Genomic DNA, 55,836 nt, shown 5'->3' on the forward strand with positions numbered 1-55,836 from the left:
CACTTCGGCGGGATATCGACATAACCGTTCTGGCATAAAACTGCTTTTTTCAACTGCAGCCTGTCTTTGAAGGGCTCCAGATAAGGCTTAAGCACAAAATCCATTCTTTCCAGTGCGATAAAAGGATTGACTACCTTTTTACTCTTCTGTCCATCATCAGTACGCTTCCAAAAGTGTTTTGTGTCCTCCTGATAAATGGCATCTTTCCCCTCCAGCAGCACGATACACCAGATCGCCCCCGGCCCAGCCAGAATGACTTCCAATTCTACCGGTGCCGCTTTATGCAGGATAGCTGGTTTGTAAAATAAAAAATAGCTATCCGGAATTTTAGTAGTTAAAAATTGCAGCTGTTCGTCGTTCAAATAGCATGGGTCCAAATTTGAGAAATCTTTAACCGTCGAGCTTGCCCACTTAAGCTGGGAGGTAAAAATCTTTCTTGAAATGGAAGTCCTTTGATTCTTCCCTTCTTCAGCCCGCCTTTTTTTTAGCGCAACAAATCGGCTCTGGTAGTGATAAAGATTTAATTCATACCGAGACACATAGTCTTCAAGTTTTACGAGCTGAGCCAAATGCCATCTCCCTCTCCTTTTTATATTAAGGTGATTCTATAAAAACCATGCCGCAAAAAGCGGCACGAGAACGGAAGCAATAATGCAGCTCAATCCCATTGCCACTGAGCTATATGCCGCTGTTTCTTCACCGAACTCCATCGCTTTGGATGTGCCGATCGCATGGGATGACGTTCCAATTCCTAATCCCCTGGCCAGGGGAGTCTTCAGCCTCAGCCAGTTGAACCACCTTGGCGCAAAAACGGCACCGGAAATTCCGGCAATTATCACAAAAACAGAAGCAAGCGCAGGTGAGCCATGGGTTAATCGGGCAATTTCCATCGCGACTGGTGTGGTTACAGACTTCGGAAGCATGGAGAGGATCGTCTTTTTACTCGTTCCAATGGCGCTTGCAAAAAGAAAAACGGTCGTTACACCAACCAGCGTGCCTGTAAACACACCGACAATAATAGATACTTGGTGCCTTTTTAAGCTGTCTCTGTATAAATACAATGGATAAGCCAGAGCTACCACACCCGGACCGAGCAGTTCTTCAATCCATTTTCCGCCTTCCATGTATTTCTCGTATGGAATATGTGTGAGCAGGAGAATCATGATGATCACAAACGTTGTGGTCAGAACAGGAATCAGAAAAGGCGAGTTCCACCTTTCATAGACCTTTTTCATGGCGATAAAAAGGAACACCGTGATCAGGATAAAAATAAGACTAGTCCAGAACATTGACCGAAGCCTCCTTCTTCGACATGAGGCGTTCACTTGACCATCCTGTCGCGGCGACAACTAAAAACGTGGATACTGCTGTTGCGGCAATGAGCATCAGCCCTTTTAAAGAAAAAAGTGCAGGATATTTCATGATTCCTACGGTGACAGGAATAAAGAATAGCGGGAGATACGCTAACATAAACCGCGCTCCCGAACTTACCCATCTGCTTTTAAATTTCCCTGTACATAGGGCTATAAACAATAAAATCATTCCGACGACACTGCCCGGAATGAATAAGTGCAAGCTCTCTGAAATCCATACGCCCAGCATATGAAACAAATACAAAACACCAATCTGAAATACAATCACAAAGGCTTTCAATGTTCGTCCTCTCCTTTAAGATTAAACTCTTCGATGACATTATACTTAGGCACTTTATCCAGGTGAGTTTCGTAAAGCACAATGGAGCGAACTTCAAACGTCAGCCCGGCAACCGGATTGATCATGTTTTCATCAAAAACGCTATTAATGGAGGCTTCAGCGTCCCCCCACCTCTTAGCAATAGTAATATGGGGAGAATACGGCCTGGTTTCTACCGGAAAGCCCGCTTTCTGGCAAAGGCCGTGTACCGTTCTCTGCAAAGTAAAAAGGCCCGCCTCTTTTTCTACTCCGAGCCAGAATATACGGGGCTGGCCCAGCTTGCCGAAAAATCCTGCTCTTGATACCGTGAGAGAAAAAGATGGAAGATCATGAATATTCATATGAAACGATTCTTTTAGATTGATAAGCTGATTTTGACTGGTTTGTCCAAGAAAAGCCAGCGTCAGATGCAGATCCTCTTGATGAACCCATTGTTTAAAAGGAAGCTTTTCTTTGAGCACTTCGGATAATTCACCAATCGTGCGTTTTACATGAGAAGGAATTGGAACGGCAGCAAAAATATGTCTATTCATACATTCTTTCATCTCCATTAAAAAGGAATTATTCCTATCTTACCAAAAAGCATCACCGTACAACCATCCAAAAGCTTTCATGTTTTATTTTAAAAGTTGGATTTGTTATACTTTTTGTAATTAGTTAAAGACAGGGATGTGCAAATCATCATGAAAGTTGTTCAAAACATAGCCGAATTAATTGGAGATACTCCTCTTGTCCGATTGAATCATATACCTGACCCAGACGGGGCCTCCATCTACGTGAAACTCGAATATTATAATCCAAGCCGGAGCCTAAAGGACAGGGCTGCCTATAACATGGTCATTGAAGCGGAAAAATCAGGTCAATTAAAACCTGGGGATACGATTATTGAACCGACATCCGGAAACACGGGAATCGGTCTGGCGATGAACGCTGCAGCCCGAGGGTACAAGTCAGTGATCGTTATGCCAGATACAATGACGGCCGAGAGAATCAATCTTCTCAAAGCTTATGGTGCAGAAGTCGTGCTCACACCAGGAGACGAAAAGATGCCTGGGGCCATCAATAAGGCAAGAGAACTGCTGGCCGAAAACCCTGAAAACAGTTTTATGCCAATGCAGTTCGAAAACGCTGCGAATCCAGATGCCCACCGCACAACCACTGCCGTTGAAATCATTGAAGCGATGCAAGAGCTGAAAAAGCCGTTGAGCGCCTTCGTTGCTCCTGCCGGCACGGGAGGTACCATTACCGGGACTGGCGAAACACTAAAAGCGGCTTTCCCCGACATGACAGTGCATGTGGTAGAGCCGGCGGGTTCTCCTGTTTTATCAGGAGGCAAACCAGGCAAACATAAGCTGGTAGGAACCAGCCCTGGTTTTATACCGTCAATCTTAAATCAGAACGTCTATGACGAAATCATAAATGTAGAGGATGAACCGGCTTATACGACCGTCAGAAGACTCGCTGCAGAAGAAGGTATCCTCGTTGGCCCATCGTCCGGGGCAGCAGTCTATGGTGCCGTTCAAACCGCCAAAAAGCTTTCCAAGGATGACGTGGTTGTCTGTATCACCTGTGATTCTGGAGAGCGTTATCTATCCACTGATCTGTTCCAATTCGAATAAAAAGAAAAAAGACGGCTCAAGGTCCACATGTGGGATCATGAGCCGTCTTTTTATACACCAGAACTGAGTCCAAGCTTATCTTTGGACTGCAGCCGCATTAATATTCCAATCATAAAGAGGCCTGCAAAAGAAAGAATACCGAAGAAAAGATAGGTGTTAAAGATTGAATACTTATCAAAGATAATGCCTCCCAAAAACGTACAGAACCATGAACCGAGTCCATTACCTACGGCAGTATATAAGGAAACCGCTGTAGCCCGCACATCAGAGGGAGTATTCTCCCGGATGTATTCCATTGCCGCCGGAATAAACAAACCGACGGAAAAGCCCTGGACAACAGTCGTTAAGAGCACAACAGTGATTGACGGCTGAAAGAAATAAAAGGTCCATCTTAAACCAGAAACCGCTGCCGCAAACATCATGATTTGGATAACACCATACTTTCTCAGTGCGATGCCCGACAGTTTCATGAATGGCGCTTCACTGCCGGCCGCAAGCAGGAATGCGATACCTACTCCAGTCAGGGTTCCGCCAATTCCCTGGATATAAAAGCTGAAGTAAAAATTGTTCGCAAAGATAGGACCAAAAATAAGAAATGTGGTTATTAAAAACACCATATACTTCGGCATTCTAATCAACGCAGAAAGGCCGGAAAGCAAATCCACTTTCAGCAACTCACCTTCTCTCGGCATGCTTCTAATCAGCAGCAAACAAAGAAGCAAGCTTAGAGCGAACGAATAAAAGATGATGGAAATGCCCGACATCTCCGATAACTTTCCCATAATGAATACAGCTACTGCAAAACCAATCGCCCCAAACAGCCGGTAATTCCCGTACTCCTGGTTAGTCTGGTTTACGTAATTCAAAAGAATACTGTCTGATATCGGTACGATCGCACTTTGAAATAACGCCAGCAGGATCAGTATGATGAACAGCCAACCGTACGTGCCAATAAACAGCACGGCATAGCCGATTAATCCCGTAAGAAGAAGCGATACAGCGAGTACATGCTTCGGCTTTTTCGTATAATCTGTAATGATTCCCCACATCGGCTGCGCAAAAATCATCACTATAGGGCTCAATGACATTAACGTACCGATCTCAGTTCCCGAAAGCCCGGCCTCTTCCTTAAAGTAAACACCGAGCAAAGGAAACAAGCTGCCAAAGGCAAAGAAAGTAAATAAATAAAAACCTTTCAGGCTTAAAGAAGTTCTTTTCTGACTAACCACTTTTGTCCCTTCTCCCCAATCCCTTTTCTCTCAATCAAACGTATGGACACAGATTATCTGGCCAATTCATAAATAGCCTGTGCATAAATGGCTGCAGCACTGAATAAATCGTCCAGGAACATGTATTCATCTTTTTGGTGAGCAACATCTTCCCTCCCAGGAAATAATGCGCCAAACGCCACACCCGCTTCTAATGATCGTGCGTATGTCCCGCCTCCGATAGCGATAGGATTACCAGGCTGGCCCGTTTGTTCTTCATACACCTTTTTTAATGTCTGAACCAACTCATGATTTTCATCTACAAAATGAGGCTTCGTATGCTTTGTCACCTCTAGGGAAAAACCTTTTACATCCACCAGTTTTTGAAGTGTATTCAATACCGTTTCTCCTGAATGCTTGACAGGATACCTGATATTCAGACCGATGGTCCCTCCGGCTTCCCGGCTGTAATCAAACATCCCTGGATTTAACGTTAAAATTCCGCTAACATCATCCTCTGCCTTAATTCCAAGCTCTTCACCTGAAATGCTTCCAAGATGATCCTTAACAAAACCAATGTAGGCTTTTCCCTGTTCATCAAGATCTGCTCCAGATAAAAATGAAGCAAGCAAGACTCCCGCATTCACACCGAATTCAGGCGTACTTCCGTGCGCAGACTTCCCGATTAGAGTTAGAGTTAGGCCAACATCATTTTTGGAGGAGGAACCGGTTAAATTGCGGCTTTTTAAAAATTGTTGAAAGCTTTCTTCAAGCTCTTCACTTCCTGATATCACCGCTTCCGCCTGATCTGGCACCATATTGAGCCTGCGTCCAGAAGAAAAGGATTCAAGCACATTAGGATGCTGGCGATTATCGGCGGCAGCTCCCTGCTTTAAATCAATGTTAAGCATCCCTTTCTCGGCATGGATAATTGGAAAATCGGCATCCGGCGCAAACCCGGATGAAGGCATTTCTTCATGCTTAAAGTAATGATCCACACAGCGCCATAGGCTTTCCTCATCCGTTCCAAGAATCAGCCTGACTCGCTTGGATAAAGGCAGGCCAAGTTCCTTTATCATCTTCATCCCGTAAAAAGCAGCCATCGTTGGACCTTTATCATCAATGGCACCCCTGGCAAAGATCTTACCATCCTTAATCTCTCCTCCGAACGGATCCACCGTCCATCCATCACCGTCGGGAACAACATCAAGATGGCCGAGAATTCCTATTAATTCTTGTCCTTCTCCTATTTCAATATGTCCGGCAAAGCCGTCAACATTTTTAGTCTGCATACCCTGTGCATTGCCCAGTTCAAGCATGTAATCCAAGGCCATTTCAATCCCAGGCCCAAATGGAGCTTTATCAGTGGCTTTATCTTCATCCAGCACACTCCTGATCTGCAGCAGGCCTTGTGTATCCTTAAGCAGATTTTCCTTCCTTTTTTCGATTTCTTCTTTCCAATTTACATTTTTCATACTGCTCACCTTTCTCCATTCAATTCTTATGTATCATCTCATGTTTCAGTACTACTAGGTACTCGTTCAAACGAAAAACCACTCTTTATTTTAGCTTATATTACCAAAAAGGTAAAAAAACACAGAATAATGACGATATAAAGACTGCTCATTTGCTTTTTTTTCTGAAATAAAGTATAATATCGCGTAAATAGGAGGTGTGGTTGTTAAAACGTAAACGATGAATGCTTTGTTTTATTTATTAAACAAGCGGTCATTACATGCTGCGAAGCCGCCAATCACCTGAGAAATAGAGAGAGAAATCATGATATGAAATCATGGCCAAGCAGCGAAGAACCGGATTGTGGAGTCTTCGCTTTTTATTTTAATCTCATATTTAATGAAAATTTAAACATTTTATCATAATAAATTAATGATCTTTTACTATAATTTATTATGAACGACAATACTGTATAGGGAGTGGTTTTTTGAGTCCTTCAACTAACCGTATGTTGAACCGTGTAAAATCCATGTATCTTTTTATAAAAAGGAAAGGGACTGTTACAACACGAGAATTGGTTGAAGAATTTGGGACTACGCAGCGCACTATCCAGAGGGATCTAAATGTATTGGCTTATAACAACCTGGTCACCAGCCCGAGCAGAGGCTTGTGGCAAACAACTTCTAAAAAAGTAAAAGTATCTTAACTAGGAAGAGCAAAAAGCGCCCCGTTTAAGTCCTCGAGGGCGCTGCAGCTAGACATCACCTCTTGTGAAGTGCTTTTCTAATGAGATAACCCCCATCCACATGGAAAGGGGGTTTTTGCTTGCTTTTTTTTAAAAAAGCGGCTTAATGTCATCCTTATCATTCACCAAGTGGTCTTTGAGCTCCGGCTCAACGACCCACTTCTCTTCCACCCAGTTTGGTTCGCCTGCGATCGGCATGTATTTGTTGCCTTCACCTAAAAGTTTTGACCAAAACCCCTCAGCGATCTCAATGGCAACTGCTTTTTTTGAAATGGTATCCAGGATGACATCTTTAATCTTGCCGATTTTTTCTCCGTCAATGGTTTCAACCGTCCACCCATCAAATATGGAGGAGGCCATGCACTCTTCAGGCTCTTCGATTTGACGTTCGTTACCTTGGTAGACAATGTCGTCATCAAGTGAAATGATATCGTGCCATGGAATATAATACGTTTCTTTATAATAAGACCTTGCAGCGACCGGATAGCCTGTACCGCTCAGCGGCGTGCTTTGTGAACCGATGCCGCTCGTTGCTGCTTGCATGTTCAGCACATTTTTATCAATAGGATCAAAAGATTCTTCATTTCCGGGATCGGCAGGAACTGTTTCCTCAAACGACAGGTAACAGAGCGAAAAATCATATTTATTCAGAAGAATGCCATTTAAGTCAATGTTATCTTCCTTTGTTTCTGCGTGCTTTACTTTTTTTCCGAGTAAATCGTTAGCTTTTAATAGCATAAAACATTCCTCCTTTTTTTAGCTATTACCCGAAATTACCTTTTAAAAAACCTCTCTCTCCGATAAACGTTCCAGTTCTTCTGCTGTCAGTTCTCTGTATTCTCCGAGCTTCAGCTTCTCATCGAGCTTTAGTCCTCCCATTTGAATGCGCTTTAAATAGGTGACTTTTTTCCCGACCGCTTCAAACATTCTTTTCACCTGATGAAATTTCCCTTCTGTAATGATAAGCTCAATTTCTGACACCTCTCCTGAATGGAGAATGGAAAGAGCTCCAGGGTTGGTCTTGTATCCATCTTCAAGAGTAACTCCATCATTGAACGCATCCACATCTTCCTGTGTTACAACTCCTTCAATTTTCGCATAATAGGTTTTAGGTGCATGCTTTTTAGGGGATAAAAGCGAATGGGACAATTGTCCGTCATTCGTTAGTATGAGGAGACCTTCTGTATCTTTATCCAGGCGGCCGACAGGAAAAGGTGAAAGAATCTGATCCTGCTCTTCCAGAAGATCGATGACCGTCTCCTGTACATGATCCTCCGTTGCCGATATTACCCCAGGCGGTTTATTCATCATGAGGTAAATGGTATCTTTAAAGACCACTTCTTCTCCGTGTACAGTTACCTTCTGCATTTCAGGATTCACTTTTGTCTTGCTGTCTTTCACAGGTACTCCGTCCACGAAGACAGCACCTTTCTTCAGAAGCTGTTTCACTTCTTTTCTGGTTCCGAATCCCATATTGGCTAATAATTTATCAATTCGCATTTTTTTATTGACCTCATTTCTTTTTATAAGTATATTTTCCTATAAATTTACAAAATTTTGCTTTATAATTAGTAAACGCGGGTATTTTAGTACTATAGGAGGAGATTGTTAGATGAAACGGAAAATCGGCCTGCTGGCAACTGCCAGAAAGAAACTGAACCATCCCGCAGCAGCTATAGATTTATACATAAGTCCTTTGTTCTTAAAATCTGTTCATTTTGCAAAGCAGAATTATGACGCATTTTATTTTTACAGCGCAAAAGAAGGGTTTCTTACTCAGGATCAGTGGATCGAGCCCTATAATGTTTCGATTAAGAATTTTTCCCCCAAGGAAAAGCACGATTGGGCGAGGAAAGTCGTAAAAGAGCTGCTAAATCATGAAAAACCGGAAGAATGCACCGTTTATTTGCATGGAGGCTGGGTTTACAGAGAACATCTTCAGCCAGAGCTGGCTAAGGCCGGTTTCCAGTTTGAAGTGCCACTCGAAGGCTATAGTATCGGCAATCAGCTGAAATGGTACGATGAACAAAATGATTAATGCCAGAAAAGAAGGCCCATAAAGGACCTTCTTTTTACGTTGCTTTCTGTTTTTTTCTTTTCAGGAAACTGAACCGCTGTCCCAATACAATCTGTATCAAACCAGATTTGTAGGATAGGGCGAAATAAACGAGCCCTCCTAAGAGAATGCCAGCTGCCAGAACGGCAATGCCTCTGGTCTTCGTATAAACCCCATGAAATGAACTTTCAATCGGAGCTTTGATGACATAAACAGCGGCTGCCATAGCCAAACCGAAAGCAATGATCAGGATGGCGCGGCGGAATACCCACTTGAACGAGAATTCTCCATATTTCTTAATCACATACAGATTGATTAAAATGGAAACCGTGTACCCGATGTTGGTTGCAATTATTGAGCCGACGCCTTTCCATAAATAAATGAGAGGAATGTTTAGGGTCAGCTTAAACAAGATGCCGACTAAAAGACTGAACAGCGCGTATTTTTGCCGGTTTAAACCCTGCATGATCGCCGCGGTAACCGTAAACATCGCAAACCATATTCCCGATAGAGAATACCAGCGCAGAAGCTCGCCGCCCAGCTTGATGTCGTTGAGTGTAAAGAGGGTTCCATAGGCTGGATAAGCAAGGACCGATAAACCGACTGCTGCTGGCACTGTTAAAAACAAAGTGATCTGAAAAGATTGTGTGATCTGCTTGTTTAACGCGTCATAATCCCCTTCTGTATAAGACTTTGTGATGATGGGGATAAGGGTTAGAGCAAATGCCGTCGCAAGGGACACCGGAATCATAACAAGCTGATGTGATGTCTGTGTGACCATCGCAAATACATCTTCTGCCTTTGGCTGGCTGTAGCCCGTCCGCTGCAGTGTGTTAACAATCGTAAACTGATCAATAATTTTATAGAGCGGGATTGCAAGTCCAACGGCTACAAAAGGCACCGCATACGAAACAATCTCGCGATAGATTGCTGGCAGGGAAACCCCCGAATCCACAGTGGACTGTTCGTACATTTTTTTCAAATAAGGACGCCGTCTGTTCCAGTACCAAAGGAGAACAAGCAGTCCTCCCACTGCCCCTACCGTCGCTGCAAAAGTCGCAAGGCCTACCGCAGTGGTCAAGGTGCCGTTCAGCACATGGATGACAACGTAGCTCGCAATAAGAATAAATAATATTCGTATAACCTGTTCAACCACTTGGGAAACTGCTGTTGGACCCATGGATTGAAATCCTTGAAAGTAACCTCTGATCAGGCTCATGGAAGGAACAAAGATCAGAGCAGTACTTACCATCCGAATAACAAAGGTAATATCATCTACAGTATTTCCGTTTCCGCCATGTTTTCCAAGGATGTTTGACGATAACACGGGAGCGATGAAATAAAGCACAAGGAATGCGGCAAAGCCGGTCAACGTCATGATGAACAATCCAGATTTCAGCAGCTTCCGGCCTGTGGCGTAATCGCCGAGAGCGTTATATTTTGATACGAACTTTGAAACGGCCAGCGGTACGCCCATCGTTGCGATACTTAGAAGAATCGTGTAAGGATTATAAGCGTATCCGTATAGTGCAAGACCTTTTGTTCCAACAAGAGCATTAAACGGAACAATATAAATCAATCCGATAAATTTTGAAAAGAATGTTGCTGCAGTTAAAATTAACGTTCCTCGCAATAACCGAGACATGAATCCATCTCCTACTATTTAGTGCTGCAAATAAGCATACTTTAATTTAATCTTCTTGAACAACATTAGTATTGTAACATAAGCACTCTGCCGAGACAGAGTTTTTCATTTCACAAAATTTATGGTATCTTTTTGGTTGTAATAAAAGGAAGCAGGTGCATACATGAAATATGATGTAGTGGTTATTGGAGGAGGCCCTTCCGGTTTGATGGCCTCGGTCGCTGCAGCATCAAAGGGCAGCCGTGTGCTGCTCATTGATAAAGGAGACAAGCTTGGCAGAAAGCTTGCTATTTCAGGAGGAGGCCGGTGCAATGTAACGAATCGGCTCCCGATTGATGAAATTATTAAACATATCCCCGGCAATGGGCGTTTTTTATACAGTGCGTTTTCAATCTTTAACAATGAAGACATCATCTCTTTTTTTGAAGGGCTTGGTATCGCTCTGAAAGAAGAAGACAACGGGAGGATGTTCCCTGTCAGCAACAAGGCCGGCGATGTTGTGGCTGCCCTTTTAAAGAAAATTGAATCACTGAACGTAAAAATCTGGACAAACACCCCAGTAGAAACCGTCAATTACACAGACGATCATGTAAAAGAAGTTGTTCTAAAAAACGGTACCGTCATTCCTGCGAAAGCTGTCATTATTGCGGTCGGAGGAAAATCGGTCCCTCATACCGGGTCAACAGGAGACGGCTATGCCTGGGCAAAAAAAGCAGGGCACACCATTACAGAACTGTATCCTACAGAAGTTCCGATCACCTCTTCCGAACCTTTTGTTAAATCCAAAACACTGCAGGGTATTTCTCTCCGCCAGGCAGAGCTTTCCGTTTGGAATCCGAAGGGAAAGCTGATCAAATCTCATAGAGGGGACATGATCTTCACACATTTCGGAATATCCGGACCTGCTGCCCTGCGATCAAGCCAGTATGTTGTAAAAGCACTGAAGAAGTTTGAAACCAAATCGATAACGATGTCCATTGATTCTTTTCCGGATCAAAAAGAAGAAGAACTGTTTCAATCCGTAAATAACCTCTTAAAAGAAGATTCGAAAAAAGCGATAAAAAATGTTCTGAAAGGCTTTCTGCCAGAACGATATTTGCTGTTCTTATTGGAGAAAGCGAACATATCGCTTGATGTGACGAGTGAACACCTTAACAAACAAAGCCTGCGCCAGTTCGTCTCAATGCTTAAACGGTTTTCATTTGAAGTGAACGGCACACTTTCCATCGAGAAAGCGTTCGTAACAGGCGGCGGTGTTTCCATCAAGGAAATTGAACCAAAGAGCATGGCCTCAAAGAAGAAAGAAGGACTTTATTTCTGCGGAGAAGTTTTAGATCTGCATGGCTATACCGGCGGCTATAACATAACGGTTGCCTTCGTTACCGGACATTTGGCAGGTACCAATGCTGCAACACATTAAGAAAAGGAAACTCCTCAGCTCATGCCGAGGGAGTTCCCTTTTTTTATTCAATATAAATAACCATTATAGAGTAGGAGTATATGGTAGGTTCCTCTTCCTCCCTTAAACTGTCACTGATCGAAACCTGATACTTGATATCTTTGATGTTCGATTCATGGAGGTTCTCCAAAAAGCCGTTAACCGCTTCTTCCAGATCAGCTTCATGTTCTTCATCAAACAACTTTATTTTCAGCATACTCCAGCACCTCCTGGGTATGTTTTCCCTATCACTTAAGTCGAATCCTTTGTAAAAACTCCACTAGTTTTGAAGAGTGAACCCCGTTTTGTCGACAAGGAAAAATGAAATTTATCTTATTTTCACCTTGGTAATAAATGTTTCTGGAAGAATTCTTCGCATTCTGTCGGAGATAACGGCTCGCTGAAAAAATACCCTTGCCCGATCAAACAGCCTTGAGAAAGCAGAAATTCCACCTGCATCCGATCTTCTATACCTTCTGCGATCACATTAAACTGTAAGTTGATTCCCATATCAATAATCGTTTTGACAAGTGCTTGCCCCCGAAAGCTTTCGAGGCTATCATCCAAAAATGATTTATCGATTTTCAAAGTGTCGATCGGAAGCACCTTTAAGTAGCTTAATGAGGAATAACCGGTTCCAAAATCATCAATGGATATTTTTAAACCTAGATCTTTCAGTCTTTTGATATTAGGAATGGAAGAATCAAAGTCTTGCATCATCCCTTCTGTGATCTCCAGTTCAAGAAAAGAAGGGTCCATGTCAAAAGAAGCAAGAATCTTTTTTATCCTGTCAGGAAACCCCGGATCCTCCAGCTGTTTCACCGAAATATTCACAGCGATGCCCAGTTTTTCATGCCCTTCGTTCTGCCAAACTTTATTTTGCCGGCATGCTTCTTCTATCACCCAATCACCAATGGGAATGATCAGCCCTGTATCTTCAGCCACCGGGATAAAATCAGATGGCGGGATGTTGCCGAATTCCGGATGTTCCCAGCGGATTAACGCCTCTGTACCAATGATTCGCCCCGTCGGCAGGTAAATTAAGGGCTGGTAACAAAGGGTAAACTCTTGGCGATGAACGGCTTTGCGAAGGCCATTCTCCAGATGCATCTTCACCCTCATTGATTCGTTAAGAGCAGCATTGAAAAATTGATAATTATCCCTGCCTTTTTCTTTTGCATCGTACATGGCAGTGTCAGCATTTTTGATGAGTTCGTCCACATCAAGTCCATGTCCCGGGTAAAAGGAGATACCAAGGCTAAGCGTACTGAAAATCTCATGACCTCTGATCAGGATGGGCATTTTAAACTGATTCAAAATACGCAAAGAAAGCTGTTTCACTTCCGCTTCGTCCGTATTTTCAATCAATAGAATAAATTCATCTCCGCCTCGGCGAAACACGTGGTCCGTAGGGCGGACAAGATTTTTTAGCTGAAAGGAAACCTGCTGAAGCAATAAGTCACCAAAGCGGTGGCCGAGCGTATCATTTATTATTTTGAAACGGTCTAAATCAACAAACATCACAGCGATCCTGCTTTTGCTGATATCTGCTTCAAACATTTTCTGTTCCAGCACTTCCTGAAACCTGTGCCTGTTCGGCAATCCAGTCAAATCATCATGATAAGCCATGTGGTCAATCGTGCTCTCTGCCTGTTTTCGATTGGTGATATCATAAAGGATTGAACTGAAGTCAACCAGTTCACCAGATTCGTCAAGGATTGGAATCCCACGGTCCTGAATCCATCGTATTTCTCCGTTTGGCCGCGTAATACGGTACTCGCTGGTCACCGTTTCTCCGCGCGCTATCTTCTTCGCTCTCTTTTCAATGATTGGATAATCTTCGGGATGAATGACTTTCTTCCAAAGTTCAACATCTTGAATGAACGTATCCAAGCTGTATCCATAAAGTTTTTCAATTCCCGGGGTGATCATCAGTTTGTTTTGTTTAAGATTATGTGACCAGATGGCAACATCAATCGTATCAAAAATATCCTGAAGCCTTTCCCGGCTTTTTCTAAGCTCATCCATCGTGGACTTATGCTCTTCAATTTCTTTTTCAAGAAAAGCGCTGTTCTGCTTATGTTTTTTAGAAACCCGGAAATACATAAATATGAGAATAAGAGCAAACACTGCATCAAATAAAAAGTCAGCCAGATCGTTTTGCAAATAGCCAGTTTGTTTAATAAACATGCGGGCTGCGAATAGAAGTATGAAAAAATAGAGTAGGTTTTGTTTATGCATTCTATCCCCCAGAGTCGTTATATTCTTATATCGGTTCATTCGTTAAGTTTATTGAAGAAAAAATAGAGGTAATTTATGTAAAAAAAAAAAACGAAACCGCATGAAAAGAACCGGCTGCTCAATAGCAGCCGGTTCTTTTATGTCTTAACTATAGTTATTCTGAATCCTTGCCATAGGCCATCATGCCGCCGACCATGTTCTTCACTTTATAACCGTTTTCCTGTAAAAAGTGAGCTACATTCTCGCTTCTTTTTCCTGAGCGGCAGATGAGGATATGCTCCTCGTCTTTGTTGATCTCGTCTAAACGATTTGGAACTTCCATCATTTTGATGTGCTTCGCCTCGGCAATTTTTCCTTCAGCGACTTCTTCATCCTCACGAACATCGATGAGAGAAATTGTTTCACCCTTTTTTAGCTTGCTTTTCACTTCTTCGGGAGTGATCGTATTGATTTGATCTTCCATTCCATTCACCTCTGTCAATTGGCTACGATGTTTACGAGCTTGCCAGGAACCGCAATCACTTTACGGACCGTTTTGCCTTCGATGCTGCTTTGAACCGCATCGCTATCCATCGCTGCCTGCTCCATGTCTTCTCTCGTTATATCAGCCGGTACGCTAAGCTTAGCTTTTACTTTACCGTTGATCTGTACAACGATTTCCACTTCTTTTTCCACTAGTTTCGCTTCGTCCCACACCGGCCATGATTCGTATGCGATAGACCCGCTGTGCCCTAGTTTTTCCCATAACTCCTCAGCAATATGCGGAGCGATCGGGGAAAGCAGCTTCACAAACCCTTCAGCAGCATACTTTGGAAGAACGTTTTGCTTATTCGCTTCGTTAACGAATACCATCAATTGAGAGATTCCTGTGTTAAAGCGAAGCCCCTCAAAATCTTCGGTGATCTTTTTCACCGTTTGATGATATACACGTTCAAAGGAATCTGTACCATGCTGATCTTGAATGGACGTGTTAAGCTCTCCATTATCCGCAACAAGCAGACGCCATACACGGTCAAGGAATCTGCGGGATCCGTCCAAGCCGGTCGTACTCCATGCGATGGATGCATCTAGCGGTCCCATGAACATTTCATACATACGCAGAGTATCTGCTCCGTGGGAAGCTACGATTTCATCCGGGTTAACCACATTTCCTTTGGATTTACTCATTTTTTCATTGTTCTCACCAAGAATCATTCCCTGGTTGAACAACCGCTGAAACGGCTCTTTTGTGGAAACTACGCCTAGATCGTAAAGAACCTTATGCCAGAATCGCGCGTACAGCAAGTGAAGTACCGCATGCTCTGCACCGCCGATATAGATGTCCACCGGCAGCCAGTGCTTGATTTTCTCTGGATCTGCTAAAGCTTCACTGTTTTTAGGATCGATGTACCTTAGATAGTACCAGCAGCTTCCTGCCCATTGCGGCATGGTATTCGTTTCACGGCGTCCTTTCTTGCCGGTTTCCGGATCAACGACATTCACCCAGTCTTCTACGTTAGCTAAAGGAGATTCACCTGTGCCGGACGGCTTGATCTCTTTGACGATTGGCAAGCGTAGCGGAAGCTCTTCTTCTGGGACGTGTGTCATTGTTCCATCTTCCCAAAGGATGATTGGGATTGGTTCTCCCCAATAACGCTGGCGGGAGAACAGCCAGTCACGCAAACGGTACGTGATTTTCTTTTCACCCTTGTTATTCTCTACAAGCCAGCTGTTCATTTTCTCAATGGCTTCTTCTTTTTCAAGACCGTTCAAGAAATCTGAATTAACATGTTTGCCGTCGCCTGCGTAGGCAGCTGTCTGTACGTCTCCGCCTTCTACGACTTCGATAATCGGAAGGTCAAATTTCACAGCAAATTCATGGTCACGCTCATCATGCCCAGGAACGGCCATGATCGCACCTGTACCATAGGTTGCAAGTACATAATCAGCGATCCAGATTGGCACCTTCTTGCCGTTTACCGGATTAAAGGCATATGCGCCTGTGAACACACCGGTTTTTTCTTTGGCAAGCTCTGTACGCTCAAGATCAGATTTGGTTGCGACATCATTTTTATATTGTTCTACTGCTTCACTCTGCTCTTCTGTTGTAATCTCATTCACATAAGAGTGCTCAGGAGCAAGGACAAGGTATGTCGCCCCAAATAGCGTATCCGGACGAGTCGTAAACACCGTTACCTGTTTGTCATGTCCGTCAATTCCAAAATGAACTTCCGCACCTTCTGAACGGCCGATCCAGTTTCTTTGCATCTCTTTCAAGCTTTCAGGCCAATCAAGCTCTTCCAAATCTTCAAGCAAACGGTCCGCATAAGCCGTAATTTTCAGCATCCACTGTCTCATCGGCTTACGGACGACGGGATGGCCGCCCCGCTCGCTCTTGCCGTCGATGACTTCTTCATTGGCAAGTACTGTGCCAAGCGCCTCACACCAGTTAACAGGCACTTCATCAACATAGGCCAATCCTTTTTTATACAGCTGGATGAAAATCCACTGTGTCCATTTGTAGTATTCCGGATCAGTTGTGTTTACTTCACGGTCCCAGTCATATGAAAAGCCTAACTCTTTGATCTGGCGACGGAATGTATTGATGTTCTTTTCAGTAAACTCGGCAGGGTCATTACCGGTATCAAGTGCATATTGCTCAGCCGGAAGACCGAACGCATCCCATCCCATTGGGTGAAGCACGTTATAATCCTGCATGCGTTTCATTCGGGAGAGGATGTCCGTTGCTGTGTAACCTTCCGGATGTCCTACGTGAAGACCGGCTCCAGACGGGTAAGGAAACATATCCAGTGCATAAAATTTCTTCTTGGAGTATTCCTCTTCCGTTTTGAACGTTTTATTCTTTTCCCAGTACTGCTGCCATTTCGGCTCAATCTTTTTGTGATCGTAATGCATATTTTCTCTTCCTCCCTGTCACTCACATTCATCCTTTAGCAAAATAAAGGCAAAATAAAAAACCTTCCGCCCCTAAATCATTCAGGGACGAAAGGTTGTGTTTATGTCATCATAACCTGCCGCGGTACCACCCACATTAGCGCAAAAGAACACGCTCGCTCATTGGTCCCTTAACGCGGGTGTACGGCAAAAGCTAAAGCTTTCTTTTCACTTTTGCAACTACAAGGTGAGTTCAAAAAGGTTCAGGGTTGACTTGCACCGTCCGTCAACTCTCTAGATCCCTCTGCTTTTTTACTGATCCTTATCATCGTAATTTACCATATTTAACTTGTATTGTATGAATTCAAACGTAAAATGTCAAGTCTGTTTGCTACTCAGCTTAGCCCTTTTTTCCTAGTTATATACCAGATTCAAAGAATGGCCGGATCAAGCTGTCCACCAAGTTCGCCACATAAGGAACGATCGTATTAAAAATCGGATAGATGGTATATCTGTCCAGCGGCGTAATGATGAGGATCAAAAAAATGATCACACCAATATGTTCATATTGAATCATCTTGGCCCTGATTCGGTTAGGTGCCAAATCTTCCAGTACACGGTAGCCATCCAAAGGCGGGATCGGCAATAAATTAAACACAAACAGCAGAACATTCAAATAAACGAGCATATTGATCATCTTGTCGATAAAGTCGACTCCCTTTTCCGGCACACTGTCCACTACACCGGTTGAAAAGAGGGCATAAAAGATGATAACTCCTATTATTGCAATTAAAATATTGCTCAGAGGTCCGGCGATCGATACGAGAATGCTATATAAATGAGGACGTTTAAAATTCCTGCGGTCCACAGGCACTGGCCGGGCCCAGCCGAAACCGGCGATCAATAAAAGGATCGTACCGATCGGATCAAGGTGGGCAACAGGTGAGAGCGTCAAGCGCCCCTGGTCTTTAGCCGTAGAATCACCGCACAGATACGCTGCATAAGCATGAGCAAATTCATGAACCGTAAACGCAATAACCAATGAAATAATGACAAAAGGCATCTCTTGTAAGTTAAAAGCCAAGAAATTTTCCATTCAGCTCTCCTATCTAACCTGTCTTTTTCTGTGAAAGACCTCCAACAGCAATCTTCCGGTCATAGATTTGAGTAAGCACAATACTGATCATAAACAAAACAAAAATCACCCCGAAAACAGTCTTCATTCCCCAAACATCAGCAAGAATGCCGCCAAAAGACGGGCCGATCATCCGCCCCGCCGTCGCCGTACTGTTGACGATTCCTTGATAAAAACCTACCCTTCCTGCCGGAGCCAGATCATTGGCGATGGACGGCACACCCGGCCAGACGAACATTTCACCTATCGTCAAAATAACCATGGCTCCCATAAAACCTGAGAATGCTTCGGCACGGCTGACCGTTACAAATGAAACGATAAAAATAAGATAGCCTACGAGAATTTGAGTTTTCGTTGAAGTAATCCAGTGTTTTAATATGTAGGCCAGCACGGGCTGCAGCAATACGATCAATGCTCCGTTGACCGTCCAAAGCAAGCTGTACAGCTTCAGGCTGATACCTGCTTCCTGCGTGAAAACGGCGATGGTCGATTGCCATTGCACATAGCTGATCCAGGCCAGCAAGTAACCGCCGCACAAAATCAGGAGCCCGGTAAAGATGGTTTTGTTCTTAATCTTAGAATCCTGCGTTAAAATCGTTTCTGGTGAAATTTCGGAAGCTTTATTGCTGATTCCTTTATACCCAAACAGAACGAGCAGGAAAAACAGCGCACAAAGCAATGCGTTACCAATAAAAGACCATTGAAAGGAATAGGAAGCAACAAACCCACCACATGCCGCACCGGCAGCAACACCGACGTTCTGAGCGACATAGATGGCGTTAAACGCTTTTCTTCCTCCTTCTTTCCAAACGGTTCCCGCCATCGCGTACATCGATGGAAAAGTAATACCCATGCCAAAACCGATAACAGCCAGCAGAGAAGCGTAGAACATAAAACCATGATAAAAAACAAGCATAATAAGGGCTGCCAATGTGACAGATACACCAGTGAGTATGGCTCTGTATCCCCCAAGGCGGTCAAACACCAGACCCCCGGCAAGATTCCCAAGAACCCCCGCTCCTGAGTTACACATGAGCACGATGCCGGCGACAGTCAATGACCTGTCTAGATGCTCATGGATATAAATGGTATTCACCGGCCACAAAAACGATGCTCCCGTTACATTCAGGACCATTCCAATCACCAGCAGCCAAAGCGGTCTAGGCAATCAAAGCCCCCCTAACAAGAAAGAAATACCCCTAAGTATTGTAGAGCTTTTTATGCCCGGTGACAATCCGCAGACACGCCTTTTCCCATAAACAGCTCTTTTTCTTCCTGTTGGAGATTTGCTCCCCCCGTGCTAAAATGGCTTGTAGTATGTAAGAAGGGGCTTGGGTATAGCTCAGGCGCCCGAATGCGGGATTTCAGCTCAAAACGGCCCTTTCAGCTTTTCTGATCCAGCTTCAGCGCCCAGCTCCTCGAGCACTTCACTCTCTCACCTCACCGCTTTTCGGAGCTAAACGGGCGCTTCAGCTTTTCTAACTAAGGAGTGACACAATGTCTCAATCGATTATTCCCGCCCATTATGGCGATAAACGTTTTTATACATGGAATCAGCATCTGCGGAACCATTTTAATGAGAAGATTATTAAGATTCCGCTGGATGGCGGGTTTGACTGCCCTAACCGTGACGGGAAAGCTGCTTATGGCGGCTGTACATTCTGTTCTCAGAGCGGGTCCGGTGATTTTGCCGGAGACCGGCGGGATGACTTGATCACCCAGTTCAACACCGTCAAAGAACGCATGCACCGTAAATGGAAAAAGGGGAAATATCTTGGGTATTTTCAAGCCTTCTCCAACACGTACGCACCAGTTGAAAAACTTCGCGAAATGTTTGAGACGGTCTTGGAACAGGAAGGTGTAGTTGGCCTTGCGATCGCGACCCGCCCGGATTGTCTCCCTGATGATGTAGTCGAATATCTCGCCGAGCTGAACGAACGGACCTATCTATGGGTGGAGCTTGGTCTGCAAACGGTCCATGAACGGACTGCTCTGCTTATTAACCGTGCACACGATTATCAAACGTATGTTGATGGCGTTAATAAGCTCCGTAAGCATAATATTCGTGTATGCTCCCACATTATTAACGGGCTTCCCCTGGAAATACCTGAAATGATGATGGAAACCGCGAAAGAAGTCGCCAAGCTCGATGTGCAGGGCATAAAGATCCATCTGCTGCACTTGTTGAAAAAAACGCCAATGGTAAAGCAATATGACCAGGGAATGCTGGAATTTTTAGATTTTGATACGTATGTAAGGCTCGTTTGCGACCAGCTCGAAATCCTTCCCCCTGACATGATGATCCACCGTCTCACTGGTGACGGACCGCCTGATCTGCTGATCGGGCCGATGTGGAGCATGAACAAGTGGAAAGTACTGAATGCCATTGAATCCGAAATGAAACGCAGGGACAGCTTTCAAGGGAAATTTTATAAAAAGGAAACGGTACAACCACTATGAAGATCCAGGGTATACTTCCGTTTGCACGGACATTGCTGGAAAGTGCGGCTGTAAAAGGCAGTGCTGTCATTGACGCCACATGCGGGAATGGCCATGACACATTATTCCTTTCTCGCCTCGTCGGTATCGAGGGCAATGTTTTTGGTTTTGATATACAAGAAGAGGCGATTGAAAACACTAGAAAACGTCTGCTGGAGCATGAGGCCGAAGATAATGTAACGCTTTTTAACACCGGACATCATCATATGAAATCATATATCCCAGATTCGTTTCACGGGAAAATTGCCTGTGCTGTTTTTAATCTCGGCTATTTGCCTGGCGGAGATAAAGAAATTGTAACTCAGAGTGAATCCACCATCGAAGCCATAAATCAGCTTTTTGACCTGCTGGCGCCGGGAGGCCTTGCTGTATTGGTGATCTACCACGGACACCCGGAAGGAAAAGTGGAAAAAGACGCAGTCATGGAATATGCTCAAGGCCTCGATCAGCAAATGGCTCATGTCCTACAGTACGGATTCATCAACCAAAAGAACGATCCTCCCTATATTGTCGCCATTGAGAAAAGATAAAAAGGAGTGGAAGCTGCCGCAGCAGTTTCCGCTCCTTTTTTAGATGGAAGGTCTTAATCTTTGCATTAGTCTTCGGTTCATATAGAAAAAGAGAGTATAGCTTCCGCCCATTCTCATGATTTTCCCTGCTGTCTTTTTAATTCCCGGATGGCGGTCGACTTTTTGGTCAGCCAGATAGATGCCTAATAGACCACGGTTGATCAATTTATGAAACTTGCGGTCTGGCAGGCGGTCAATGCTGTTATCCGCTTGCTGGACGAAATGACCAAACCGCTCAAGAAGCTGATTGCCATTTTCATAATATGAGCAAAAATTAAGGTCGCCGCCCTCTTTATCTTCTTCCTGATCCACAAAATAGTCGAGCAGTATATGAAGGCCTTGCACCCACGGAAAGTAGCCGTTCTTAATGACTTTCACTTGTTCCTTCGTAAGGTTTTGCTGTGATGCATACGAAACGAGGCAAAAAATACCGAGCGTTGAACCTGTACAAGCTGAAAACTCATACCAGCTCATCGCTGGGATAGAATCTTTATGGCTGCTGAACCAAGCCTGCAGCCGCGGAACTCTTTCTTCAATGATCACGTGCTTATGTATTTGCAGATCACAATAATAGTGAGCCAAATCAAGCAATGAATCCGAGATTGAATCGTAATGCGGTATTTCACTAAGAATGTTCTGACAGGTTTGAACAAGGCTCCATAAATAATCCCCGTCATTCTGATCATCCCTCATGCGATAATAATTTTTGCGGTCTGCACCCGGTGTAAGCGCATGGATCATGGATTCGTGAAGAGCCTCAAAATCCAGCGGGTCCAGCGATGTGCTTCTGTCACAAAGATTATCCAGATAGTCGCTGATCGTCTGATAAGCCACTACAAATTCGATCACTCTTTTTCTTTGATCTCCGGCCAGGAGGGCCAGAATCGCTCCTCCCTGGCAATGAAATTCCTTCGTATCAATGCTCATCAACGCTTGTTTTCTAAGTTCATCGTTCGGAATCAATTCTGCTTTTTCACGCCATTGTTCAAGAAAGAGAGAAACATCGGGCAGAACATTGCGATAGATGCGATACATTAATGCCCATGGTTGATTCGGTACACTCATTCAATTCCCACCCCTAGCAATTATCAAAAATCAAAAATGCAGATTCAAATAGGATTTAATAAATTTAAACACGTCATCCCTTTCCGGTTCATTCAGTACTTCATGATACAGTCCGGGATATTCTTTGTACATTTTGTCATGCAGTTCTATCCGGTTAAACCAGTCACGGACAGCCAGTTTGTCGACGATCCGGTCATCTCCTGCCTGAATGACGAGCAGCGGAATGTTTGGAAACCGGCCGGTATGTGTATGGGCCATCTTCATTGCATTCACAAGCTCCCGGTACCATCTGACAGATACACGGTCTACAAGAAGGGTGTCCGTTGAATCCCTGAGCAATACCTGCTCATTCCTTGTTTTATTTACGGGCTCAATGTTTGCAGCAAATTTAACAGATGGCGCCACTTTATTCAATACTCTTGATAAGGTGTCAATTCCCTTTGACGGCTGGCTCGCGAGTCCAAGACATGGAGAAGAAAGAATGATGCCCTTGATATTAAAGGATCTTTCCGTAACCGCACGAATCGAAGCAAGCCCACCCATGCTGTGTCCGAAGAGAAATACGGGCAGGTAGTAGTGAGCAGCTTCACCAATCCACGTCTCGATGGCCGTGATGTATTCATCAAACGAGTCGATGTGCCCCCTGCGGCGAGTCGTCGTTCCCTGCCCCGGAAGATCTCCCATAAGGACGTGAAAACCAGCCAGATTAAATTGCTGAATGACCCATTCATAGCGCCCATGGTATTCTCCAGCGCCATGAACCATAATGACGACACCCTTAGCTTCCTCCTTAGTTTCCCACTTCCACATAACCCCATCCCCTTCTCGAAATAATTTTCAATTAATCTTTCATTTGATAGAATAAGTTGAAAAGCTGAGGCGGCTTGGTCAAAAGCGAAGGCTGTTGGAGCTCTTGAACACAAATACGCTTTTTGTATTTTGTGAAAGAGCGAAACGACCAAGCTTTTAGCCGCTGAAGCTGGATCAAGAAAAGCTGAAACGCCTGTTTAGAGACGAAAAACACTGGAGGGCTTTGGCATAAAACGCTTTTTGTTTTCTGACAAAGACTGAAGTGATCGAGTCTCTAGGTGTTGAAGCTGGATCAAGAAAAGATGAAACGCCTTGTTTTTATTATTTTATACGAAATAGGATGTGATATTTTGATCTACCCTTACAATGGCAAACACCCGGTTATCGCAGAGACTGCCTATATTGCAGATTATGTAACCATTACCGGCGATGTTACGATCGGTGAATACAGCTCTATTTGGTTTAACACGTCGATACGCGGAGATGTTTCTCCTACCATTATCGGCAATAGCGTCAATGTTCAGGATAATTCTGTTCTTCACCAGAGCCCTAATCGGCCTCTTATTCTGGAAGACGGAGTAACCGTTGGGCACAGCGTGATCTTACATAGCAGCATCATTCGAAAAAACGCACTGATCGGCATGGGATCTCTTGTACTTGATGGCGCTGAAATCGGTGAAGGAGCGTTTATCGGAGCCGGCAGCCTCGTACCTCCGGGCAAAAAGATTCCGCCGAACACCCTTACATTCGGCCGTCCTGCCAAAGTGATACGGGAACTGAACGCAGAAGATATTGCCGACATGGACAGGATCCGCCGCGAATACCAAGAAAAAGGGCAATATTATAAATCACTTTCAGAAACAGACTGACGCTCTCCGTTAAATTCTATTAAATTTCCATCTGGATCACTGACATAAACCTGATGCCACGGTGTTTTATTATCCGGCTTATTTAAATAAGGTATTTGATGGTGGTCCAGCTTTTTTAACAGTCTCGGAATATCTGTAACACGGATGGCAAAATGGCCATCCCTGCTATCCAATTCATCAGTTCCTCTCAAAGCCTTGCCTTTTGCGTTTGCGATCAAATGAAGCTGTGTTGCCCCAAAATCGTACCAAACACCTGGAAAGCCGAACTGAGGCCGCTCTTTGCTCGCCGAAAAACCCAAGATTCCCTCATAAAAATAAAGTGCTTTTTTCAAATCAGTAACTACTAGTGATACATGATGGACTCCTTCGTACATGGCTTCCCCTTTCTTTCCTCTTTATTTTCCGTTCTTCACTTTTCTGTTCTTGATAAATCATACCATAAGATGTTTTCTTATTTAAATTGTAGGCTCTATCCTGATAAAATCCACATAATTGCCACCGTTAGAAAATAATTTAGTAAGAGTACGATTGTCGGAGGTGAAATCCTTTGAAACATGTAAAATCCTATGTTCCTTTCCATAGCAATTTCGATCCATGCCAGCCGATCGGAAGAAAGTATTATTCTACTCCTCCTCACTTATATATGACATTCCAGCCCTATAACCTGCCGCAGTTCTCACCACAGGAAGCATTAAAAAAAGGAACGCTTTGGCCGGTATTTTATGATTACTATGAAAATCCTTATGAAAGAAGGAGTTGATCAGGAATGGAAACAGGCCTTCCAGCTGAGTATTATCAGCTCCTCGAGGAATTACAGGCGGTTGATTTTGTACTTGTTGAATTAACCCTGTATTTAGATACCCATCCAAATGACACAGCCAGCATCCATCAGTTCAATCATTTCGCCCAGGAACGAAAAAAATTGAAGAAAGCCATTGAGTCAAAATATGGGCCGATGCAGCAATACGGAAACAGTTATTCAGGTGCTCCCTGGGATTGGAACAAAGGACCTTGGCCGTGGCAGGTATAAAAGTAATAGCATGGGAGGGCAACTATGTGGATTTATGAAAAAAAGCTGCAATATCCTGTTAAAGTCAGCACATGCAATCCGAAGCTGGCTAAGTTTTTGGTTGAACAATATGGCGGGGCAGACGGTGAGCTTGCTGCTGCATTACGGTATTTGAATCAGCGGTATACGATCCCTGACAAGGTCATCGGCTTGCTCACCGACATAGGAACAGAGGAGTTTGCCCATCTTGAGATGATTGCCACGATGATCTATAAATTGACAAAGGATGCCACTCCCCAGCAGATGAAGGATGCCGGGCTCGATACCCACTATGCCAATCATGACAGCGCGCTCTTTTATCATAATGCAGACGGTGTGCCATTTACTACAGCTTATATTCAAGCCAAAGGAGATCCGATCGCTGACCTGTACGAAGACATTGCAGCAGAGGAAAAAGCACGTGCTACGTATCAATGGCTGATCGACATGTCGGATGATCCTGATCTCAATGACGGGCTGAGATTTTTAAGGGAAAGGGAGATCATCCACTCCATGCGGTTCCGTGAAGCTGTTGAAATTCTAAAAGAAGAGCGTGATCAGAAGGTTTTCTTTTAACCTCATTTATACCGGAAGCTGCAAACCGCTTGAATTCATCCAGGCGGTTTTTTCATTTATTTACAATTTCTTCACACTGCCTTTAAACAGCGGCAATAAACCTCTTGTAATCTGAAAAGGAAATCGTTATAAAGCAAGGAGGACTTCCATGGCAAGAGTAACCGGCTGGATCTATGAAAAGGAATGTGATGTATTTAAATGGGTGAACGGCAGACTGCAGCACCGTTTGCTGGATAAGTATTTCAATGGGATCACACACATTGGCGGAGCAACGTGCACCATTCTAACTACACTGCTTCTCCTGCTTACCATTCCTGCCGATCTGAAGAAATTTGCTGCTGCAGGAATCCTGTCTCTTATTCTCAGCCATATTCCTGTTGCAATCTCAAAGAAATGCTATCCACGGAAACGCCCTTATCTGATGATCGCGGGTACCAAGACCTTCAGTAATCCGCTGAAAGACCATTCTTTCCCTTCAGGACATACGACCGCGATCTTTTCGGTCATCATCCCGCTCGCTTTCATCCATCCAGGATTGCTTACCTTACTGCTTCCGCTCGGGTTGTCTGTTGGCATCTCGCGTATGTATCTAGGCCTTCATTACCCAACCGACGTGCTCGCCGGTATGATCCTCGGGATCAGCTCAGGAATCTTTTCCGTGTTTTTACTCAACGTTTATCTCGTTCCTTACTTTTTATAAAATTTAGGAGGGGTTACATGAAAAAAGCACCACAGGAAAACCGTTTGATGATTGTGCAAGAAATCAGTCCGAATCTCAATCCAAGAATCGCTCCAGCAGCAATCTTCAAGCTTCCTGTATTCATGAAAACCTTTGAGCATAAACCTCCGGATTTAATTGTAAAGGTGCCAGGCACCGGCTTTTGACATATGTCAAAAAGCGGTGCCTGGCACCTTTTCAAAAATAAACACTTAAATCGATTCGTAAAATAACAAATCGATAATAAACTAGTCGATTTCAATAATAAATTTAGTTTTTCGATAATATATTCTGTTTATCGATAATAAAAAAGATTTATCGATAATAAGTTCTTCTCAAAACTCTACTTACATAAAGAAATTCACTTTGTTACTTGCAAAACCCTCGTTATTTCCATATCAAGGGTCGGCTCACCATCATTTCACTCAATAAGTAGTCTCTTTACTAGTAAAACTGGTCAATCATTGCCTATTTTGATCAAAATAACTTTATTTCAAAAGAAAAACCGGCCCAAAGGCCGGTTTTTTCAATGTATTATGCGTTTGCTTGATCTTTAAGTGCTTCTGCTTTATCTGTTTTTTCCCAAGGAAGCTCAACGTCTGTACGGCCAAAGTGTCCGTATGCCGCTGTCTGTTTGTAGATTGGACGGCGAAGGTCAAGCATTTTAATGATTCCCGCAGGACGAAGGTCGAAGTTTTGGCGCACAAGATCAACCAATACTTCTTCAGAAACTTTTCCTGTTTCGAATGTGTTGACAGCGATCGATACAGGCTGTGCTACACCGATTGCATATGCAAGCTGAACTTCTACTTTGTCAGCAAGTCCGGAAGCAACGATGTTTTTCGCTACGTAACGAGCGGCGTACGCTGCAGAACGGTCAACTTTAGTTGCATCTTTACCGGAGAATGCTCCACCACCGTGGCGAGCATATCCGCCATACGTATCAACAATGATCTTACGGCCAGTTAATCCAGCATCACCTTGTGGTCCGCCGATAACGAAACGGCCAGTCGGATTAATGAAGTATTTTGTGTTTTCGTCGATCAATTCTGCAGGAACAACAGGCTTGATGACTTGTTCTTTAATGTCGGCTTGAATTTGCTCAATTGTAATTTCTGGATGGTGCTGAGTGGAGATAACAATCGTATCGATACGAACCGGTTTGTCATCCTCATCATATTCCACCGTTACTTGAGTTTTACCATCCGGACGAAGGTAAGGAACTTCTTCGGTTTTACGCACTTCAGCCAATCGGCGGGACAGGCGGTGTGCCAAAGAGATCGGAAGCGGCATAAGTTCAGGTGTTTCATTGTTGGCATAACCAAACATAAGACCTTGGTCACCAGCACCGATCGCTTCGATTTCTTCATCAGTCATTGAGCCTTCACGAGCTTCAAGCGCTTGGTCAACACCCATCGCGATATCCGCAGACTGCTCATCAATGGATGTAAGAACTGCGCATGTTTCAGAATCGAAACCGTATTTTGCACGGTCATAGCCGATTTCTTTGATCGTTTCGCGAACGACTTTTGGAATATCAACATAAGTAGATGTGGTGATTTCACCAGCAACAAGCACAAGGCCTGTCGTTACGGATGTTTCACAAGCGACACGTGCGTTCGGGTCGTTTGCAAGGATTTCATCCAGGATCGCATCGGAAATTTGGTCACAAATTTTATCCGGATGCCCTTCCGTAACTGATTCAGATGTAAAAAGACGACGACTTTTAGACAATTGAGATCCTCCTTCTCTATTGAAAGCATAGAGCAATTTTTTTATAAGATACGGTACTCATTCCTATATGGATACTTTGTTTTGTAAAATATTCAGGTTCAAACTGTTTTAAGACATAAAAAAAGCCTTTCCCTGGACCTAAAATACACGAGGGAAAAGGTCTTATGTCTACGCCTTCACCTCTTATTTTCAAGGTTTTTTCACCTTGCAGGTTAGCACCTTTTCACTTCACTGCACAAGATGCATATGTGATGATGAAGTGTCGGTTGCTGGGTTTCATAGGGCCTGTCCCTCCACCTACTCGGAATAAGAGTAGCCGTTCCCGAAATATAATAGCGCAGTTCGACAAACCTGTCAACTTGAAAAGCTATACTCTCCCTCTCCAGCGGGAGTCTGGGCGATCCTTCAAACGGAATTAAGTACCTATTATAAATGAAAGATTATGCTTTTAAAAACAAAGAGCCTGATTTATGAACCAATTTACAATTTGCTAAATAAAATAGTATACATTATTTGTTTCAATGTGTTATACTAATTTCGAATTTACTTACGATATTAATGATAAATATATTTCTTAAAAGGATGGTTTTGCGAACATGAATACGGTTGATTTAACGACGACTTTAGATGACATTCTATCCAGCGCTGCTACTCATGAAAATCTACCTGTACCTATGCTTGTTGAAAAGGCGCTGCTCCGAAATGAAGGCATTTTATCTTCAACCGGTGCTCTCAGGGCCACTACTGGAAAATATACTGGACGTTCTCCCGAAGACAAATTCATCGTGGATGAAGCTAGCACACAAGATAAAATAAACTGGGGCAAAATCAATAAGCCCTTTAACGAAGAGAAATTTGAGCAGCTCTATAAAAAAGTACTTCATTACTTAGGACAAAAAGAGGAATTGTTTGTATTCAAAGGATTCGCTGGTGCCGACCACGCGTACAGGCTGCCTATTCAGGTGATTAATGAATTCGCTTGGCATAACCTGTTTGCCCACCAAATGTTCATCCGTCCGACAGCTGAAGAACTAAAAGGAATCGAAGCGGGATTCACCGTGGTATCTGCACCAGGATTTCAAGCAGATCCTGCTGTAGACGGGACCAATTCTGAAACCTTCATTATTATATCATTTGAGAAGCGTATCGTATTGATCGGAGGAACTGAATATGCAGGAGAAATTAAAAAGTCCATCTTCTCAGTAATGAACTACATTCTTCCTGAAAAAGGGATCCTTTCTATGCATTGCTCCGCAAATGTCGGGCAGGAAGGCGATGTAGCTCTGTTCTTCGGATTATCCGGTACCGGGAAAACTACGCTCTCTGCTGATCCGCATCGTTCATTGATCGGTGACGACGAACATGGCTGGGCTAATACTGGTGTTTTTAACATTGAAGGCGGCTGCTATGCAAAATGCATCAACCTCTCTGAAGAAAAAGAACCGCAGATCTGGAATGCGATCCGTTTTGGAAGCGTTCTCGAAAATGTCGTTCTTGACCATGAAACTCGCGTAGGTGATTATAGTGACGGTACGTTGACTGAAAATACTAGGGCTGCCTATCCAATTCAGGCGATCCCGAATATTATCCAGCCAAGTGTTGCTGGTCATCCGAACACGATCATCTTCCTGACAGCTGATGCATTCGGCGTATTGCCTCCGATCAGCAAACTGACAAAAGAACAGGCCATGTATCATTTCCTTTCCGGCTACACGAGCAAACTTGCCGGAACAGAACGAGGAATCACATCTCCTCAAGCGACCTTCTCAACATGCTTCGGTGCGCCGTTCCTTCCATTGGAAGCAACTGTATATGCCGAAATGCTCGGAGAAAAAATCGATCATCATGAAGTAGAAGTATACCTGGTGAATACCGGATGGTCAGGCGGAGAATATGGTGCCGGCAAGCGCATGAACCTTTCCTACACAAGAGCCATGGTTCAGGCTGCCCTTCAAGGGGAATTAAAATCTGTAGAGACGATAACCGACCCTATTTTTGGACTGCATACACCAGTACATTGCCCAGGTGTTCCTGATCAAGTACTTCAGCCGAAAAAGACTTGGGAGAACCCGGAAGATTACGACCGCAAAGCAAAAGAGCTTGCAGGTAAGTTCAAGGAAAACTTCGAAAAATTCAACAATGTGCCAGCAGAAATTAAAAGTGCAGGACCGCTTTGCTAAGCTACATCCAAAACTCCTACAAACCGCTTCCCAGCCGAAGCGGTTTTTTATTTTCCATAAAAAGGTTGAAGTCGACACTTGTGTCATTTATAATAACGACATAAGTGTCATTTTAATTCCGAGGAGTGATCTCATGGAAAAGAAAGCAGGTAATACATTAAGGCAGAATAAATCTTTTAAGTTTTTAATGTCGGCACAGGTCATTTCCAATCTTGGTGACTGGCTTAGCATCATGGCTATTTTTTCATTGATGGCTTTTAAATGGAACGCCTCACCGCTGGAGATGTCATTTGTCATTATTTCACTTGGACTCCCCATGACGGTTCTTGGACCGGTTGCTGGCGTGATCGCCGATCGCATGAACCGTAGAACCATCATGGTCTGTTCTGATTTTTTCCGCTGTATCATTATTCTTGGTTTGATCGTTGCATCTGTGCCTTGGCATGTGTACATTCTGCTCATTCTTCTGGGAATCTTCTCCTCTCTTTTTACTCCCGCCAAAAGCGGCATGCTGAAAGAAATCGTGTCCGATGACGATATGCAGCAGGCTGCTTCGATCAGCTCTGTCATCCAGGACGCGACGAAGATTATCGGTCCTGCCATCAGCGGATTTTTAGTAACCACGGCTGGAATCAGCAGCGTTTTTATTCTTGATTCAGCCAGCTTTCTCTTGTCCGCTTTGCTGCTGTTCGTGCTTCCAGGTGTTAAACCGCTTCACGTAAAAGAAAAACGCACAAAAGGATCTGTTATATCAGATTTAAAAGAAGGCTTTCAATATATGAAAACCGTACGCTTTATTTTGTTTGGCACTGGTCTCATGTTTGTTTCCATGTTGATCTTGCAGATGGCGGATGCCCAGTTTTCCGTTCTGATCCGATTACTCGAGACGGGCAGCCCGGCATTGGTAGGTTTAGTGGTCACCTGCTCAGGAGTTGGCTTTCTCGTGACCGGCCTATGTTTGACAAAATGGCAGATCAGATCTCCATGGCTGGCGATGACGATCGGTATCTTCTCGCTTGGAGGCGGTTTTATGATCATGGGATATCTGGCTTCTCTCCAGCTTCCCCACCCATTTATCTGGGCTCCTGCGCTAACCTTCTTAGCTGCCTCAGGCGCAGGTTTAATCTTCATCCCTTTCAATACAGCCGTTCAGAGACTAACACCCGTTCATATGACAGGAAGAGTATTTGGCCTGACGGGAAGCATTATAATGCTAGCGACACTTATAGGCCCGGTGACTGGCGGATTTGCTGGAAATCAATTCGGAGTGATCTCCGTATTTATTGTTTCTGGCGCTGGACTTGTTACAATAAGCATAGCGGCATTGTTTTTACGAAAATCGATTGAACGGAGCGATCAGTATGTCACCGAAAGTGCCTCACGAGCACAAGGAACAACGACAGCGTGAAATTTTAATGGCATCTAAAAAAGTGTTTGCCCAAAAAGGCTATGAAGCTGCCTCTATTAAAGACATCATGGATGCCACATCCATCAGCAGGGGCGGGATCTATGCCTACTTCTCAAACAAAGAGCACATCTTTCTTTCTCTATTGGAACAAATGATGGAGGATAACCGCAAGGAGCTGGATGAGCTCCTTCAAAAGAATAATGGATCCGTTTGGAAAACTCTCCTTACCTTATTGGATGACTACAGAAGGGCTGAATACGAAGACACGGAAAATCTTTTTAGTGCGGCAATCGTTGAATATGGAATTACGCATTGGCGAAAACCGGAAAACAGAGATTACATCGAAAAACGATACGAAGGTGCAGCCAGTATTTTTAGCGTTCTAATCCAAAGGGGTGTGGACGCCAGTGAGTTTAAACCGATTGCCCCGGTTGATGATATTAGCCGGTTCATGATTAGCTTTCTTGATGGGCTAGCCATTTCAGCGATTAGTCTGACTCATGACCTCATGCGTACCGGAAAACAGATGGATCTTTTTGAATCCACATTAAAAATGATGCTCAACGTACAAAAGCCGGACTTGTCACAAAGGTGACAGCTCCGGCTTTTCTTTGTTTTGCGTTTTCATCCACTCACAAAAAGCATAGGTTATTTTCCGGTTTTCCTGCGGCGGAAAATGATGAGTATATTGCGGGTAGAACCAGGATTCTACGTTTTTCTTTGGCTCCAGGCATTCTTTCAGCATTAAAGAATGCTTGATTCCAACATTTTCATCACGGCTTCCATGGATTAATAAGAGCGGAACGTTAAGTTCGTCGCAGAAATATACAGGTGAACGTGTCCTATACCCCTCCGGATTTTTAGCAGGTGTTCCGCCGATGACCCTTTTCATCATTTTGCGGAGGTCTACTCGTTCTTCATAGGTAAGGACCATGTCAGAAACGCCTCCCCATATGACGAGTGAGCGGGCTTCAGGAAACTTTAACGCTGTAAAAAACGCCATCGGTCCGCCTCTGGAAAACCCAAAGATATGGAGCTGATCCTGATCAACAGAAGGCAGTGATCGGAGCACCTCAAACGCATGAAATGCATCGCACCGGTCTTCCCCGCAAAAATCTTCACGCCCCTCTCCCCCTTCATTTCCCCGATAAAACGGGGCCATCACAACAAACCCCTGTGAAGCAAGCTGGATGATTCTCGGAATCCGTACCATCCCTACTTTTTTAATTCCTCCCCGTAAATATAAAAATCCAGGAAGAGGCTGTGTCTGATGTTCAGGGATAGCTAACAGCCCTTTTACAGTTAATCCTTCACTCTTATATGTAATCTTGAATAACGTAATCTGTGGATGCGGAGATGGAAATCGTTGTGCATGAGTGATCAGGCTGCTTCCTAACAACGCGCATTCCTCCTTTTTTTCATTAGGCCAACACACAATTTTTCAACTCACATAAAGTATTACATGAAAAGCAAAACTTCATTCGAACATAAAGGAGGCACACCGCTTGAAACGGATAAAAGCTCATATCATGCTCTGCTTAACACTGCTTCTCACTGCCTGTCTGCTATTGTCGGCATGCTCATCTGATAACTCCGAAAAGCAAAAACGCGATAAAGTAAGAATTGCCGAAGTGACCCGCTCCATTTTCTATGCTCCCCAATATGTTGCCATAGAAAAAGGGTTCTTTAAAGATGAGGGAATTGATATCGATTTAAAAACCACTTGGGGCGGCGATAAAACGATGACGACCCTGCTGTCTAACGGAGCTGATATTGCCCTCGTAGGCTCTGAAACTTCCATTTACGTTGATGCCCAAGGCTCCAGTGATCCGGTCATCAACTTTGCACAGCTGACTCAAACGGACGGAACCTTTTTGGTCGCAAGGAAAAAACCAAACTATTTTTCATGGAATCAGTTAAAAGGCAGTACGTTTCTCGGACAGAGGAAAGGCGGAATGCCGCAGATGGCCGGCGAGTTCAGTTTGAAGAAGCACGGCATTGACCCTCATAAAGATGTGAAGCTGATCCAGAACATCGACTTTGCGAATATCGCTAACGCCTTCGCCTCAGGAACCGGCGACTATGTACAGCTGTTCGAACCCCAAGCCAGTCTTTTTGAACAGAAGGGCATCGGCCATGTTGTTGCGTCATTTGGTGAAGAATCCGGCAAACTTCCCTACACTTCTTACATGTCAAAACAAAGCTATATAAAAAAACACGGAGATGTGCTGAACCGCTTTACGAAGGCCCTCTATAAAGCCCAGCTGTATGTTGAAACACATTCTGCAAAAGAAACCGCCACTCTCATTGCTCCGTATTTTGAAGATACATCGGTTGATCTCATCGAAAAGGTAGTCGACCGCTATAAAGGACAGCACAGCTATGCGGTCAATCCGATCCTTGAAGAAGGAGCATGGAGCAACCTGCAAGCCGTTATGAAAGAAGCGGGAGAACTTCCAAAGAAAGCTGATTACAACAAACTGGTTAACACCACTTTTTCCCGTGATGCAACGAAATAAACCATAAATAGTAATGGAGGGATCACAGTGGCCTTCTTACAATTAAAATCGGTTGGTCAAACCTACTTTTCCAAGCATACGGCCACGACTGCACTGGAGGACATCACTCTCTCTGTTTCCGAGGGAGAGTTTGTTTCTTTTCTTGGACCGAGCGGATGCGGAAAATCAACACTGCTATCCATCATCTCGGGACTTCTTAACCCCACAGCGGGAACCGTTACACTAAGAAATCAGATCATTAAAGAACCTCATCCCAAGATCGGTTATATGCTGCAGCAAGATTACTTGTTTCCTTGGAAAACCATCAAGGATAATATCGTGCTGGGGCTGAAGCTTCAGCATTGCCTTACTGAAGAACGACTACACTATACATTTTCTCTTATGAAGGAAATTGGACTGTACGATACACTCGACAAGTATCCGAGCGAATTATCCGGCGGGATGAGGCAGCGCGTCGCTTTAGTGAGGACACTGGCGACCAATCCCCAGATCCTATTGCTGGATGAACCTTTCTCCGCACTAGACTTCCAGACTAAGCTTAAACTGGAGGACCTGGTATCCTCTACGCTCAATGAACATGGCAAAACCGCCATTCTTGTCACTCACGATATCGGTGAAGCGATCGCCATGAGCGACCGTATTATCTTGTTTTCCACGAAACCCGGCCGTATCTTCCGGACGTTTCCTGTATCCGGCCATCTGCGTAAACGCCTGCCGTTCGAAGCCCGCCAGCATCCGGAATACGCGGTCATGTTTCAACAAATTTGGGAGGAGTTGGAGCAAATTGAGCAAAACGATACTGAATAAAGCCCACTCCGACTACTTACTGAATTTGCGCAGAAGAACGATTAAAGTCAGACTTACACAGCTTCTCATCTTTGTTGTATTTTTTGGCTTATGGCAATACAGCTCGGATCATAAATGGATTGATCCTCTCCTCTTTAGCTCCCCTGCAAAAATAGCAGCCTTGCTGGCGGAAAAAATTTCTGACGGAAGCGTATTTGTGCATATTGGCATGACGCTGACAGAGACAGTCATCGGATTCTTGCTCGGAACGTTGATCGGAACATCACTGGCTGCACTGATCTGGTGGTTCCCTTTTCTGTCAAGAGTACTTGATCCGTACCTGGTTATTTTAAATGCCATGCCTAAGGTTGCTATCGGTCCCATCCTGATTGTTGCTCTGGGGCCGAACCTTTCGTCTATCGTTGCCATGGGTGTGTTGATCTCAGTCATTATTACCACAATCGTCATCTACACGTCGTTTACGAATGTTGAACCGAATTATGTAAAGGTCATTCGATCATTCGGCGGCTCTAAATTTCAGTGTTTTAAAGAAGTCATCCTTCCCGCCTGCTTCCCTGCCATCATCTCTACCTTAAAAGTAAACGTTGGCTTGTCCTGGGTCGGAGTCATTGTCGGAGAATTTCTTGTATCAAAGGAAGGACTGGGGTACCTCATCATATATGGGTTTCAGGTCTTCAACTTCACGCTTGTACTGATGAGCCTTCTGATTATTGCAATTCTAGCGACGGTCATGTATCAGCTGGTTGAGGCACTTGAAAAGAAATTAATCAAGAACCGTGAATCATAACCAATAGACAAAAAAACAGCAGACTGCTAATACAGCTGCTGTTTTATTTTATAAAAATTTTTCTTTTGTATGCTGAAGACTCTGGATCAGCACTTGATCCTTCATCATGAAACTGAATTTCCTGCTGCCATCAAAGGTTTCCGGAATCGTTTCAAAGAATACCGGACCATTTGTTTCATAATAGCGCTCTTTCAGCAATATTTTATCTACGGTAGCGTAATAGATATTTTTTATTATAAGGCCGCCCTTTCCGTCTACCTTGTATTGTCCTAGATAGTGAAGGGAAGATACGTGGCCTCCGGTCTCCTCAAAAACCTCCCGGACTGCAGCTTCATCCGCTGTTTCTCCAGGTTCAACCTTGCCGCCGGGAAACTCAATTCCGCGCCGCGGATGTTCAGTCAAAAGCCATTGGCCTCTGAAACGGCACAGCACCCAGACGTGCTTCGGATCTTTTGAGAACGGGTGATCTTCAAAGGAAAGCTTTACCGTATTATCGTAGTAATCTTTAAAAATTATCGGTTCCATTGTTTAGTTACTCCAAATCCCTAGGTTATGTTCATTGTAAAGAAGGAAGCATGCATTTGTCCAATCTCATAAAAGACTTCATGACTATTATTTTATTTTCGTTTCATTTTTATGAAATGATCTTTAGTAACTCAATGGCGAATGCAGGGGATGGGATTGAAGAGCCAATTGAAAAGCAGATGCGGATAAGCGAACTTTTCCATGTCTGCTTTTCAAGCTCTTTATTTTTTTCCACAAAATCCGCTGAATCCAACTGTCGTCAGCTATCCCATCCATTCTCCTGAAAAAAACTTGAGGGTCTCTTTCAAGCATCAGAATGCGATGCTTGATAGGAAAGAAATTCAACAATATGCTTAACATGGAAAAAGACGCATGAGAGATCTCATGCGTCTTTTGGCATCAGGTCACGGAAGCAAAAGTAATGACCCAATGGCTATTAACTTTTTCAAATCCAAGTGTTATACTATACTCCCCATATAAATCACTCTTATTTTTTTGAATGAGGTGATAAGATGTATCAGATAATTTCTTCAGCTCATAAGGTTTGTCTTTCTCCACCCACGGAGGAAGATCTGTAGGTATGATATACAGTTTACCGTTTTTTTCTTCGAACATTCCATTCACATAATCGCTTGCTACTTTTTTAGAAGCGATGTGGCTCAAATTACGAATAAGTTCCTCTTTACTGGAATAACCTTTCACTTTATATTGATCATCAACTTCAGGAGTAAGCTTATGAATAAATTCTTGGGATAAAAATTTGGCATCCGGTTTAGAAGCTGTTGTTTCCTCGGCCAGAGCACGCTGTTCCATAAATGATACCGGCTTACCTTTAGAACCAGGTGAATCTGTCAAATAGTTTGGAGAAGCAAAAACAGCCAACATTGCTATTAAAAAACTGGTTGCATAATACTTCACATCGGTTCACCACCCTGTATTTTTTAATAAAATGTGTACTTAAAGTAAAACATTCCTTAAATGGGTCAAAGGAAAACCTCTTTTTCAAACGATTTCATTTTTGGTTGTTAAAGTATTCTTCAATTCTTTATCTAATCCTTGTATTCTTGCTGAAATCACATCTATCTTCCCACACAAAAAAATACGACTATGGCTATAGTCGTATCATGCAAGACGATCTATCCTGCTTTCCGGTTTACTTTTCCTGAGCTTCTTTTACCCAGTTCATACAATCCAGTAGCGGCAAGTCCAGCGATTCCTCCGGACCATACTCTAAGAACAACCGTCATTTCGGTAAATGGATAAGCAAGGATTCCGACAAATATTCCAATGAAAAAGCTGATTAATGGAATGAATCTTTTCTTTATAGGTAAAGTACGTTTTAGCAGCTGTACCAAGCCCGTCACTAGAGGCGTTAAAAGTGAGGCAAACGTCACAATATGTCCCATTCCTCATCCTCCTTTGCTTTTTCATCTTCTTATGTTGATTCACAAACGATAGTTAATAAGTTCAACCCCAAGATTAAAATACCTTCTATATTAAAAAATCCGTATTGTCCTGTACCGCTTCAATACCCTTGCATAAACTAAATTTGTTGCAAACGATTTACGATCCAAGGATTTGTGCATACTAAGCGAGAGATATAGAAACAAAGCATAACAGGAGTGAATTGCATGAGAAGAGAAGATGATTTGTATTTAATAATGCTAGAATCCAATGAACTGACGTGGTGGGAATATGCAAGAAAAGTATCTCCCAACATGCGGCCCAAACAGTACAAAACCTATTGGTCATTTCTAAAAAACAAAGGCAGGCTTCCTAAAAGATTAGTAAAAGAAGCGGAATGGAGAATGGAAGCCCGGCGAAAAGGATTGCTCGATTCATAAAAAATAACCCCTCTCTTATAAAAAGGGGTTATTTTCGTTTCAATATCCTGTTTTATGTAATACCATAAGCAAGTCGTTCAATTTCTTTACCCGGTCATTTTCCGCTTCTCTTAAACCGAGTTCGATTTCCATCAATTCAGATTGAACCAGTTCTTTCGCATACTTTTGAGTTAACGCAAGATCTGCCAATAACAGCTTGTCAGCTTCGCACAGTTGATTCATAGAAATCCCTCCCTCCATCTATTATATAGAGATAAAGGGAAAAACGGCGTGTTCAAAATATGGTAATTCCAAAGCCCTTACATGCTAACATTGTCTTTGCCCTGAACGGAACTCCATTCTCTTTCCAATTCGGACAATGTAAATTCTTGCAAAAGCCGGTGTTCCTGCAGAATAAAGCCATGGTGAAGCAACTTCTGGATAAGAAACTGTTTTCGTTTTTCAACCGCCCGACGCAATTGTCCTTGAGGAACATTCATCATTGAACAGGTATCCTTTCGTTTTTATATACAGTTCTCTCCAGCTTTTGCATTTTGCATTCCTTTCAAGATTCAAAAAAATCTCTTCAATAGAACGGAACTCATTATTTAGCCTGCGAATTGCTCCATTCTTCCACTACGGATTGAGGAGCACTCCAGCACAGCCAAGATACCATTGTCTTCAATCCAGACTTGCTAACATACCAATATTCATAGCGTCGTTTCGAAAGGTTTTCATAGATGCCCGTTTTCTTTACTTTTCCATCCATCATTAACGCCTCCCGTCTTTACACTATAGAATTCTACCTTGCTCTCTAACTTCCTTCTTAAAACATACCCAAAATTCTGACAATTGCAAACCTGCAGATACGACAGGGTTCCATTCAAAATAAGGGTATAAAAAGGATAAGCATATGTTTTTCGTACTGGAGGATTACTTATGAATGAGAAACTATTTGAACTCCCTACACTAAAGCTCGCTAAAACATTGTTAGGAATGGAACTGGTTCATCAAACAGATGAAGGGCTGGCCTCTGGCATCATCGCAGAAACAGAAGCCTACATGGGGCCCGAAGATATGGCCGCCCATTCATTTGGAGGCAAAAGAACGCCGCGAACCGAGATCATGTATGCAGAGCCAGGCCATGTTTATGTTTACTTCATTTACGGCATGCATACATGCTTTAATATTGTTTCCGGTCCTCTCCATAAGCCTGAAGCCATCTTGATCCGTGCCCTTGAGCCGAAAGAAGGGATTCCCTTAATGATGCACCGCAGATCCATGAAAATCCCTGTCTTGGAAAACGGAGCCTGGAAACCTGGACAATTAAAAAAACTGACAAACGGTCCAGGAAAACTGTGCAAAGCGATGGGAATATCGTTAAACGACTACGGGCTGAAACTCAATGCGGAACATCTTTACCTGAAAGAATACAAGACCTTATCTGAAGAAGACATTGTCTCCGGTCCGCGGATTAACGTGGATTATGCAGGAGAGGCGGTTCACTATCCTTATCGTTTTTGGATCAAAGACAACATCTATGTATCAAAATAAAAGAGCATTCCGCTCAGGAATGCTCTTTTATCATTTTTTCTTCAAAATAAGGATCATCAGACGGTTCTTCATCCGGTTCAAACGGATCGTGAAGCTTTTCATTTAAACAGGCCAGCACAACGCCGTCGAGCTGAGCAAATGTACGGATTCTTTTATTCATCCACAAATGCGCAATCACAAACCAAACGAGCAGAAGCAGAACGGTTTTTACTGTACTCTCCTGAGAAAACGAAAGACCTTCCAGGTGAAGGATATCCATCGCGAAGCTGGTAAACAATCCGATCAGGATCCCAATGGCATAGCCGACCGCCTTTCCGTTCTTCATCGTTCTCATGTTGGTCTTTAAGTACGTATGAAACAGCCGAAGCTCAGTCGGCCTCATCTGTATTAACCGGCTGCGCAAATAGTTTAAGTTCGGCAGCAGTCCCCGTGAAATCTCACGTTTCATCGAAGTTTGCAGAAAAAGATCTAAATCCGCCGGCGAACCAAGGCTGTTTTTTAATTTACGATGCACAAAGTTATGGTAATAATAATAACGGATGAAAAGCTCAATGATTTTCACGGTTAACATCCCGATGATAATCGCAGCTGAAAATTGCACCCAGAAATTTTGAAACAAAACTTCAATCAGCACGCCCAGCGCAAAAAATCCAGCTGCGGCTTTTGCCCATAACAGCTTACTCACTAATACGATCAGTTGCCAAAGTTGATCCACTCTATTTCCCCCTGACAGAAGAATTCCTATTTATCATGATACCATCTTTTTTATGCAGAAAGGTAAAATTTTACGTTGATTCAGAAAAAAAGACAGCATAAGAAAAAGACAAATCGAATGAGGATTTTATTCACAAGCTAAAAATATTTTACCAATCTCTTTTTATCTTTTTATCTTTTTATCTTTGGGGGAAGAATAGAGTCATGCTCCTAAATTAAATCATAGATTTACCCCGACAGCTTTTTTAATTAGGGCGAAATATATAAGGAATAGACAGAAATTCCTAAATAGGAGGCAGAACGATGAGAATTGTTTTTTTTGAAAAAGGAGATTTAAGTATTATTGTAGGATCTTCCCGACTAAAAGGTGAGTTGACTATAGAGCAGATCAAGAATGAAAGTGAAAAGAAGGCAAAAGAATTAAGCCAGCTCCTTGGCCGTGAAATTGGCTTTATGATTGATATGAATGGCAAGCTTGAAAACGATATCAAGCGTTAATACTTAAAGAACGATAAGTACTTCTAGTCAATGATGCTAATATTATTGAGGAATGGGATTTGCATGATCTTCGCCTAACACTTGAGGGTCTCTTTTACCAACAGTATGTGATGCATAATAGAAAGTCCCTCAATACTAAGCGCTTTACTAGCGAGAAACCCCCGGATAGGCCAAGCCTGTCCGGGGGTTTGCATGATAAGAATATTATCTGAGTTTCAGTTCACCGAGCACCCGCTGTGCGATCCGGTAATACCCTTTCGGATTCGGGTGGATGGAATCTGAGAAATAATTCTGTTTTTGAATGCCTACGAACAGTTCATAGGTGGAAATGTAAGTTGAGTTCGGTGTCTCTGCGCTGACTTGCTGAATGGATCCGTTCCACCGCTTGATGACACGGGAGGATACCTCATCATAAAAGTTTTCCGTGTAAGGATTATACAAACCGAGAATATAAATATGTGCCCTCTTATTCTGATTTCTAAGCTCGGCAGTTATCTTCTCCAGATTGCTATACAGAACCTTCTGACCGATCGCCATTTCCTTCTGATTAATATTCCTGAAGTTCCACCCCGCCGTTTTTCTGTAATCGTTCGTTCCGATAAACAAGAAGATGTAGTTCGCCTGGCGCACGGATCGTGACACCATTCCATTGCTTAATTGCTTGTACAGCTGGTCAGACCGCTGTCCGCTGATCCCATAGTTGTTAAGCACGACCGGGCGCTTCAATTCCTTTTGCATGCCCTGTCTGACTAAGCCGATATACCCTTTACGCTGAGGATCTCCTCTCCCATAAGTCAGAGAGTCACCAAGCGCGACAATTCTTATTTGTTTTGGTCTAGGTTGTTTAATGTGTGTGTTTGGTGATTTTTTTTGTTCATTCCCCTGATTCTTTTCATGACTTTTTACAGAATAAAAGATAAAAAGAACGGCTGCTGCGATAACAACAGCACTAAGGGTATAAATCACCTTTTTTCGGTTCCCCAAAAAAATCCTCCTCTATCTGATAACCATAAAGCTGTAAAAAACATACGTTCAGCTATGTTATTGAGTTCCCTTTTGCTAATCCATTAAAACAGCAATTCGGCATCTTTTCAAGTTTCATGGCATATTTCGAATAACCAATTCATCATTTCCCATTACGCGCCTGTTGGCTACATGGTTTTGTAAGTTTATAGAAAAAAAACTCCTCTTATCAAGGAGTTCTCTCTACTTCAAATTATAGTCATCTGATGTATACTCCCGGTCTTCCCACAAATTATCGATATCATAGCGGCTGGTATCAGATTTTACGAGAGAACTGATCAGCAGGGCGGCGCCTCCGCACACTAAAAAAACAGGCACGAGCACAAGAACAAAGGAACCCATATTCTCACTCCTCTTCTTTTTCTCATTTATATGAATGAAAGGATGAAGATATGAGACATGGCAAAAAGTAAAAGAGAAGAGAAATCTAGTTCTCTTCTCTCCAGATGATCCAATCGTTCATTTCAAGCATTTCAATAAATTTAGCAAGCCTAGGAACAACAGGAGCTGCTTCTTCCCCAAAAGCTCTCTCCAGACCGGCAGCGATATCCTCGATCTTTTTTGTTCCATCGATTTGCGCAGCAACGAACGTACCGAGCGCATCGAGCTTGACCGGAAAGAACGAAGGCTGTTTTAAAAAACGGATAGACAGCCTTTCTATAGGATTGGTCCGGGGAATCATCAGGTATACCTTATCGTCCTTCCGTGTCTCTGTATGAATGCCCTGCTTGAACTGAGGGATCATCTTTAAAAGGTTTTTCTTTGTCTTTTTACGTGATATGAAAAGACCCATTATTTTGTTTTATCCACTTTCGCTCTGGCAGAGAACCAATAGAGCAGCCAGCAAACGAACAAGAAGATCACAAATGGAATTAATCGATTATCCGTCATTGGTGTCGTTGGAATTTTGACCTTAAAGAAGATAAGCACTGCGATTAAGACGCCGAGCAGAGATTCTCCTGCGATCAGCCCTGAGGCAAACAAAACACCTCTATCAGATCTTTCCTGGCGTTCTTCTTTTGATTTTGCCTTCACATCAACGAGCCAGCGTACCGCTCCACCAAACATGACCGGTGCCGATACATGAATTGGAAGATATAAACCGACAGCAACAACTAATGAGTTGAGGCCAAGGAACTCAATAACAATGGCTACAGCTGCACCGATAAAGATCAAACTCCATGGCAGATCTCCGCCAAATATTCCTTGAACAAGTACTTTCATGATCGCAGCTTTTGGAGCCGGAAGCTGCTGTGAACCCATTCCATAGGATTTATCAAGAACAACAAGGATAACTCCAATCACAAGTCCTGATGCGATAACACCGATCATCATGGCCACCTGCTGCTTCCAAGGTGTTCCGCCGACAAGATGTCCAGTTTTTAAATCCTGAGAGATGTCGCCCGCAACAGCAAGAGCTGTACAAACGATAGCCGCAACCGTTAAGGCAGCCTTCATCCCTTCCATACCATGCAAGCCTGTTACTTTATAAACAAGCGTTACAATTAATAATGTAGCAATCGTCATTCCTGAAACAGGAGACGAGGAGCTACCGACAATTCCAACGATTCTTGAAGCTACGGCAACAAACAAGAAGCCAAATATCGCAATAGCGATTGCCCCGATAAATCCAACGTTTGTAATCGGTGCTGCACCAATAATGATCACTAGCGCAACAATTCCTAAGATGACATAACGGAACGGCATATCTTTATCTGTACGCTCAATGCCTCCCCCTGTTGCACCATCTGATAAACCTTTCACGGTTTTGGATGCTGTGGAGATTAGAGTCGGCAACGTTTTAAGCAGTGTAATCAGTCCGGCTACAGCTACCGCACCAGCACCAATGTACTTAATATAGTTGTCCCAGATACCCCAAGCATCAAGTTTCCCGATTGGATCTTCCGCAGGGAAGATCGCCGCAGTGCTGTCCGCACCAAAAAAGGCGATCGCCGGAATTAACACGATCCAGGCAAGGAGTCCGCCTGCCAGCATCTGTCCGGCAATCCGTGGACCGATAATATAGCCCACACCGAGCAATGCCGGGAAGATATCCATACCAACTACCGTATTTTTTAGCTTTCCGACCTGAGTTTCGATTTCTGTTTTAAAAAGCATGAAACCGTCACCTAAAACCTTTACAAGTCCGCCGAACAAAAACCCGATGGCGACCGTTTTGGCATTGGCTCCCCCCTTTTCTCCTGATTTTAGAACCTCGGCACAAGCCGTTCCTTCAGGATAAGGAAGATTTCCATGCTCCTTGACAATGAGCATCTGCCGTAAAGGAACCATCATAAAAACCCCAAGAAGGCCCCCTGTCAGTACGATAAAAATAATAACGGTCTGAGAAAGATTAATATCCAGCAGGAAGAATGCCGGCAGGGTAAACACAGCGCCTGCTCCAATCGCTTCCCCTGCGGTTGTCATAGTCTGTACAATGTTGTTTTCCAAGATGGAATCTCTTCGGAAAATCCCTCTAAGTACACCCATGGATATAACCGCTGCAGGAATAGAAGCAGAAACAGTCAATCCAACTTTAAGTCCCAAATACGCATTGGCTGCACCGAAAACAATGGCTAAAATAATACCAAAAATGATAGCAACCATGGTAAGTTCCGGCAATGAACGTGATGAGGGAACATAGGGAATAAAGGATGAGGACTTCTCTTGGTTGTTGTTCATCATAAACACCGCCTAATCATCAGAAATTTTCAACAGTTACTATTATAGCACAATTCGACAAAAACTGAGTTTTTCAATTATTACTCCAACAGGGGAGTAGCACTAACTCTTACAAGCTTCCCTTTCTTGAAAGATTGTTATCCACTTTTTAGAAAAAAATTCAAGATAAGTGATTGTCCTTCTTTAAGCAGCCCGAATGTTTATAAAACGAAACACAGGGTACGTTAATAAATGAACTTAGGAGGGATGACAAGTGGAAAACAATGAGAAGAAATCAAATGAAAATGGAAAGAAAGAAACTAAGAAAGATATAAAAGATATGTTTGAACAAGGCGCAATCGAACAGCGGGAATCCGTTGATACAGATACGCAAAAAGAAAAAGACAAAAAGCAGAAGTAAAGGAGAACTGAAGAAGTGATACGCACTATCTTATTAATTATCGGAATTATTGTCGTTGTAGGATTCATAATTAACAACCTATAGGGAGGACAAACAGCAATGATCCGCACCATTCTTATCATTATAGGAGCCATCGCCGTTATCGCTTTTTTGGCTAATTCCTTATAAAAATAAATGAAAGAAGGACCAGCATTTTCTGCTGGTCCTTCTTTTCCTATTTCATATAAAAACCTGCAACTTTCTCCTGCAGGTTAACAAACATCTTTTATGTAAGTTGGCACAAATTTTAAAAGTATGGAGATGATACTGTTATATTGATCCGGTGATACATGGATGCCGTCTTTCGCGATTAATTCTTCCTTTAATTTAACGATACAGTCTAACTCCTCAACTGTGGCTTCACTCGCCATATAGTCAATGGTATTAATAAGCTCTAAAAGTTGGTTGTTTTTGTTCGTTATATAATATGTGGATTCCAACTTTATCACCCCCTCCACTTTATTATTAAAGATATGAGGTCATTTTCCTACAAAAACATTTCGTCAAATGACGACATATCTTACTTTTTCTGGATTACCGGACCCTTTTTCCTATTGGTCATGTCGTATCTTGTCGTTTTTATCAACTTATTGTCCTATTAAGAGAGAAAATGTTGATGACCAAAGTTTTATAAATATAGTTCCCGAAAACGTTTTGTTTTATCCAAATAATTTAGAAAGCGAGGCAAATGGAGATTGTACTCCATCCTCCTCCTCATCCTTGGACTGATAAACCAGCTTCTCAGGTTCGAAGATTTTCGACTCCAAGAAAGAATTCGGATTCTTCTCAAGCTTGATGTCTTTATGGATGGAAACAAAAATCTTCGCAGTATTCATGGCATCGTCCAATGCCCTGTGCTGAGAACCATCCAGAGAAATTTGAAGCTTGTTCAAAGCACGGGACAGGCCGTAGCGGAAGCCCTTCTCACTGTCATGGAGAATACTGAACAAAAATTGAAGGTCATTGTGATTGATGATCCAATCAATCGGAGTGTTGTGGAACGTGGAATCTGTAATCAGCGCCCATTTATCTTCCGGCCCCCAGGAGCACAGATAATACTCTCCCTCACCGATCCAATCCCTAAACTCTTTAATGACCGCCGTAAACGGCTCGGCATTGATCAAATCTTTCTTCGTAATTCCTGTCAGGTTAGTAATTCTCGTATTTAAAATATCCATCTTAGGCTGAACAAAGGATTGAAAGTGGTCAGTCACTGCTAGTTCCCCATTTGCCATACGCACCCGTACGGCGCCAATCTCAATAATTTCCGATAACCTGTTCGTCATTTCCAGATCATACACAATATAATCCATCATCTTCACTCCATCCCATTCTTCTTGCCTGCAGTGTCTGCTTTTTACTTTCTATTTTAGTTAATTTTTGAAGGTATTGGAATGATGTTGCCATTATTTTTATACGTTCTGCTGGTCATATTTTTTATTGTATGTCGGCAGTGCTGATTATTGCCTATACCATCAAGAAAAAACCTAGGTTGGCAGGCTTCATTTCTTCCGTTATAATATTCAGAAATAAATAATTATTCACATTTGAATAAAAAGGGTGATAAGCATGACATCTCAACCATGGAATGAAAATGAAGCAATCCTCAATTCTCTTCAGGATGATATTCTCGTTACTAATCTTGATGGTACCATTTTAAAAGTGAGCGAGGCGACTGGAAAAGTATACGGAGTATCCTCTGAAAGTCTGCTCGGCAAATCAGTCTATGACCTGGCAGCAAAAGGCATGTTTACCCCGATCGCTACCCCTATGGTCCTGAAGGAAAAGAAAAAAATCACGTTCGTTCAGACGACAAATACCGGAAAGAAATTGCTTGTGACCGGCATCCCTGTGCTTGATGAGAACGGAAAAATATATAGAGTGGTCAGCTACTCGCATGATGTGACAGAGCTGCTGGAGCTGAAGAAGTTCCTTCAGACGATGGAGGGAGAAATGGAACGGGTAAAAAGCGAGCTGGATCTATTGCGCAGCCGCCAGCTTTACGACAGCGGCATTATTGCCAACAGCACAGAGATGAAGAACGTCATCACCACTTCCCTCCAAGTAGCAGAAGTAGATGTGAACGTCCTGCTGCTAGGGGAATCAGGCGTCGGCAAATCGCTGATCGCAAAATTTATTCATAACAAAGGCAGCCGGAATAAGGGAGCGTTTATTGAAGTGAACTGCGGAGCAATTCCTGAGAACTTATTTGAGGCTGAGTTTTTCGGATATGAAGCAGGGGCTTTTACAGGAGCGAATCGGAAGGGAAAGCTGGGACTGGCTGAACTGGCTGATGGAGGCACTTTATTTCTGGATGAAATCGGCGAACTGCCTCTTGCCCACCAGGTGAAGGTATTGAAGTGTATACAAGAAAAACAGTTTTACAGAGTAGGAGGAACAAAGCCGATCTCCGTCGATTTCCGACTGATCTCGGCGACCAATAAGGATCTTCTCAAGGCCATTCAAGAAAGAACGTTCCGTGAAGATTTGTATTTCCGGCTCAACGTTGTTCCATTAACCATTCCACCGATCAGAAAAAGACCTGAAGATATCATCCCTTTAATCCACTATGTACTCGATGTTTTTCAAGAAAAATATAAACGGGAAAAACGGCTCGATGAAGCGGTTCTCCACCATTTTCTTCAATATGACTGGAAAGGAAATGTCCGTGAACTTATTAATCTCATAGAACGCCTTGTTGTCATTTCCCCCGCCACGCTTATTACAACCGAACATCTTCCCGATTACATAAAAGCCTCTCATTCTATCCCTGCTCCCCCCTCCAATCTGTCAAAGCCTCTGAAAGAAGTGTTAGAGGATGTGGAAAAACAGATGCTGCAAAGAGCGCGCAGAGACTATAAAACTACCGTACAGATTGCAGAGGCGCTAGGGATCAGCCAGCCTTCCGTCGTACGAAAAATGCAGAAATATGACATTGATTAAACAGATTGGCACAATACTTGCAAGATAAAAAAGTAAGACTGCAAATGTCCCCTTAGAATCAAACACATAAGGAGGTACGTGATTGTGCCACAAGAACTAAACACATTGATGAACGAGCTTTCCGATTTGCTGGCTCCGACCATGGCCAAGGACCACCCAAATCTGCCTGTCGTTAAAGAAGAAGGCTGCTATTACTACGGACTGGATGGCAAAACATACCTGGATTTCACCTCTGGAATTGCTACCGCTAACACCGGCCACCGTCATCCGAAAGTGGTCAAGGCCATTAAAAAAGCAGCAGATGAACTGATGCACGGTCCTTCAGGTGTCATCATGTACGAATCCATCCTCAAGCTGGCAAAGGAACTGCGTACGGTCCTGCCTGCAGGATTGGATTGCTTTTTCTTCGCCAACAGCGGAACCGAGGCCATTGAAGGGGCGATCAAGCTTGCCAAGCATGTGACCCGCCGGCCGTATGTCGTTTCTTTCACCGGCTGTTTCCACGGCCGAAGCCTCGGAGCTTTAAGCGTCACCACATCAAAGGCCAAGTACCGAAAGTATTTGCAGCCAAGCGGTCTGACATATCAAGTTCCTTACGCTTCAACAGAAGGATGTCCAAAAGGTATGGACCCCGGCAAATTTGCAGCTGACAAGCTGGAGAAAGACTTAACTTCTCTTTTCAAGCACCAGGTTACACCGGAAGAAGTCGCCTGTATGATTGTCGAACCCGTTCTAGGTGAAGGCGGATATGTTGTGCCCCCTGCTGCATGGCTGAAAAAAATGAGGGAAATCTGCAGCAAGCACGGGATCCTTCTCATTTTTGACGAAGTACAGACAGGTTTTGGCCGTACTGGAGAATGGTTTGCGGCTCAGACTTTCGGTGTAACACCGGATATCATGGCGATCGCTAAAGGCATCGCGTCCGGGCTGCCCTTAAGCGCTACTGTCGCCTCAAAAGAACTGATGAAACAATGGCCGCTCGGAAGCCACGGGACTACATTCGGCGGCAACCCTATTGCCTGCTCTGCCGGACTGGCTACGCTTGAAGTTCTAAAAGAAGAAAAGCTGGTGGAAAACTCAAAGGCGATGGGAGCCTACGCGCGTGAAAAGCTTTTAGAAGTAAAAGAAAGACATTCGGTTGTAGGCAGCATCCGTTCCATCGGGCTGATGATCGGCATTGAAATCATGGATCCGGCTACCGGTGCTCCAGATGGTGAAGGCGTTATCTCCATCCTTAACAAGTGTCTTGAAAAAGGAGTATTGTTTTATCTTTGCGGCAACGAAGGAGAAGTCATCCGGATGATTCCTCCGCTGACCGTCAGCCAGGATCAGATCAACGAAGGCATTGCCGTGCTGGAAGAGTCGATTGCAGAATACGAAGCAGAACGGCTACCGGGGCGCAAACTGCAAAATGTATAACAGCTGAAAGGAGACAGTATCCATGTATAAACCAAAAGATTCTTCAGCCTCTCCCCGCTTTTGCGGTGTGAAGACATTTATGCGGCTGGAACATGTTCAGACAACCGAAGATGTCGATTTCGCGGTGATTGGTGTGCCATTCGATACGGGTGCTTCCAACCGTACAGGCCAGCGGAATGGCCCGCAGCATATCCGCAACTTTTCCACCCTGCTCCGCCCGTACAACCCTGATCAGGACATTAACATTTTTGATCATTGCGGCGGTGTGGATTATGGGGACATCGACGTAGTGCCCGGCAACATCCATCAAACGTACAGCAACATGGAGAACTTTTTGCAGCCTCTGCTTTCTTCAGGGGTCACTCCTGTCATCATGGGAGGCGACCACTCCATCTCGCTCGGCAACCTGAGAGCATTTGCTAAACAATACGGACCAGTGGCACTTGTGCACTTTGACTCTCACAGTGATACGTGGGATCACTATTTTGGCGAAAAATACACCCATGGCACGCCATTCCGGAGAGCTGTGGAAGAAGGGTTGATCGATGTCGAACATTCCATCCAGGTCGGCATGAGAGGTCCTCTTTACGGACAGGAAGATATTCAGGATGCACGCGATCTCGGATTTGAAGTGTTAACTATGAGAGACGTCCGCAAGCTCGGCTACGATGAGGTAATCCGGAAAATCCATGAGCGCACAGGGGACAAGCCTGTTTTTGTATCCTTTGATATTGATTTCGTTGATCCTGCTTACGCACCGGGAACAGGAACACCTGAAGCTGCCGGTCCGACGAGCCATGAAGCGCTCGACCTCGTCCGCAATCTTGATGGGCTAAATCTGGTCGGCTTTGATCTTGTTGAAGTACTTCCTGCCTATGACAGCGGAGAAATCACAGCCATGCTCGCAAGTACTGTGATGTTTGAAATGATTACATTGATTGCTCTGAAAAAAGCAAGACTGACATCTAGAGTAGAACAAGCAGCACAGCAGTAACTATTCAAAAATGAATAAAGGAGGGCATTGAAATGGGGATCTTGGACACAGTTATCATTTTTCTTTATTTTGCAGTGTTAATTGCGGTAGGTATCATCGGTTCAACGAAGGCTAAAACGACAGAGGAATTCGCTCTCGCCGGCCGCAACCTCGGGCTTTTCATGTATCTTGGCTGTTTGTCTGCTGTTATTTTGGGTGGAGCGTCGACCATTGGTACCGCCAAGCTGGGCTATGAATTCGGAATTTCAGGCATCTGGTTCGTTACGATGATCGGCCTTGGCATCATTCTTTTGGGAACATTTTTTATTAAACGCATCTCCAAGTATAAAGTAACAACGATCAGTGAACTGCTCGGAAAAAAATACAAATCAGAAGCAAGGCTCATCACTGCTATCGTCGCCTCCATTTACACACTCATGGTCGCGGTTACCCAGGTCATCGGGATGGGCACAATCATCAATGTGCTTCTCGGCTGGAATTTGACAACCTCCATGTTTGTCGGCGGCGGAATCGTTCTGTTCTACACCATCCTTGGCGGAATGTGGAGCGTTACCGTAACAGACATCATCCAATTCGTCGTCATGACCATCGGAATCTTTGCCATCATGCTTCCAATGAGTATTGTGAAGGCAGATGGAATCGGCAATCTGCTAACAAAATTACCGGAATCTCATCTCAGCCTGACATCGATCGGCTATCAGCAGATCTTTCAGTACTTTTTACTGTATACGCTTGGCATGGTTGTTTCACAAGACATCTGGCAGCGTGTATTCACAGCCAAAAACCCGTCCATCGCGAAAAAAGGTTCTATGTATGCCGGCCTCTATTCCATCGCCTATGCTTTGGCAGGCAGCATCATCGGGATGTGTGCGTTTATCATCCTGCCAAACATCGACAACACTCAGAATACCTTTGCCATGCTGGCTTTAAAGATCTTGCCAACGGGCATCCTCGGGCTTGTGCTCGCGAGCGTGATCTCAGCGCTCATGTCAACGGCTTCCGGCACCTTGCTCGCTTCGTCCACCCTGATCACTAACGATATTCTGCGCCAATATTTTATTAAAGATATCAGCGACAAGAAGTTTTTGGTGCTCTCTCGTGTGACGACACTTGCTGTCGGCCTGCTCGCCATTACGTTTGCAGTATGGATTCAGGACGTTCTCGTCGCTCTTGATGTTGCCTATGCTATTCTTTCCGGCGCGATTTTCGTACCTGTGCTGCTCATGTTCTTCTGGAAGAAATCAACGGCCAACGCCGGTTTTTATTCTATTCTTGCCAGCACGGTCGTTGTCATCGGCGGATTGCTCATTGAAGGGCTCTCTTCCACCAATCCGATCATGTACGGCATCGTCACTGGCTTCGTGGTTTTGGTAGGAATCTCCCTGATGACCAACTACCGAAACAAAGAATCCCTCGTCGGATCGTTCAGCAACACGAAACAAGGCTAACTTATAGCCGTCGCCGCTAAAAATCCGCTCATGCCTCGGTTTCTCAGTCTGCTTGGTATCATATGATGTATGGAGGAGGAGGGCAACCTCTTAAATAAAATAATCCGGGAGTGAAGATAATGTCTGGTGGTATCTTTAACAACTTTAGTTTAATTGTTGTCCTATTCATCCTGCTGATTATTGTTGGATGCACCTGTTACGGCGGTTACGGCGGCTTCGGCGGCTTCGGCTACGGGTACGGATATTAAAAAGCAGGAAAACCGGTCTTCTATGGAAGGCCGGTTTTTTTGGTTCTTTTGATACATTTTAAGTGCGGTGATAAAGTAAATTGGAGAGACGAAGAATTGTGAATATTTAGATCGGTTTAATTCCATATTTTCCACCACAAAAAAGAACTCTCAGCACAGCTGAGAGCCCTTTTCTTACCCTATGAAACTCGTTCTTCTTTGGAAATGATCTTTCTCATGGCTTCTGCCACTGCTTCAACGTCCGTTCCGACGACCACCTGGACATCGGTGGAGCTCAATTTGAGTACTGCTCTTGCTCCCGCCTTCTTCAAATCGGGCTCATTCACTTTCTCAACATCTATTACTTTTAATCGCAGCCTTGTGACACAGTTATCCAGAACCTCAAGATTATCTGCACCGCCTAAGGCAGCAAGATAACGCGCCGCAATTCTATCGTACTTGTCATCGCCTACTCCTTCACTCGTATCTTCAACGATGCTTTCATCATCTTCATCTTCACGGCCTGGAGTCTTCAAGTTCAACTTAACAATCAAAGCATAGAAGACGACATAATAAACCGCTGCAAAGACAAGTCCGAGCAGGACCAGAAGCCATGGCCGTGTTGCAAGATCCAGGTTTAGGAAGTAATCAATGGCTCCCGCGGAAAACGTAAAACCATGATGAATGTTTAATAGAACCGCAACCGCCATGGAAACTGCCGTGAGAAGTGCATGAATCACGTATAAAAGCGGGGATAAGAACATGAATGAAAACTCAATCGGTTCCGTAATTCCTGTTAAAAAGGAGGTAAATGCCAAACCAAGGAGCATTCCGGCAACAGCTTTACGCTTTTCCTTTTTAGCCGCCATGATCATCGCGAGACAAGCAGCCGGCAAACCGAACATCATGATTGGGAAGAAACCAGCCATATAGAATCCTGCAGAAGGATCTCCCGCAAAGAAACGCCATAGATCACCATGGGCATTCTTGTAATCGCCGAACACGAACCAGATAAAATTATTTAAGACGTGGTGAAGGCCTAGAGGAATCAAAAGACGGTTTAAGAATCCGAAAACAGCAGCACCAAAAGCACCTGCGTTAACAACCCAGTGTCCGATCGCTTCAATGCCATCCTGAATAGGCGGCCAGGCAAATCCAAACACCCCTGCTAGTACGACCATGGCCCCGGCGGTAACTATGGGGACAAACCGCTTTCCTGCAAAGAAGCCGAGATAGTCTGGAAGTTTAATATTATGGAACCGGTTATAAAGAAGTCCTGCCACGATCCCCGAAACAATACCTCCCAGCACTCCAACATTGATGGTCTTATCGATGGCAGTTGCCCCGCTCGTCAAAACAAAATACCCGATAGCACCTGCAAGAGCTGCTGCTCCATTCCCATCCTTTGAAAAACCAATCGCCACACCAATCGCAAACAAGATAGCCAGATTTTCAAAAATGGAATTCCCCGCTTTTTCCATGAACGGAATATGCCATAGTGCACCGAGTCTTAATACAAGTCCCGCTGCCGGCAGTACCGCGATCGGCAGCATGAGCGCGCGGCCGATCCGCTGTAAAAAACCTAACATTGTAGGTCCCCCCTATTTTTAGTTTAGATAATGAGAATTTAACCCTTAAATTCCTTGAGCGCCTGTTTCAGCATGCCGTTTTTCTTTTCCAAAAGTGTTTTCGTTTCACTTGGAGAAAGCTCAGTTAACAGCTGCAGAATCGCTCCTTTCGCATAACCATCATGATCAGAAAGCGCCTGTTCCGCCTCTTCAGGTGAACAGCCCGTCGCTTCGACCACGATATTCTTCGCACGCTGGACGAGTTTTTTATTGGACGGCTGTACATCTACCATCAAATTACTGTACACTTTGCCGATTCCGATCATTGATGCTGTGCTGATCATGTTCAGAACCAGTTTTTGCGCGGTTCCCGCTTTCATGCGGGTAGATCCAGTCACCACTTCCGGACCGACGACCGCAGCGATCGTGTGTTGTGCCACCTTGCTCATTTCGGAATCAGATGAGCAGACTAAAGCAGCACTCACCGCCCCGATCTCATTCGCATACTCCAGAGCACCGATCGCATAAGGCGTCCTTCCGCTGGCAGCGATGGCAACGACGACATCGTCCTTTGTTAGGTCAAGGTTTTTCAGATCATTCATACCAGCTTCTTTGTCATCCTCAGCTCCTTCAACGGCCGTATGGATGGCTTGGCCGCCTCCTGCAATAATGCCGATGACCATCTCAGGCGGTGTTCCATAAGTTGGAGGACATTCCGAAGCATCAAGAATTCCCAGCCTTCCGCTTGTTCCCGCTCCTGTATAGATGAGCCGTCCTCCATTGCGGAACGCTGCAACGACCTGGTCTACGACAGACGCGATCTCAGGCAGCACCTTTTCAATCGCTGCCGGGACCGTTTGATCCTCGTTATTGATTTTTCGTACGACTTCAAGGCTCGAACATTCATCGATGTCCAAAGTATTTGGATTTCTTTTCTCAGTTGTTAGGTGATTAATTTTCATGAAATTTCCTTTCACAGCACTAAAAATTTTTGTCCCGGACCAATATAGGGAAGCAGCATCAGATCTTCTTCACGAACTTGGCCGAGCACGTTCACTCGTTCATCAGCCGGCAAATCGGTCTTCGTAATTTGAAGTTCCCCCGCATATCTCCCGTATTTTTCATTATCGATCGTGATACTTCCTAACGGACGGGGCAACGGCGGATTCTGAGGCGCAGCTTTTTCACCATTGTTCATCGCATACGACCGAGATTCCACGGAACGGATCACATCCCGTGCGGCATCCTGACGATTCGTATGAACCCCCGATACAGACTCTCCCTCCATCCAATCTACTCTCAACGTTAAAATGCCGTCCTTCCATGCTGAAAGTCGCTCCAGCGTCTCGTCACTGGCTTCCACATCACCGATTAAAATGTGATCAGTCTGAAGACTGTCCAGCTCGACAGCGGCGTGAAAAGGATTGGCTTTCCGGTGCTTTTCAAGAGTCGGAAGCCCTTCAAAAACAGGTCCTCTGAGGGTCTTGTCACCGGGTACAAAAGCCGCCGTTTGGAGCCCGAGCGATTTTAAAAAGATATTTTTCTCCCGCAAGAATGACGAGGCGATGCCTGTGTTTTGGCGCGGATAAAAATTATGCCACGCTTCCACATTTTCAGTCAGCAATCCGTTATCTTTCCAGTTGTTCACCGTTTCTTCATCAAGGGTACTCGCGTTGATTCCTACTTTCATTTCCTGTGACAAGGTGATGATCTCTTTATCAGAAAAACCGTAATCAGCACGGATCCCATCAATGTTCCATTCACGCAGGTGCCCGATCGAATCCATGCTGATGCCGATGCTCTTCAGCGATTGCGGCCCTGCATCTGCCATGAGGGCCATACCAGCCTTTCCCGCCGCTTTTCCGAGAAGAATCAGCCTCTCCCGCAAAAGAGAGGCGTCTTCCTCAGGAATATGAAGCGAGGTGAAGATCTTGCGAAAACCGCAGGAGCCGGCTTTTTGGATCCACTTTTTGTTCTGGTCAGGATCATTCCCGAGATAGACTGAAATCCCTAACATGCCTGCCACTCCCTGCTATTTATTGCTTTAGATATTCTTGGCCATTGACTCTTTGTAGCCAAACAGCCATGTGAAGATGAATCCGAAAATATACGCTAGTAAAAGTCCGACGATATAAAGAATGATCTGGTTCGTATTTTTAATCAGGAACGCCAACGGAAGTCCGGAAACACCAATCGCGATCGTGCCAATTTTAAAGAAGGCCTGGAACGCACCACCGACAGCTGCACCCAGACACGCTGTAAGGAACGGACGTCCTAGCGGA

The 55,836-nt window shown here is 44.0% G+C and carries 64 protein-coding genes, 1 riboswitch and 1 other annotated feature (2 of these 66 only partly in view); of the genes, 27 read left to right on the plus strand and 37 right to left on the minus strand.

Annotated features, from left to right (window positions below):
• The 4 genes in view from M1K46_RS13325 to thpR are tightly spaced (at most 36 nt apart) and all read right to left on the minus strand, a layout consistent with a single transcriptional unit that may run on beyond the window.
• A protein-coding gene (locus M1K46_RS13325) for a hypothetical protein (RefSeq protein ID WP_256226321.1) crosses the window boundary here: on the minus strand, positions 1–569 show its 5' portion. The gene continues 178 nt to the left of window position 1, outside the view; the window shows 569 of its 747 coding nt (coding positions 1–569); it begins with the start codon at positions 567–569; its stop codon lies off the left edge, out of view.
• A 36-nt stretch (positions 570–605) separates the two neighbouring features.
• Positions 606–1,289, minus strand: a complete 684-nt coding sequence (locus M1K46_RS13330) for an LrgB family protein (RefSeq protein WP_256226322.1) — start codon at positions 1,287–1,289, stop codon at positions 606–608.
• A complete protein-coding gene (locus M1K46_RS13335) occupies positions 1,276–1,653 on the minus strand; it encodes a CidA/LrgA family protein (RefSeq protein ID WP_256226323.1) in 378 nt (125 codons plus the stop codon). Before M1K46_RS13335 ends, M1K46_RS13330 begins: the two co-directional genes overlap by 14 nt.
• On the minus strand, positions 1,650–2,225 hold the full coding sequence (thpR, locus tag M1K46_RS13340; protein WP_256226324.1) for an RNA 2',3'-cyclic phosphodiesterase: 576 nt from the start codon (positions 2,223–2,225) through the stop codon (positions 1,650–1,652). The genes M1K46_RS13335 and thpR overlap by 4 nt, the downstream gene beginning before the upstream one ends.
• 150 nt (positions 2,226–2,375) lie before the next feature.
• Between thpR and cysK the strand changes: the two genes are divergently transcribed.
• The gene (gene cysK, locus M1K46_RS13345) at positions 2,376–3,311 is read left to right on the plus strand and encodes a cysteine synthase A (protein WP_091003800.1); all 936 of its coding nucleotides are present in this window, start codon (positions 2,376–2,378) and stop codon (positions 3,309–3,311) included.
• Between the two features lie 50 nt (positions 3,312–3,361).
• Here the strand turns inward: cysK and M1K46_RS13350 are convergent, their stop codons facing one another.
• Together M1K46_RS13350 and pepV are read right to left on the minus strand one after the other, a co-directional pair.
• Positions 3,362–4,540 (minus strand): MFS transporter, encoded by a 1,179-nt coding sequence (locus M1K46_RS13350; RefSeq protein WP_256226325.1) that lies wholly within the window; start codon positions 4,538–4,540, stop codon positions 3,362–3,364.
• Positions 4,541–4,593: 53 nt separating this feature from the next.
• On the minus strand, positions 4,594–5,994 hold the full coding sequence (pepV, locus tag M1K46_RS13355; RefSeq protein ID WP_256226326.1) for a dipeptidase PepV: 1,401 nt from the start codon (positions 5,992–5,994) through the stop codon (positions 4,594–4,596).
• Between the two features lie 467 nt (positions 5,995–6,461).
• On the opposite strand from pepV, the gene M1K46_RS13360 reads away from it, so the two are divergent.
• Positions 6,462–6,680, plus strand: coding sequence for a DeoR family transcriptional regulator (locus M1K46_RS13360; RefSeq protein WP_082316176.1), 219 nt, complete (start codon positions 6,462–6,464; stop codon positions 6,678–6,680).
• A gap of 129 nt (positions 6,681–6,809) precedes the next feature.
• Here M1K46_RS13360 and M1K46_RS13365 read toward each other — a convergent pair whose 3' ends face one another.
• Together M1K46_RS13365 and M1K46_RS13370 are read right to left on the minus strand one after the other, a co-directional pair.
• On the minus strand, positions 6,810–7,457 hold the full coding sequence (locus M1K46_RS13365) for a PRC-barrel domain-containing protein (RefSeq protein WP_256226327.1): 648 nt from the start codon (positions 7,455–7,457) through the stop codon (positions 6,810–6,812).
• Between the two features lie 42 nt (positions 7,458–7,499).
• Positions 7,500–8,219 carry a pseudouridine synthase gene (locus tag M1K46_RS13370; protein ID WP_256226328.1) on the minus strand — a complete coding sequence of 240 codons (720 nt, stop codon included), beginning with the start codon at positions 8,217–8,219 and terminating at the stop codon, positions 7,500–7,502.
• A 112-nt stretch (positions 8,220–8,331) separates the two neighbouring features.
• Between M1K46_RS13370 and M1K46_RS13375 the strand changes: the two genes are divergently transcribed.
• The gene (locus M1K46_RS13375; RefSeq protein ID WP_256226329.1) at positions 8,332–8,757 is read left to right on the plus strand and encodes a DUF6884 domain-containing protein; all 426 of its coding nucleotides are present in this window, start codon (positions 8,332–8,334) and stop codon (positions 8,755–8,757) included.
• A gap of 34 nt (positions 8,758–8,791) precedes the next feature.
• Here the strand turns inward: M1K46_RS13375 and M1K46_RS13380 are convergent, their stop codons facing one another.
• Complete coding sequence (locus M1K46_RS13380) at positions 8,792–10,420, minus strand: putative polysaccharide biosynthesis protein (protein ID WP_256226330.1); 1,629 nt, start codon at positions 10,418–10,420, stop codon at positions 8,792–8,794.
• 163 nt (positions 10,421–10,583) lie between these two features.
• Here M1K46_RS13380 and M1K46_RS13385 point away from each other — a divergent pair, with 163 nt between their 5' ends.
• Complete coding sequence (locus M1K46_RS13385) at positions 10,584–11,840, plus strand: NAD(P)/FAD-dependent oxidoreductase (protein ID WP_256226331.1); 1,257 nt, start codon at positions 10,584–10,586, stop codon at positions 11,838–11,840.
• Between the two features lie 43 nt (positions 11,841–11,883).
• Here M1K46_RS13385 and M1K46_RS13390 read toward each other — a convergent pair whose 3' ends face one another.
• The 6 genes from M1K46_RS13390 to M1K46_RS13415 form a co-directional block, all read right to left on the minus strand.
• The gene (locus M1K46_RS13390; protein ID WP_053357502.1) at positions 11,884–12,075 is read right to left on the minus strand and encodes a sporulation protein Cse60; all 192 of its coding nucleotides are present in this window, start codon (positions 12,073–12,075) and stop codon (positions 11,884–11,886) included.
• Between the two features lie 122 nt (positions 12,076–12,197).
• Positions 12,198–14,099 (minus strand): putative bifunctional diguanylate cyclase/phosphodiesterase, encoded by a 1,902-nt coding sequence (locus M1K46_RS13395; protein ID WP_256226333.1) that lies wholly within the window; start codon positions 14,097–14,099, stop codon positions 12,198–12,200.
• Between the two features lie 154 nt (positions 14,100–14,253).
• On the minus strand, positions 14,254–14,562 hold the full coding sequence (locus M1K46_RS13400; RefSeq protein WP_091003777.1) for a rhodanese-like domain-containing protein: 309 nt from the start codon (positions 14,560–14,562) through the stop codon (positions 14,254–14,256).
• Between the two features lie 14 nt (positions 14,563–14,576).
• Positions 14,577–16,994 carry a leucine--tRNA ligase gene (gene leuS, locus M1K46_RS13405; protein ID WP_256226334.1) on the minus strand — a complete coding sequence of 806 codons (2,418 nt, stop codon included), beginning with the start codon at positions 16,992–16,994 and terminating at the stop codon, positions 14,577–14,579.
• Between the two features lie 80 nt (positions 16,995–17,074).
• Positions 17,075–17,311: a binding site (T-box leader), on the minus strand.
• 80 nt (positions 17,312–17,391) lie between these two features.
• Positions 17,392–18,069: a site-2 protease family protein gene (locus M1K46_RS13410; RefSeq protein ID WP_062233662.1), complete on the minus strand. Its 678-nt coding sequence runs from the start codon at positions 18,067–18,069 to the stop codon at positions 17,392–17,394.
• Between the two features lie 13 nt (positions 18,070–18,082).
• A complete protein-coding gene (locus tag M1K46_RS13415; protein ID WP_256226335.1) occupies positions 18,083–19,276 on the minus strand; it encodes an MDR family MFS transporter in 1,194 nt (397 codons plus the stop codon).
• A gap of 329 nt (positions 19,277–19,605) precedes the next feature.
• On the opposite strand from M1K46_RS13415, the gene M1K46_RS13420 reads away from it, so the two are divergent.
• On the plus strand, positions 19,606–20,568 hold the full coding sequence (locus M1K46_RS13420; RefSeq protein ID WP_256226336.1) for a TIGR01212 family radical SAM protein: 963 nt from the start codon (positions 19,606–19,608) through the stop codon (positions 20,566–20,568).
• The gene (locus M1K46_RS13425; protein ID WP_091003770.1) at positions 20,565–21,137 is read left to right on the plus strand and encodes a tRNA (mnm(5)s(2)U34)-methyltransferase; all 573 of its coding nucleotides are present in this window, start codon (positions 20,565–20,567) and stop codon (positions 21,135–21,137) included. Before M1K46_RS13420 ends, M1K46_RS13425 begins: the two co-directional genes overlap by 4 nt.
• Before the next feature lie 39 nt (positions 21,138–21,176).
• On the opposite strand, the gene M1K46_RS13430 is transcribed toward M1K46_RS13425, so the two are convergent.
• Positions 21,177–22,241 (minus strand): tetraprenyl-beta-curcumene synthase family protein, encoded by a 1,065-nt coding sequence (locus M1K46_RS13430; protein ID WP_053357494.1) that lies wholly within the window; start codon positions 22,239–22,241, stop codon positions 21,177–21,179.
• A gap of 30 nt (positions 22,242–22,271) precedes the next feature.
• Positions 22,272–23,051, minus strand: coding sequence for an alpha/beta hydrolase (locus M1K46_RS13435; protein WP_062233646.1), 780 nt, complete (start codon positions 23,049–23,051; stop codon positions 22,272–22,274).
• A gap of 350 nt (positions 23,052–23,401) precedes the next feature.
• Between M1K46_RS13435 and M1K46_RS13440 the strand changes: the two genes are divergently transcribed.
• Positions 23,402–23,920: a gamma carbonic anhydrase family protein gene (locus M1K46_RS13440; protein ID WP_256226459.1), complete on the plus strand. Its 519-nt coding sequence runs from the start codon at positions 23,402–23,404 to the stop codon at positions 23,918–23,920.
• Here M1K46_RS13440 and M1K46_RS13445 read toward each other — a convergent pair.
• The gene (locus M1K46_RS13445) at positions 23,893–24,294 is read right to left on the minus strand and encodes a VOC family protein (protein ID WP_053357491.1); all 402 of its coding nucleotides are present in this window, start codon (positions 24,292–24,294) and stop codon (positions 23,893–23,895) included. The genes M1K46_RS13440 and M1K46_RS13445 overlap by 28 nt on opposite strands.
• 173 nt (positions 24,295–24,467) lie before the next feature.
• On the opposite strand from M1K46_RS13445, the gene M1K46_RS13450 reads away from it, so the two are divergent.
• From M1K46_RS13450 to M1K46_RS13470, 5 genes are all read left to right on the plus strand, one after another.
• Entirely contained in the window at positions 24,468–24,680 is a 213-nt protein-coding gene (locus tag M1K46_RS13450; protein WP_256226337.1) for a spore coat associated protein CotJA, read from the plus strand.
• Between the two features lie 6 nt (positions 24,681–24,686).
• Positions 24,687–24,950 carry a spore coat protein CotJB gene (locus tag M1K46_RS13455; protein ID WP_062233641.1) on the plus strand — a complete coding sequence of 88 codons (264 nt, stop codon included), beginning with the start codon at positions 24,687–24,689 and terminating at the stop codon, positions 24,948–24,950.
• Positions 24,951–24,974: 24 nt separating this feature from the next.
• Positions 24,975–25,544 carry a manganese catalase family protein gene (locus M1K46_RS13460; RefSeq protein ID WP_062233638.1) on the plus strand — a complete coding sequence of 190 codons (570 nt, stop codon included), beginning with the start codon at positions 24,975–24,977 and terminating at the stop codon, positions 25,542–25,544.
• A gap of 148 nt (positions 25,545–25,692) precedes the next feature.
• Positions 25,693–26,244, plus strand: coding sequence for a phosphatase PAP2 family protein (locus tag M1K46_RS13465; protein ID WP_053357487.1), 552 nt, complete (start codon positions 25,693–25,695; stop codon positions 26,242–26,244).
• Between the two features lie 17 nt (positions 26,245–26,261).
• Positions 26,262–26,429, plus strand: coding sequence for a hypothetical protein (locus tag M1K46_RS13470; RefSeq protein ID WP_256226339.1), 168 nt, complete (start codon positions 26,262–26,264; stop codon positions 26,427–26,429).
• Positions 26,430–26,796: 367 nt separating this feature from the next.
• On the opposite strand, the gene metK is transcribed toward M1K46_RS13470, so the two are convergent.
• Positions 26,797–27,996 (minus strand): methionine adenosyltransferase, encoded by a 1,200-nt coding sequence (metK, locus tag M1K46_RS13475; RefSeq protein ID WP_256226340.1) that lies wholly within the window; start codon positions 27,994–27,996, stop codon positions 26,797–26,799.
• Between the two features lie 180 nt (positions 27,997–28,176).
• Positions 28,177–28,309, minus strand: a riboswitch (SAM riboswitch).
• A gap of 283 nt (positions 28,310–28,592) precedes the next feature.
• Between metK and pckA the strand changes: the two genes are divergently transcribed.
• From pckA to M1K46_RS13490, 3 genes are all read left to right on the plus strand, one after another.
• Complete coding sequence (gene pckA / locus M1K46_RS13480) at positions 28,593–30,176, plus strand: phosphoenolpyruvate carboxykinase (ATP) (protein WP_053357485.1); 1,584 nt, start codon at positions 28,593–28,595, stop codon at positions 30,174–30,176.
• 133 nt (positions 30,177–30,309) lie between these two features.
• Positions 30,310–31,584 (plus strand): MFS transporter, encoded by a 1,275-nt coding sequence (locus tag M1K46_RS13485; RefSeq protein WP_256226341.1) that lies wholly within the window; start codon positions 30,310–30,312, stop codon positions 31,582–31,584.
• A complete protein-coding gene (locus M1K46_RS13490) occupies positions 31,538–32,179 on the plus strand; it encodes a TetR family transcriptional regulator (protein WP_256226342.1) in 642 nt (213 codons plus the stop codon). The genes M1K46_RS13485 and M1K46_RS13490 overlap by 47 nt, the downstream gene beginning before the upstream one ends.
• On the opposite strand, the gene M1K46_RS13495 is transcribed toward M1K46_RS13490, so the two are convergent.
• A complete protein-coding gene (locus M1K46_RS13495) occupies positions 32,168–32,968 on the minus strand; it encodes an alpha/beta hydrolase family protein (protein WP_062236936.1) in 801 nt (266 codons plus the stop codon). The genes M1K46_RS13490 and M1K46_RS13495 overlap by 12 nt on opposite strands.
• A gap of 145 nt (positions 32,969–33,113) precedes the next feature.
• Here M1K46_RS13495 and M1K46_RS13500 point away from each other — a divergent pair, with 145 nt between their 5' ends.
• The 3 genes from M1K46_RS13500 to M1K46_RS13510 are packed head-to-tail and all read left to right on the plus strand — an operon-like array spanning position 33,114 to position 35,697.
• On the plus strand, positions 33,114–34,103 hold the full coding sequence (locus M1K46_RS13500) for an ABC transporter substrate-binding protein (protein WP_091005214.1): 990 nt from the start codon (positions 33,114–33,116) through the stop codon (positions 34,101–34,103).
• A gap of 27 nt (positions 34,104–34,130) precedes the next feature.
• Positions 34,131–34,910, plus strand: a complete 780-nt coding sequence (locus M1K46_RS13505) for an ABC transporter ATP-binding protein (protein ID WP_256226343.1) — start codon at positions 34,131–34,133, stop codon at positions 34,908–34,910.
• 19 nt (positions 34,911–34,929) lie between these two features.
• Positions 34,930–35,697 (plus strand): ABC transporter permease, encoded by a 768-nt coding sequence (locus M1K46_RS13510; protein ID WP_375162202.1) that lies wholly within the window; start codon positions 34,930–34,932, stop codon positions 35,695–35,697.
• A gap of 48 nt (positions 35,698–35,745) precedes the next feature.
• On the opposite strand, the gene ytkD is transcribed toward M1K46_RS13510, so the two are convergent.
• The 3 genes from ytkD to M1K46_RS13525 all read right to left on the minus strand — a co-directional run bounded on the left by ytkD (position 35,746) and on the right by M1K46_RS13525 (position 37,628).
• Entirely contained in the window at positions 35,746–36,222 is a 477-nt protein-coding gene (ytkD, locus tag M1K46_RS13515; protein WP_248253487.1) for an RNA deprotection pyrophosphohydrolase, read from the minus strand.
• Positions 36,223–36,621: 399 nt separating this feature from the next.
• Complete coding sequence (locus tag M1K46_RS13520) at positions 36,622–37,140, minus strand: hypothetical protein (protein WP_256226346.1); 519 nt, start codon at positions 37,138–37,140, stop codon at positions 36,622–36,624.
• A gap of 218 nt (positions 37,141–37,358) precedes the next feature.
• The gene (locus M1K46_RS13525) at positions 37,359–37,628 is read right to left on the minus strand and encodes a holin (protein WP_256226347.1); all 270 of its coding nucleotides are present in this window, start codon (positions 37,626–37,628) and stop codon (positions 37,359–37,361) included.
• 225 nt (positions 37,629–37,853) lie between these two features.
• Here M1K46_RS13525 and M1K46_RS13530 point away from each other — a divergent pair, with 225 nt between their 5' ends.
• Entirely contained in the window at positions 37,854–38,066 is a 213-nt protein-coding gene (locus tag M1K46_RS13530; protein WP_053357477.1) for a hypothetical protein, read from the plus strand.
• A gap of 39 nt (positions 38,067–38,105) precedes the next feature.
• Here M1K46_RS13530 and abbA read toward each other — a convergent pair whose 3' ends face one another.
• From abbA to M1K46_RS13545, 3 genes are all read right to left on the minus strand, one after another.
• Positions 38,106–38,288, minus strand: coding sequence for an antirepressor AbbA (abbA, locus tag M1K46_RS13535; protein WP_053357476.1), 183 nt, complete (start codon positions 38,286–38,288; stop codon positions 38,106–38,108).
• A 77-nt stretch (positions 38,289–38,365) separates the two neighbouring features.
• Positions 38,366–38,548, minus strand: a complete 183-nt coding sequence (locus M1K46_RS13540) for a Fur-regulated basic protein FbpA (protein ID WP_053357475.1) — start codon at positions 38,546–38,548, stop codon at positions 38,366–38,368.
• Positions 38,549–38,649: 101 nt separating this feature from the next.
• Complete coding sequence (locus tag M1K46_RS13545) at positions 38,650–38,814, minus strand: hypothetical protein (RefSeq protein ID WP_156418889.1); 165 nt, start codon at positions 38,812–38,814, stop codon at positions 38,650–38,652.
• A 170-nt stretch (positions 38,815–38,984) separates the two neighbouring features.
• Between M1K46_RS13545 and M1K46_RS13550 the strand changes: the two genes are divergently transcribed.
• A complete protein-coding gene (locus M1K46_RS13550; protein WP_062233622.1) occupies positions 38,985–39,599 on the plus strand; it encodes a DNA-3-methyladenine glycosylase in 615 nt (204 codons plus the stop codon).
• Between the two features lie 13 nt (positions 39,600–39,612).
• Here M1K46_RS13550 and M1K46_RS13555 read toward each other — a convergent pair whose 3' ends face one another.
• The gene (locus M1K46_RS13555) at positions 39,613–40,314 is read right to left on the minus strand and encodes a hypothetical protein (RefSeq protein WP_256226348.1); all 702 of its coding nucleotides are present in this window, start codon (positions 40,312–40,314) and stop codon (positions 39,613–39,615) included.
• A gap of 302 nt (positions 40,315–40,616) precedes the next feature.
• On the opposite strand from M1K46_RS13555, the gene M1K46_RS13560 reads away from it, so the two are divergent.
• Entirely contained in the window at positions 40,617–40,811 is a 195-nt protein-coding gene (locus M1K46_RS13560; protein ID WP_053357472.1) for a hypothetical protein, read from the plus strand.
• 204 nt (positions 40,812–41,015) lie between these two features.
• Here the strand turns inward: M1K46_RS13560 and M1K46_RS13565 are convergent, their stop codons facing one another.
• The 4 genes from M1K46_RS13565 to M1K46_RS13580 all read right to left on the minus strand — a co-directional run bounded on the left by M1K46_RS13565 (position 41,016) and on the right by M1K46_RS13580 (position 44,516).
• On the minus strand, positions 41,016–41,795 hold the full coding sequence (locus M1K46_RS13565) for a GDSL-type esterase/lipase family protein (RefSeq protein WP_256226349.1): 780 nt from the start codon (positions 41,793–41,795) through the stop codon (positions 41,016–41,018).
• 222 nt (positions 41,796–42,017) lie between these two features.
• Positions 42,018–42,176, minus strand: a complete 159-nt coding sequence (locus tag M1K46_RS13570; RefSeq protein WP_156418888.1) for a hypothetical protein — start codon at positions 42,174–42,176, stop codon at positions 42,018–42,020.
• An 85-nt stretch (positions 42,177–42,261) separates the two neighbouring features.
• The gene (locus tag M1K46_RS13575; RefSeq protein ID WP_256226350.1) at positions 42,262–42,627 is read right to left on the minus strand and encodes a PqqD family protein; all 366 of its coding nucleotides are present in this window, start codon (positions 42,625–42,627) and stop codon (positions 42,262–42,264) included.
• A complete protein-coding gene (locus M1K46_RS13580; protein ID WP_375162196.1) occupies positions 42,627–44,516 on the minus strand; it encodes an OPT family oligopeptide transporter in 1,890 nt (629 codons plus the stop codon). The genes M1K46_RS13575 and M1K46_RS13580 overlap by 1 nt, the downstream gene beginning before the upstream one ends.
• A gap of 253 nt (positions 44,517–44,769) precedes the next feature.
• Here M1K46_RS13580 and M1K46_RS13585 point away from each other — a divergent pair, with 253 nt between their 5' ends.
• Positions 44,770–44,916, plus strand: a complete 147-nt coding sequence (locus tag M1K46_RS13585) for a hypothetical protein (RefSeq protein WP_156316345.1) — start codon at positions 44,770–44,772, stop codon at positions 44,914–44,916.
• 251 nt (positions 44,917–45,167) lie between these two features.
• Here M1K46_RS13585 and M1K46_RS13590 read toward each other — a convergent pair whose 3' ends face one another.
• Together M1K46_RS13590 and M1K46_RS13595 are read right to left on the minus strand one after the other, a co-directional pair.
• Positions 45,168–45,395 carry a hypothetical protein gene (locus tag M1K46_RS13590; RefSeq protein ID WP_053357468.1) on the minus strand — a complete coding sequence of 76 codons (228 nt, stop codon included), beginning with the start codon at positions 45,393–45,395 and terminating at the stop codon, positions 45,168–45,170.
• 219 nt (positions 45,396–45,614) lie between these two features.
• A complete protein-coding gene (locus M1K46_RS13595; protein WP_256226352.1) occupies positions 45,615–46,268 on the minus strand; it encodes a 3'-5' exonuclease in 654 nt (217 codons plus the stop codon).
• Between the two features lie 256 nt (positions 46,269–46,524).
• Between M1K46_RS13595 and M1K46_RS13600 the strand changes: the two genes are divergently transcribed.
• The 5 genes from M1K46_RS13600 (at position 46,525) to M1K46_RS13620 (ending at position 52,007) form a co-directional block, all read left to right on the plus strand.
• Entirely contained in the window at positions 46,525–47,898 is a 1,374-nt protein-coding gene (locus M1K46_RS13600; protein WP_256226353.1) for a sigma-54 interaction domain-containing protein, read from the plus strand.
• 84 nt (positions 47,899–47,982) lie between these two features.
• Entirely contained in the window at positions 47,983–49,317 is a 1,335-nt protein-coding gene (locus M1K46_RS13605) for an aspartate aminotransferase family protein (RefSeq protein WP_255357552.1), read from the plus strand.
• A gap of 22 nt (positions 49,318–49,339) precedes the next feature.
• Positions 49,340–50,311 carry an agmatinase gene (gene speB, locus M1K46_RS13610; RefSeq protein ID WP_256226354.1) on the plus strand — a complete coding sequence of 324 codons (972 nt, stop codon included), beginning with the start codon at positions 49,340–49,342 and terminating at the stop codon, positions 50,309–50,311.
• 32 nt (positions 50,312–50,343) lie between these two features.
• Entirely contained in the window at positions 50,344–51,759 is a 1,416-nt protein-coding gene (locus M1K46_RS13615) for a sodium:solute symporter (protein WP_062233603.1), read from the plus strand.
• Positions 51,760–51,878: 119 nt separating this feature from the next.
• Entirely contained in the window at positions 51,879–52,007 is a 129-nt protein-coding gene (locus M1K46_RS13620) for a YjcZ family sporulation protein (protein WP_082683388.1), read from the plus strand.
• Positions 52,008–52,186: 179 nt separating this feature from the next.
• Here the strand turns inward: M1K46_RS13620 and nagE are convergent, their stop codons facing one another.
• The 4 genes in view from nagE to M1K46_RS13640 are tightly spaced (at most 38 nt apart) and all read right to left on the minus strand, a layout consistent with a single transcriptional unit that may run on beyond the window.
• Complete coding sequence (nagE, locus tag M1K46_RS13625; RefSeq protein WP_091003724.1) at positions 52,187–53,575, minus strand: N-acetylglucosamine-specific PTS transporter subunit IIBC; 1,389 nt, start codon at positions 53,573–53,575, stop codon at positions 52,187–52,189.
• A 38-nt stretch (positions 53,576–53,613) separates the two neighbouring features.
• Positions 53,614–54,516, minus strand: a complete 903-nt coding sequence (gene murQ, locus M1K46_RS13630) for an N-acetylmuramic acid 6-phosphate etherase (RefSeq protein ID WP_256226355.1) — start codon at positions 54,514–54,516, stop codon at positions 53,614–53,616.
• Between the two features lie 11 nt (positions 54,517–54,527).
• Entirely contained in the window at positions 54,528–55,571 is a 1,044-nt protein-coding gene (locus M1K46_RS13635; protein ID WP_256226356.1) for a DUF871 domain-containing protein, read from the minus strand.
• A 27-nt stretch (positions 55,572–55,598) separates the two neighbouring features.
• Positions 55,599–55,836, minus strand: the 3' end of a protein-coding gene (locus tag M1K46_RS13640; RefSeq protein WP_053357460.1) for a PTS transporter subunit EIIC. It continues 1,130 nt past the right edge of the window; the window shows 238 of its 1,368 coding nt (coding positions 1,131–1,368); its start codon lies beyond the right edge, outside the window; the stop codon is at positions 55,599–55,601.

The sequence above is a fragment of the Fictibacillus sp. WQ 8-8 genome (assembly GCF_024494405.1).
GTDB classification, from domain to species: domain Bacteria; phylum Bacillota; class Bacilli; order Bacillales; family Fictibacillaceae; genus Fictibacillus_C; species Fictibacillus_C marinisediminis.

Excerpts from the sequence above, each read along its gene's own strand:
- M1K46_RS13330 (WP_256226322.1), bottom strand. The coding sequence starts at position 1,289 with ATGTTCTGGACTAGTCTTATTTTTATCCTGATCACGGTGTTCCTTTTT.
- thpR (WP_256226324.1), bottom strand. The coding sequence starts at position 2,225 with ATGAATAGACATATTTTTGCTGCCGTTCCAATTCCTTCTCATGTAAAA.
- cysK (WP_091003800.1), top strand. The coding sequence starts at position 2,376 with ATGAAAGTTGTTCAAAACATAGCCGAATTAATTGGAGATACTCCTCTT.
- pepV (WP_256226326.1), bottom strand. The coding sequence starts at position 5,994 with ATGAAAAATGTAAATTGGAAAGAAGAAATCGAAAAAAGGAAGGAAAAT.
- M1K46_RS13365 (WP_256226327.1), bottom strand. The coding sequence starts at position 7,457 with ATGCTATTAAAAGCTAACGATTTACTCGGAAAAAAAGTAAAGCACGCA.
- M1K46_RS13370 (WP_256226328.1), bottom strand. The coding sequence starts at position 8,219 with ATGCGAATTGATAAATTATTAGCCAATATGGGATTCGGAACCAGAAAA.
- M1K46_RS13375 (WP_256226329.1), top strand. The coding sequence starts at position 8,332 with ATGAAACGGAAAATCGGCCTGCTGGCAACTGCCAGAAAGAAACTGAAC.
- M1K46_RS13380 (WP_256226330.1), bottom strand. The coding sequence starts at position 10,420 with ATGTCTCGGTTATTGCGAGGAACGTTAATTTTAACTGCAGCAACATTC.
- M1K46_RS13385 (WP_256226331.1), top strand. The coding sequence starts at position 10,584 with ATGAAATATGATGTAGTGGTTATTGGAGGAGGCCCTTCCGGTTTGATG.
- M1K46_RS13390 (WP_053357502.1), bottom strand. The coding sequence starts at position 12,075 with ATGCTGAAAATAAAGTTGTTTGATGAAGAACATGAAGCTGATCTGGAA.
- M1K46_RS13395 (WP_256226333.1), bottom strand. The coding sequence starts at position 14,099 with ATGCATAAACAAAACCTACTCTATTTTTTCATACTTCTATTCGCAGCC.
- M1K46_RS13400 (WP_091003777.1), bottom strand. The coding sequence starts at position 14,562 with ATGGAAGATCAAATCAATACGATCACTCCCGAAGAAGTGAAAAGCAAG.
- leuS (WP_256226334.1), bottom strand. The coding sequence starts at position 16,994 with ATGCATTACGATCACAAAAAGATTGAGCCGAAATGGCAGCAGTACTGG.
- M1K46_RS13410 (WP_062233662.1), bottom strand. The coding sequence starts at position 18,069 with ATGGAAAATTTCTTGGCTTTTAACTTACAAGAGATGCCTTTTGTCATT.
- M1K46_RS13420 (WP_256226336.1), top strand. The coding sequence starts at position 19,606 with ATGTCTCAATCGATTATTCCCGCCCATTATGGCGATAAACGTTTTTAT.
- M1K46_RS13425 (WP_091003770.1), top strand. The coding sequence starts at position 20,565 with ATGAAGATCCAGGGTATACTTCCGTTTGCACGGACATTGCTGGAAAGT.
- M1K46_RS13430 (WP_053357494.1), bottom strand. The coding sequence starts at position 22,241 with ATGAGTGTACCGAATCAACCATGGGCATTAATGTATCGCATCTATCGC.
- M1K46_RS13435 (WP_062233646.1), bottom strand. The coding sequence starts at position 23,051 with ATGTGGAAGTGGGAAACTAAGGAGGAAGCTAAGGGTGTCGTCATTATG.
- M1K46_RS13445 (WP_053357491.1), bottom strand. The coding sequence starts at position 24,294 with ATGTACGAAGGAGTCCATCATGTATCACTAGTAGTTACTGATTTGAAA.
- M1K46_RS13455 (WP_062233641.1), top strand. The coding sequence starts at position 24,687 with ATGGAAACAGGCCTTCCAGCTGAGTATTATCAGCTCCTCGAGGAATTA.
- M1K46_RS13460 (WP_062233638.1), top strand. The coding sequence starts at position 24,975 with ATGTGGATTTATGAAAAAAAGCTGCAATATCCTGTTAAAGTCAGCACA.
- M1K46_RS13465 (WP_053357487.1), top strand. The coding sequence starts at position 25,693 with ATGGCAAGAGTAACCGGCTGGATCTATGAAAAGGAATGTGATGTATTT.
- M1K46_RS13470 (WP_256226339.1), top strand. The coding sequence starts at position 26,262 with ATGAAAAAAGCACCACAGGAAAACCGTTTGATGATTGTGCAAGAAATC.
- pckA (WP_053357485.1), top strand. The coding sequence starts at position 28,593 with ATGAATACGGTTGATTTAACGACGACTTTAGATGACATTCTATCCAGC.
- M1K46_RS13485 (WP_256226341.1), top strand. The coding sequence starts at position 30,310 with ATGGAAAAGAAAGCAGGTAATACATTAAGGCAGAATAAATCTTTTAAG.
- M1K46_RS13490 (WP_256226342.1), top strand. The coding sequence starts at position 31,538 with ATGTCACCGAAAGTGCCTCACGAGCACAAGGAACAACGACAGCGTGAA.
- M1K46_RS13500 (WP_091005214.1), top strand. The coding sequence starts at position 33,114 with ATGCTCTGCTTAACACTGCTTCTCACTGCCTGTCTGCTATTGTCGGCA.
- ytkD (WP_248253487.1), bottom strand. The coding sequence starts at position 36,222 with ATGGAACCGATAATTTTTAAAGATTACTACGATAATACGGTAAAGCTT.
- M1K46_RS13525 (WP_256226347.1), bottom strand. The coding sequence starts at position 37,628 with ATGGGACATATTGTGACGTTTGCCTCACTTTTAACGCCTCTAGTGACG.
- M1K46_RS13530 (WP_053357477.1), top strand. The coding sequence starts at position 37,854 with ATGAGAAGAGAAGATGATTTGTATTTAATAATGCTAGAATCCAATGAA.
- abbA (WP_053357476.1), bottom strand. The coding sequence starts at position 38,288 with ATGAATCAACTGTGCGAAGCTGACAAGCTGTTATTGGCAGATCTTGCG.
- M1K46_RS13540 (WP_053357475.1), bottom strand. The coding sequence starts at position 38,548 with ATGATGAATGTTCCTCAAGGACAATTGCGTCGGGCGGTTGAAAAACGA.
- M1K46_RS13545 (WP_156418889.1), bottom strand. The coding sequence starts at position 38,814 with ATGGATGGAAAAGTAAAGAAAACGGGCATCTATGAAAACCTTTCGAAA.
- M1K46_RS13550 (WP_062233622.1), top strand. The coding sequence starts at position 38,985 with ATGAATGAGAAACTATTTGAACTCCCTACACTAAAGCTCGCTAAAACA.
- M1K46_RS13560 (WP_053357472.1), top strand. The coding sequence starts at position 40,617 with ATGAGAATTGTTTTTTTTGAAAAAGGAGATTTAAGTATTATTGTAGGA.
- M1K46_RS13570 (WP_156418888.1), bottom strand. The coding sequence starts at position 42,176 with ATGGGTTCCTTTGTTCTTGTGCTCGTGCCTGTTTTTTTAGTGTGCGGA.
- M1K46_RS13575 (WP_256226350.1), bottom strand. The coding sequence starts at position 42,627 with ATGGGTCTTTTCATATCACGTAAAAAGACAAAGAAAAACCTTTTAAAG.
- M1K46_RS13580 (WP_375162196.1), bottom strand. The coding sequence starts at position 44,516 with ATGAACAACAACCAAGAGAAGTCCTCATCCTTTATTCCCTATGTTCCC.
- M1K46_RS13595 (WP_256226352.1), bottom strand. The coding sequence starts at position 46,268 with ATGGATTATATTGTGTATGATCTGGAAATGACGAACAGGTTATCGGAA.
- M1K46_RS13600 (WP_256226353.1), top strand. The coding sequence starts at position 46,525 with ATGACATCTCAACCATGGAATGAAAATGAAGCAATCCTCAATTCTCTT.
- speB (WP_256226354.1), top strand. The coding sequence starts at position 49,340 with ATGTATAAACCAAAAGATTCTTCAGCCTCTCCCCGCTTTTGCGGTGTG.
- M1K46_RS13615 (WP_062233603.1), top strand. The coding sequence starts at position 50,344 with ATGGGGATCTTGGACACAGTTATCATTTTTCTTTATTTTGCAGTGTTA.
- M1K46_RS13620 (WP_082683388.1), top strand. The coding sequence starts at position 51,879 with ATGTCTGGTGGTATCTTTAACAACTTTAGTTTAATTGTTGTCCTATTC.
- nagE (WP_091003724.1), bottom strand. The coding sequence starts at position 53,575 with ATGTTAGGTTTTTTACAGCGGATCGGCCGCGCGCTCATGCTGCCGATC.
- murQ (WP_256226355.1), bottom strand. The coding sequence starts at position 54,516 with ATGAAAATTAATCACCTAACAACTGAGAAAAGAAATCCAAATACTTTG.
- M1K46_RS13635 (WP_256226356.1), bottom strand. The coding sequence starts at position 55,571 with ATGTTAGGGATTTCAGTCTATCTCGGGAATGATCCTGACCAGAACAAA.